The sequence below is a fragment of the Sphingobium sp. FG125 genome, assembly GCF_057809795.1.
Genome location: NZ_JBMDKQ010000005.1, coordinates 170,616 through 226,686, shown reverse-complemented (window position 1 = coordinate 226,686; position 56,071 = coordinate 170,616). Strand labels below are relative to the sequence as shown.

Annotated in this window: 55 protein-coding genes and 1 tRNA gene (2 of these 56 only partly in view); 23 read left to right on the top strand and 33 right to left on the bottom strand. The window is 65.0% G+C overall.

Going from position 1 to position 56,071, the window contains the following annotated elements; translation table 11 throughout:
• A protein-coding gene (locus ACODSR_RS07045; RefSeq protein WP_489074991.1) for a M28 family metallopeptidase crosses the window boundary here: on the top strand, positions 1–1,593 show its 3' portion. The gene continues 30 nt to the left of window position 1, outside the view; only the last 1,593 of its 1,623 coding nucleotides appear in the window; its start codon lies off the left edge, out of view; it ends in the stop codon at positions 1,591–1,593.
• Between the two features lie 103 nt (positions 1,594–1,696).
• Positions 1,697–4,276, top strand: a complete 2,580-nt coding sequence (clpB, locus tag ACODSR_RS07040; protein WP_489074989.1) for an ATP-dependent chaperone ClpB — start codon at positions 1,697–1,699, stop codon at positions 4,274–4,276.
• Positions 4,277–4,312: 36 nt separating this feature from the next.
• On the opposite strand, the gene ACODSR_RS07035 is transcribed toward clpB, so the two are convergent.
• Both ACODSR_RS07035 and ACODSR_RS07030 read right to left on the bottom strand, forming a co-directional pair.
• Positions 4,313–4,564: a hypothetical protein gene (locus ACODSR_RS07035; protein ID WP_489074987.1), complete on the bottom strand. Its 252-nt coding sequence runs from the start codon at positions 4,562–4,564 to the stop codon at positions 4,313–4,315.
• Between the two features lie 75 nt (positions 4,565–4,639).
• On the bottom strand, positions 4,640–5,920 hold the full coding sequence (locus tag ACODSR_RS07030; protein ID WP_489074985.1) for an aspartyl/asparaginyl beta-hydroxylase domain-containing protein: 1,281 nt from the start codon (positions 5,918–5,920) through the stop codon (positions 4,640–4,642).
• A 110-nt stretch (positions 5,921–6,030) separates the two neighbouring features.
• On the opposite strand from ACODSR_RS07030, the gene ACODSR_RS07025 reads away from it, so the two are divergent.
• On the top strand, positions 6,031–7,065 hold the full coding sequence (locus ACODSR_RS07025; protein ID WP_489074983.1) for a hypothetical protein: 1,035 nt from the start codon (positions 6,031–6,033) through the stop codon (positions 7,063–7,065).
• 258 nt (positions 7,066–7,323) lie between these two features.
• On the opposite strand, the gene ACODSR_RS07020 is transcribed toward ACODSR_RS07025, so the two are convergent.
• Entirely contained in the window at positions 7,324–10,356 is a 3,033-nt protein-coding gene (locus ACODSR_RS07020; protein ID WP_489074981.1) for a TonB-dependent receptor domain-containing protein, read from the bottom strand.
• 395 nt (positions 10,357–10,751) lie between these two features.
• On the opposite strand from ACODSR_RS07020, the gene ACODSR_RS07015 reads away from it, so the two are divergent.
• A complete protein-coding gene (locus tag ACODSR_RS07015; protein WP_489074979.1) occupies positions 10,752–11,294 on the top strand; it encodes a hypothetical protein in 543 nt (180 codons plus the stop codon).
• 8 nt (positions 11,295–11,302) lie between these two features.
• Here the strand turns inward: ACODSR_RS07015 and ACODSR_RS07010 are convergent, their stop codons facing one another.
• From ACODSR_RS07010 to xseA, 3 genes are read right to left on the bottom strand one after another with little or no spacing between them, the layout of a single operon-like run.
• Positions 11,303–12,142, bottom strand: a complete 840-nt coding sequence (locus ACODSR_RS07010) for a M23 family metallopeptidase (RefSeq protein ID WP_489074977.1) — start codon at positions 12,140–12,142, stop codon at positions 11,303–11,305.
• The gene (locus ACODSR_RS07005; RefSeq protein ID WP_489074975.1) at positions 12,139–12,351 is read right to left on the bottom strand and encodes a DUF2093 domain-containing protein; all 213 of its coding nucleotides are present in this window, start codon (positions 12,349–12,351) and stop codon (positions 12,139–12,141) included. The genes ACODSR_RS07010 and ACODSR_RS07005 overlap by 4 nt, the downstream gene beginning before the upstream one ends.
• Positions 12,352–12,371: 20 nt before the next feature.
• Positions 12,372–13,868 (bottom strand): exodeoxyribonuclease VII large subunit, encoded by a 1,497-nt coding sequence (gene xseA, locus ACODSR_RS07000; protein WP_489075034.1) that lies wholly within the window; start codon positions 13,866–13,868, stop codon positions 12,372–12,374.
• Between the two features lie 7 nt (positions 13,869–13,875).
• On the opposite strand from xseA, the gene purD reads away from it, so the two are divergent.
• Together purD and ACODSR_RS06990 are read left to right on the top strand one after the other, a co-directional pair.
• Positions 13,876–15,153, top strand: coding sequence for a phosphoribosylamine--glycine ligase (gene purD / locus ACODSR_RS06995; protein ID WP_489074973.1), 1,278 nt, complete (start codon positions 13,876–13,878; stop codon positions 15,151–15,153).
• 65 nt (positions 15,154–15,218) lie between these two features.
• Positions 15,219–15,758: a hypothetical protein gene (locus tag ACODSR_RS06990; RefSeq protein WP_489074972.1), complete on the top strand. Its 540-nt coding sequence runs from the start codon at positions 15,219–15,221 to the stop codon at positions 15,756–15,758.
• 6 nt (positions 15,759–15,764) lie between these two features.
• Here the strand turns inward: ACODSR_RS06990 and ACODSR_RS06985 are convergent, their stop codons facing one another.
• Genes ACODSR_RS06985 through ACODSR_RS06970 form a run of 4 tightly spaced genes read right to left on the bottom strand, consistent with a single transcriptional unit; the run spans position 15,765 to position 19,912 of the window.
• Entirely contained in the window at positions 15,765–16,562 is a 798-nt protein-coding gene (locus ACODSR_RS06985; protein WP_489074970.1) for a 3'(2'),5'-bisphosphate nucleotidase CysQ, read from the bottom strand.
• Positions 16,549–17,895, bottom strand: coding sequence for a TldD/PmbA family protein (locus ACODSR_RS06980; RefSeq protein WP_489074968.1), 1,347 nt, complete (start codon positions 17,893–17,895; stop codon positions 16,549–16,551). The genes ACODSR_RS06985 and ACODSR_RS06980 overlap by 14 nt, the downstream gene beginning before the upstream one ends.
• A 42-nt stretch (positions 17,896–17,937) precedes the next feature.
• Positions 17,938–18,855, bottom strand: coding sequence for an NAD(+) diphosphatase (gene nudC / locus ACODSR_RS06975; RefSeq protein ID WP_489074966.1), 918 nt, complete (start codon positions 18,853–18,855; stop codon positions 17,938–17,940).
• Positions 18,842–19,912, bottom strand: coding sequence for an A/G-specific adenine glycosylase (locus ACODSR_RS06970; RefSeq protein ID WP_489074964.1), 1,071 nt, complete (start codon positions 19,910–19,912; stop codon positions 18,842–18,844). Before ACODSR_RS06970 ends, nudC begins: the two co-directional genes overlap by 14 nt.
• Before the next feature lie 26 nt (positions 19,913–19,938).
• On the opposite strand from ACODSR_RS06970, the gene ACODSR_RS06965 reads away from it, so the two are divergent.
• From ACODSR_RS06965 to ACODSR_RS06940, 6 genes are all read left to right on the top strand, one after another.
• Positions 19,939–20,481 carry a DUF721 domain-containing protein gene (locus ACODSR_RS06965; RefSeq protein ID WP_217672495.1) on the top strand — a complete coding sequence of 181 codons (543 nt, stop codon included), beginning with the start codon at positions 19,939–19,941 and terminating at the stop codon, positions 20,479–20,481.
• Between the two features lie 56 nt (positions 20,482–20,537).
• Entirely contained in the window at positions 20,538–21,203 is a 666-nt protein-coding gene (locus tag ACODSR_RS06960; RefSeq protein WP_489074962.1) for a thioredoxin domain-containing protein, read from the top strand.
• A 45-nt stretch (positions 21,204–21,248) separates the two neighbouring features.
• Complete coding sequence (locus ACODSR_RS06955) at positions 21,249–21,983, top strand: thioredoxin domain-containing protein (protein ID WP_489074960.1); 735 nt, start codon at positions 21,249–21,251, stop codon at positions 21,981–21,983.
• Positions 21,984–22,165: 182 nt separating this feature from the next.
• Positions 22,166–25,609, top strand: a complete 3,444-nt coding sequence (gene smc / locus ACODSR_RS06950) for a chromosome segregation protein SMC (protein WP_489074958.1) — start codon at positions 22,166–22,168, stop codon at positions 25,607–25,609.
• A 118-nt stretch (positions 25,610–25,727) separates the two neighbouring features.
• Positions 25,728–26,000: a BrnT family toxin gene (locus tag ACODSR_RS06945; protein WP_489074956.1), complete on the top strand. Its 273-nt coding sequence runs from the start codon at positions 25,728–25,730 to the stop codon at positions 25,998–26,000.
• Positions 25,981–26,238, top strand: a complete 258-nt coding sequence (locus tag ACODSR_RS06940; RefSeq protein WP_489075032.1) for a BrnA antitoxin family protein — start codon at positions 25,981–25,983, stop codon at positions 26,236–26,238. Before ACODSR_RS06945 ends, ACODSR_RS06940 begins: the two co-directional genes overlap by 20 nt.
• Here ACODSR_RS06940 and ACODSR_RS06935 read toward each other — a convergent pair.
• Positions 26,235–27,701 (bottom strand): phospholipase D-like domain-containing protein, encoded by a 1,467-nt coding sequence (locus tag ACODSR_RS06935; RefSeq protein WP_489074954.1) that lies wholly within the window; start codon positions 27,699–27,701, stop codon positions 26,235–26,237. The genes ACODSR_RS06940 and ACODSR_RS06935 overlap by 4 nt on opposite strands.
• The gene (ubiA, locus tag ACODSR_RS06930) at positions 27,698–28,600 is read right to left on the bottom strand and encodes a 4-hydroxybenzoate octaprenyltransferase (RefSeq protein ID WP_489074952.1); all 903 of its coding nucleotides are present in this window, start codon (positions 28,598–28,600) and stop codon (positions 27,698–27,700) included. The genes ACODSR_RS06935 and ubiA overlap by 4 nt, the downstream gene beginning before the upstream one ends.
• A gap of 95 nt (positions 28,601–28,695) precedes the next feature.
• Here ubiA and ACODSR_RS06925 point away from each other — a divergent pair, with 95 nt between their 5' ends.
• Together ACODSR_RS06925 and ACODSR_RS06920 are read left to right on the top strand one after the other, a co-directional pair.
• A complete protein-coding gene (locus ACODSR_RS06925; protein WP_489074950.1) occupies positions 28,696–29,442 on the top strand; it encodes a 16S rRNA (uracil(1498)-N(3))-methyltransferase in 747 nt (248 codons plus the stop codon).
• Positions 29,443–29,542: 100 nt separating this feature from the next.
• A complete protein-coding gene (locus tag ACODSR_RS06920) occupies positions 29,543–30,916 on the top strand; it encodes a glutamate--cysteine ligase (protein WP_489074948.1) in 1,374 nt (457 codons plus the stop codon).
• Between the two features lie 74 nt (positions 30,917–30,990).
• On the opposite strand, the gene ACODSR_RS06915 is transcribed toward ACODSR_RS06920, so the two are convergent.
• Positions 30,991–32,292, bottom strand: coding sequence for a methyltransferase family protein (locus ACODSR_RS06915; RefSeq protein WP_489074946.1), 1,302 nt, complete (start codon positions 32,290–32,292; stop codon positions 30,991–30,993).
• 151 nt (positions 32,293–32,443) lie between these two features.
• Here ACODSR_RS06915 and ACODSR_RS06910 point away from each other — a divergent pair, with 151 nt between their 5' ends.
• Entirely contained in the window at positions 32,444–32,761 is a 318-nt protein-coding gene (locus tag ACODSR_RS06910) for a hypothetical protein (protein ID WP_489074944.1), read from the top strand.
• Between the two features lie 4 nt (positions 32,762–32,765).
• Here the strand turns inward: ACODSR_RS06910 and ACODSR_RS06905 are convergent, their stop codons facing one another.
• Together ACODSR_RS06905 and ACODSR_RS06900 are read right to left on the bottom strand one after the other, a co-directional pair.
• A complete protein-coding gene (locus ACODSR_RS06905) occupies positions 32,766–33,416 on the bottom strand; it encodes a DUF1345 domain-containing protein (RefSeq protein ID WP_489074942.1) in 651 nt (216 codons plus the stop codon).
• A gap of 7 nt (positions 33,417–33,423) precedes the next feature.
• Positions 33,424–33,999 (bottom strand): peptidase S14, encoded by a 576-nt coding sequence (locus ACODSR_RS06900; protein ID WP_489075030.1) that lies wholly within the window; start codon positions 33,997–33,999, stop codon positions 33,424–33,426.
• A 127-nt stretch (positions 34,000–34,126) separates the two neighbouring features.
• Between ACODSR_RS06900 and ruvA the strand changes: the two genes are divergently transcribed.
• The 5 genes from ruvA (at position 34,127) to bla (ending at position 38,958) form a co-directional block, all read left to right on the top strand.
• The gene (ruvA, locus tag ACODSR_RS06895; protein WP_489074940.1) at positions 34,127–34,735 is read left to right on the top strand and encodes a Holliday junction branch migration protein RuvA; all 609 of its coding nucleotides are present in this window, start codon (positions 34,127–34,129) and stop codon (positions 34,733–34,735) included.
• 72 nt (positions 34,736–34,807) lie between these two features.
• A complete protein-coding gene (locus ACODSR_RS06890; protein WP_489074938.1) occupies positions 34,808–35,134 on the top strand; it encodes a GIY-YIG nuclease family protein in 327 nt (108 codons plus the stop codon).
• Positions 35,135–35,162: 28 nt separating this feature from the next.
• Positions 35,163–36,182: a Holliday junction branch migration DNA helicase RuvB gene (gene ruvB / locus ACODSR_RS06885; protein WP_489074936.1), complete on the top strand. Its 1,020-nt coding sequence runs from the start codon at positions 35,163–35,165 to the stop codon at positions 36,180–36,182.
• A 126-nt stretch (positions 36,183–36,308) separates the two neighbouring features.
• On the top strand, positions 36,309–38,051 hold the full coding sequence (locus tag ACODSR_RS06880; RefSeq protein WP_489075028.1) for an AMP-dependent synthetase/ligase: 1,743 nt from the start codon (positions 36,309–36,311) through the stop codon (positions 38,049–38,051).
• A gap of 7 nt (positions 38,052–38,058) precedes the next feature.
• Positions 38,059–38,958, top strand: a complete 900-nt coding sequence (gene bla / locus ACODSR_RS06875) for a subclass B3 metallo-beta-lactamase (protein WP_489074934.1) — start codon at positions 38,059–38,061, stop codon at positions 38,956–38,958.
• A 10-nt stretch (positions 38,959–38,968) separates the two neighbouring features.
• On the opposite strand, the gene ACODSR_RS06870 is transcribed toward bla, so the two are convergent.
• From ACODSR_RS06870 to ACODSR_RS06860, 3 genes are all read right to left on the bottom strand, one after another.
• Positions 38,969–39,370, bottom strand: coding sequence for a hypothetical protein (locus tag ACODSR_RS06870; RefSeq protein ID WP_489074932.1), 402 nt, complete (start codon positions 39,368–39,370; stop codon positions 38,969–38,971).
• Positions 39,371–39,555: 185 nt separating this feature from the next.
• A complete protein-coding gene (gene gloB, locus ACODSR_RS06865; protein ID WP_489075026.1) occupies positions 39,556–40,278 on the bottom strand; it encodes a hydroxyacylglutathione hydrolase in 723 nt (240 codons plus the stop codon).
• A gap of 5 nt (positions 40,279–40,283) precedes the next feature.
• Entirely contained in the window at positions 40,284–40,718 is a 435-nt protein-coding gene (locus ACODSR_RS06860) for a VOC family protein (protein ID WP_489074930.1), read from the bottom strand.
• Between the two features lie 102 nt (positions 40,719–40,820).
• Between ACODSR_RS06860 and ACODSR_RS06855 the strand changes: the two genes are divergently transcribed.
• Entirely contained in the window at positions 40,821–41,528 is a 708-nt protein-coding gene (locus ACODSR_RS06855) for an SIMPL domain-containing protein (protein WP_489074928.1), read from the top strand.
• Between the two features lie 57 nt (positions 41,529–41,585).
• Here ACODSR_RS06855 and ACODSR_RS06850 read toward each other — a convergent pair whose 3' ends face one another.
• Both ACODSR_RS06850 and ACODSR_RS06845 read right to left on the bottom strand, forming a co-directional pair.
• Complete coding sequence (locus ACODSR_RS06850) at positions 41,586–42,446, bottom strand: tetratricopeptide repeat protein (RefSeq protein WP_489074926.1); 861 nt, start codon at positions 42,444–42,446, stop codon at positions 41,586–41,588.
• Entirely contained in the window at positions 42,446–43,201 is a 756-nt protein-coding gene (locus ACODSR_RS06845; RefSeq protein WP_489074924.1) for an alpha/beta fold hydrolase, read from the bottom strand. Before ACODSR_RS06845 ends, ACODSR_RS06850 begins: the two co-directional genes overlap by 1 nt.
• Before the next feature lie 130 nt (positions 43,202–43,331).
• Here ACODSR_RS06845 and ACODSR_RS06840 point away from each other — a divergent pair.
• Both ACODSR_RS06840 and ACODSR_RS06835 read left to right on the top strand, forming a co-directional pair.
• A tRNA-Leu gene (locus ACODSR_RS06840) sits at positions 43,332–43,418 on the top strand.
• A 174-nt stretch (positions 43,419–43,592) separates the two neighbouring features.
• Positions 43,593–44,828, top strand: a complete 1,236-nt coding sequence (locus ACODSR_RS06835; RefSeq protein WP_489074922.1) for a tyrosine-type recombinase/integrase — start codon at positions 43,593–43,595, stop codon at positions 44,826–44,828.
• Here the strand turns inward: ACODSR_RS06835 and ACODSR_RS06830 are convergent.
• The 13 genes from ACODSR_RS06830 to ACODSR_RS06770 form a co-directional block, all read right to left on the bottom strand.
• On the bottom strand, positions 44,825–45,022 hold the full coding sequence (locus ACODSR_RS06830) for a helix-turn-helix domain-containing protein (protein WP_489075024.1): 198 nt from the start codon (positions 45,020–45,022) through the stop codon (positions 44,825–44,827). The genes ACODSR_RS06835 and ACODSR_RS06830 overlap by 4 nt on opposite strands.
• Before the next feature lie 6 nt (positions 45,023–45,028).
• The gene (locus ACODSR_RS06825) at positions 45,029–45,244 is read right to left on the bottom strand and encodes a DUF2274 domain-containing protein (RefSeq protein WP_062731525.1); all 216 of its coding nucleotides are present in this window, start codon (positions 45,242–45,244) and stop codon (positions 45,029–45,031) included.
• Between the two features lies 1 nt (position 45,245).
• Positions 45,246–46,481 carry a TraB/TrbI/VirB10 family type IV secretion system protein gene (locus tag ACODSR_RS06820; protein WP_489074920.1) on the bottom strand — a complete coding sequence of 412 codons (1,236 nt, stop codon included), beginning with the start codon at positions 46,479–46,481 and terminating at the stop codon, positions 45,246–45,248.
• Entirely contained in the window at positions 46,478–47,335 is an 858-nt protein-coding gene (gene trbG, locus ACODSR_RS06815; protein ID WP_489074918.1) for a P-type conjugative transfer protein TrbG, read from the bottom strand. The genes ACODSR_RS06820 and trbG overlap by 4 nt, the downstream gene beginning before the upstream one ends.
• Positions 47,332–48,132 (bottom strand): conjugal transfer protein TrbF, encoded by an 801-nt coding sequence (gene trbF, locus ACODSR_RS06810; protein ID WP_489074916.1) that lies wholly within the window; start codon positions 48,130–48,132, stop codon positions 47,332–47,334. Before trbF ends, trbG begins: the two co-directional genes overlap by 4 nt.
• A 3-nt stretch (positions 48,133–48,135) precedes the next feature.
• A complete protein-coding gene (gene trbL / locus ACODSR_RS06805) occupies positions 48,136–49,440 on the bottom strand; it encodes a P-type conjugative transfer protein TrbL (protein WP_489074914.1) in 1,305 nt (434 codons plus the stop codon).
• A 111-nt stretch (positions 49,441–49,551) separates the two neighbouring features.
• Complete coding sequence (gene trbJ / locus ACODSR_RS06800; RefSeq protein WP_489074912.1) at positions 49,552–50,298, bottom strand: P-type conjugative transfer protein TrbJ; 747 nt, start codon at positions 50,296–50,298, stop codon at positions 49,552–49,554.
• Positions 50,299–50,304: 6 nt separating this feature from the next.
• Positions 50,305–52,743, bottom strand: a complete 2,439-nt coding sequence (trbE, locus tag ACODSR_RS06795; protein ID WP_489074910.1) for a conjugal transfer protein TrbE — start codon at positions 52,741–52,743, stop codon at positions 50,305–50,307.
• Complete coding sequence (locus tag ACODSR_RS06790; RefSeq protein ID WP_489074908.1) at positions 52,737–53,012, bottom strand: VirB3 family type IV secretion system protein; 276 nt, start codon at positions 53,010–53,012, stop codon at positions 52,737–52,739. The genes trbE and ACODSR_RS06790 overlap by 7 nt, the downstream gene beginning before the upstream one ends.
• Complete coding sequence (locus ACODSR_RS06785) at positions 53,009–53,344, bottom strand: TrbC/VirB2 family type IV secretion system protein (RefSeq protein ID WP_062731517.1); 336 nt, start codon at positions 53,342–53,344, stop codon at positions 53,009–53,011. The genes ACODSR_RS06790 and ACODSR_RS06785 overlap by 4 nt, the downstream gene beginning before the upstream one ends.
• Before the next feature lies 1 nt (position 53,345).
• Positions 53,346–54,362 (bottom strand): P-type conjugative transfer ATPase TrbB, encoded by a 1,017-nt coding sequence (gene trbB / locus ACODSR_RS06780; protein ID WP_489075022.1) that lies wholly within the window; start codon positions 54,360–54,362, stop codon positions 53,346–53,348.
• A complete protein-coding gene (locus tag ACODSR_RS06775) occupies positions 54,362–54,766 on the bottom strand; it encodes a CopG family transcriptional regulator (RefSeq protein WP_093019482.1) in 405 nt (134 codons plus the stop codon). Before ACODSR_RS06775 ends, trbB begins: the two co-directional genes overlap by 1 nt.
• A 7-nt stretch (positions 54,767–54,773) precedes the next feature.
• On the bottom strand, positions 54,774–56,071 hold the 3' portion of the coding sequence (locus ACODSR_RS06770) for a conjugal transfer protein TraG (protein WP_489074905.1). It continues 727 nt past the right edge of the window; 1,298 of the gene's 2,025 nt are visible here — the last part of the coding sequence; its start codon lies beyond the right edge, outside the window; its stop codon occupies positions 54,774–54,776.

The following is a 56,071-nucleotide window of genomic DNA, read 5'->3' as shown; positions in this document are numbered from 1 at the left end:
TTGCTCGCTCTCTCCGCCCCCGCCCTCGCGCAGGAACCGGCCTTCTCCGCGCAAGCGATCCGCGCCGACGTCAGCTTCCTGGCCGACGATCTGCTCGAAGGACGCGACGCCGGAACACGCGGCTATGACATTGCCGCCCGCTACGTCGCCGCCCGCTTCGCCGCGCTCGGCCTGCAACAGGCAGTCAAGGACAGCTGGTATCAGCCGGTCACGCTGGCACTCGCCGAACTCGATCCCAGGGTGAAGCCTGCGCTGACCATCGGCGGCACCCGCTTCGATACGGGCGGCGATGTCGCGATCGGCGCGTTCGGTCGTGAACCGGTCCAGAGCATCGAGGCTGGCGCCGTGTTCGTGGGCTATGGCCTGCAATCGGACCGGGAGAAGATCGACGATTATGCGGGTCTCGACCTGCGCGGCAAATTCGCTGTCGCCCTTTCCGGCTCACCGGTCGGTATGCCCAGCGAAGTCGGCGCGCATCTCGCTGCCGAAAAATCGCTGGCCGCGCAAAAGGCGGGCGCGATCGGCCTCATCACCATTCCCAGCCCCAGCCTGCTCGCCCGCACCCCCTGGGAAAAGCTGCGTGACCGGGCCAGCGAACCGACCGTCAGCTGGCTCGATGCGCAGGCCAAGCCCTTCACCCGCACCCCCGCGATCCGCGGCGGCGCTTTGGTCAACGGCACCGCGACCGACGCCCTGTTCGCCGGCTCAGGCCGCAAGATCGCCGCGATCATGCAACTCGCAGGCAAGAAGGGCGGGCGTCCCAAGGGCTTTGCCCTCAAACCCCTTGTCCAGCTCGACCGCACCAGCACGGTCCGCACCGCCGCCTCCAACAATGTCATCGCCATCCTGCCCGGATCGGACCCGGCGCTGGAGCATGAATATGTGCTGCTGATGGCCCATCTCGACCATAATGGGGTGCGACAAAGCGCCAAGGGGCCAGACAAAATCTATAACGGCGCGATGGACAATGCGTCGGGCACCGCCACGATGCTGGCCGTCGCCAAAGCCTTTGCCGAAAGCGGCACCCGCCCCAAACGCTCCATCCTGTTCGCGGCGGTCACGGCGGAGGAGGACGGCCTGCTCGGCTCCCAATATCTCGCGCGCAATCCTGTCCTGCCCGCCGGTGGCAAGCTGGTCGGCGTCGTCAATCTCGACATGCCGATCCTGACCTATGATTTCGCCGATGTCGTGGCATTCGGGGCGGAACACTCCAACCTCGGCCCGATCGTCGATCGCGCGGCCAAATCCGCAGGCGTCACCCTCTCGCCCGATCCACTCCCGGCTGAAGGCCTCTTCACCCGCTCCGACCATTATCGCTTCGTGCAGGAAGGCGTGCCGTCGGTATTCCTGATGACCGGCTTCGCTGGTCCCGGCAAGGCCGCGTTCGAACATTTCCTCAAGACCGACTATCACCAGCCGTCGGACCAGATCGACCTGCCCTTCAACTGGCAGGCTGCCGCCAAATTCGCCCGCGTCAATTACACGATCGCACGCGACATCGCCGACGCGCCGCAAGCCCCGCTTTGGTATCAGGGCGACTTTTTCGGCGACGCCTTCGCCCCCGATCAACCCAAGGCCAGCACGCCAAAATGAATCGCTCTTGGTGGAAATTGCGTAGTGCCTCTTGTGTGGCCTTTTGGCAACACCACATCAGCCGCAGTTCCATACAGAGCCAAGGGCTTCACAAGGGTAAGTCATGAACCTCGAAAAATTCACCGACCGCGCCAAGGGCTTCCTCCAGTCGGCGCAAACCGTCGCGATCCGCATGAGCCATCAGCGGATCAGCCCCGAACATCTGCTCAAAGCCCTGCTGGAGGATGAGCAGGGCATGGCGTCGGGCCTGATCAAGGCGGCGGGCGGTGCGCCCGAAGTTGCGCTGCGCGACACCGACGCAGCACTCGCAAAAGTGCCGTCCGTGTCCGGCAGCGGCGCGCAGCAGACACCCGGTCTCGACAATGACGCGGTGCGCATTCTCGACAGCGCGGAGCAGGTTGCGGCCAAGGCAGGCGACAGTTTCGTCACGGTCGAACGGCTGCTGCTGGCGCTGACGCTGGCCACCACCACGACGGCGGGCAAGGCGCTGGCCGCCGCTGGCGTCAAGGTCGAGGCGCTTAACGCCGCGATCAATCATCTGCGTCAGGGCCGCAGCGCCGACACCGCGGGCGCAGAGGATCGCTATGACGCGCTCAAGAAATTCGCCCGCGACCTCACCGAAGCCGCGCGCAGCGGCAAGCTCGACCCGGTCATTGGCCGGGACGAGGAAATCCGCCGCACCATCCAGATCCTCGCCCGCCGGACCAAGAATAACCCGGTGCTGATCGGCGACCCCGGCGTCGGCAAGACCGCCATCGCCGAAGGCCTCGCTCTGCGCATCGCCAATGGCGACGTGCCCGATACGCTGAAAGACCGCACGCTGATGGCGCTCGACATGGGCAGCCTGATCGCGGGCGCCAAATATCGCGGCGAGTTTGAGGAGCGCCTGAAAGGCGTGCTGGACGAGGTGAAGGCCGCCGAGGGCCAGGTCGTCCTCTTCATCGATGAAATGCACACGCTGATCGGCGCGGGCAAATCCGAGGGCGCGATGGACGCGGGCAATTTGCTCAAGCCCGCCCTCGCACGCGGCGAGCTGCATTGCATCGGCGCGACCACGCTCGACGAATATCGCAAATATGTGGAAAAGGACCCTGCGCTCCAGCGGCGGTTCCAGCCGGTGTTCGTCGGCGAACCCACGGTCGAGGATACCGTCTCCATCCTGCGCGGCCTCAAGGAAAAATATGAGCTGCACCACGGCGTGCGGATCACCGACAGCGCGCTGGTGTCCGCCGCGACCCTCTCCAACCGTTACATCACCGACCGCTTCCTGCCCGACAAGGCGATCGACCTGATGGACGAGGCCGCGTCGCGCCTGCGCATGGAGGTGGAATCCAAGCCCGAAGAGATTGAAAATCTCGACCGCCGCATCATCCAGCTGAAGATCGAGCGGGAGGCGCTCAAGAAGGAGACCGACAAGGCATCCGCCGACCGGCTAACCACGCTCGAAACCGATCTCGCCAATCTGGAGGAACAATCCGCCTCGCTCACCACCCGCTGGCAGGCGGAAAAGGACAAGATTGCCGGCGAAGCCAAGATCAAGGAACAGCTCGACGCCGCCCGGCTCGAACTGGAACAGGCTCAGCGCGCGGGCGACCTCGCCAAGATGAGCGAACTGTCCTACGGCACCATCCCAGGCCTCGAAAAACGCCTCGCCGAAGCGGAAACCGCCTCCGAAGGCGCGATGCTGCGGGAGGAGGTGACCGCCGAGGACATCGCGGGGGTCGTCGCCCGCTGGACCGGCATCCCGGTCGAGCGGATGATGACTGGCGAACGAGAGAAACTGCTGGCGATGGAGGAGACGCTGGGCAAGCGCGTCATCGGGCAGGCCCATGCGGTCAAGGCCGTATCCACCGCCGTCCGCCGCGCCCGCGCCGGGCTACAGGACCCCAACCGCCCGCTCGGCTCCTTCCTCTTCCTTGGCCCCACGGGTGTCGGCAAGACCGAACTGACCAAGGCGCTGGCCGGTTTCCTGTTCGACGATGAAAATGCCATGGTCCGCATCGACATGAGCGAATTCATGGAAAAGCACAGCGTCGCCCGGCTGATCGGCGCGCCTCCGGGCTATGTCGGCTATGAAGAAGGCGGCGTCCTGACCGAAGCCGTGCGCCGCCGCCCCTATCAGGTCGTGCTGTTCGATGAGGTGGAAAAGGCCCATGGCGACGTGTTCAACATCCTGCTCCAGGTGCTGGATGACGGTCGCCTGACCGACGGACAGGGCCGCACGGTCGATTTCACCAACACCATCATCGTGCTGACATCAAACCTGGGCAGCCAGTATATCGCCGCGCTGGGTGACGATGATCCGGTCGAAAAGGTCGAGGATCAGGTGATGGAGGTGGTCCGCGGTCACTTCCGACCCGAATTCCTCAACCGCCTGGATGAGGTAATCCTGTTCCACCGCCTCGGCGTCGCCCATATGGCACCGATCGTCGATATCCAGGTCGCCCGCGTGCAAAAACTGCTCAAGGATCGCAAGATCGCGCTCGACCTGACCGACGGCGCGCGGGCCTGGCTGGGGCGGGTCGGCTATGACCCGGTCTATGGCGCGCGGCCATTGAAACGCGCGGTCCAGCGTTACCTGCAAGACCCGCTGGCCGACCTGATCCTGCGCGGGGCGGTGCCCGATGGATCGCAGGTGCGGGTGGAGGATGGCGACGGCGCGCTGACGCTCAGCGTCGCCTGACACGAACGGCGGGAGGGGCCACGTCCCTCCTGCCCTTCACCCGTTGGGGTTCATCCCCGCACGGCTGCGGGTGATGATGTCGTCGGCATCGCGATTCTGCTGCTCGGCATTCGCGCGCCATTCGGCATTGGTCTTGCAGACCCGTTCCTTCTTCACCAGCGAACCGGTGACCTGGAACCGCTTGCACCGCACCGCACTGGGATCATTCTTGTCCAGCGGAGCCTTGTCCTGCGCCAGCACCGGCATGGCCATGACGATCAGGCTCGACGCAATCACTGCCTTGAACATTCGCACTCTCATTCTCCTGGATAGGCGGCAGCGCTGACCTCGTCTCTCGCAACGGGCCAGCCTCCATGCCGTCGATCAGATGCGCGGCAGGACGTCCTTCGTCTTGCTTGCATCGGCCGTGGCGTAGAATTGCTTTAATAACGCCTGCTCCGCAAGCGACAAATGCGGGTTCCACACGTCGAAAATCAGCACCACCCGCAAATGATCGCTGTCATTCCACGCCTCATGTTCGATCGTGTCGTCAAAGGCGAAGGCGACCCCTTCTTGCCAAGCCCTCGTTTCACCCCCGACACGAAAGAAACAACCCGGCGGCACGACCAGCGGCAGATGGACGATCGCGCGTGTGTTGGTGACCCCACTATGCGCCGGAATCCGGCTGCGCGGCTTGAGCAAGGAGAAGAAGGCCGATGGCGCTCGCCCCGGAATGTCGGCCCGCGGCAACGCCTCCAGCGCCGCGACCGTCTGCGGACAGGCGGCACATACTGCCTCGTTGCGCACGCCATATTCCCACAGGAAGGCCGCACCCCAGTCGAGCGACCCGTCCAATGCTGTCCACTTATTCTGCGGCGTCCCCGCATCCTGCCGCACATAGGGGCGGATCGCGTCACTACCCTGTTCGGCCATGGCGAGAAATTCGGCACGGATCGCGTCGGTCTGCGCCTCCAGCGCATCCATCCAGGGAAAATGTTGCCGGTCGAAATATTCGTCGGCGGGCAGGAAGGGGTAATGCAGGCCCGAACACTGATTCTGGTAGATCGTCCGACGGCCAAATTCCCGATCAAGACAGGCCTGAAAGCGCCGCTGCGTCACCGCATCCGCCGCCGTCAGTTGCGCCGCCACACCCGTCTCGACAAAGGCGGCAAACTCGGCTTGATGCGCGGTGACGAAGTCGCGTGCCTGCGCCAATGTCTCGACCAGAGCGGGCGGCAGGTCGGGCAAGCCCGCCGACAGCGCCAATGCCTTGCCCCAACTGTCCGCCGCGCCCTGCCGTTCATACAGCCGTTGCTGGAGCTGCGCCATGCGGATTTGCGCCATCAAATTGCGCTGGTCTATGTCGATCGCCGCTTGCAACGCCGCGCGTTCGCCCTCCGCCGCGCCCAGCCCGCGCTCCGCCGACGCGACATTCATCCACAGCGCCGCTTCTTTGGGATCAGCCGCAGCCGCACCACGAAAATGCGTGCTGGCCGCAACGAAATCCCGCCGGTCCAGCGCAATCATCCCCAGCAGGTTGAGCGCCTGCGGTTCCCCCGGTTGTCGCGCGAGTGCATCGTTCAACAGCTGCTCCGCCGCCGCGACACGTCCCTGCCGCCGCGCTTCCGCCGCCTGCTGCACCAATCGTCCAACCGCCAATCCCATAAAGCCCCCAGCCTCTTATCCTTCATCGCTACCACAAGCCGGGACGCTGGCAAGTAGGGGAAAGCCCGGCGGCTTGAATGACCGGAAAAGCCATGCGAAGGCTGGTCGCCATGACCTCTCCCGATCCTACGATCCGCGACATCATGCGCGATGCCCAATGGCTGGCCCATCGCTATGATCCGGGACATGATGCGGTCCATCTGCGGCTGGTCCCGCGCGTACGGCATGGCGACATCCCCTTCCTGACGGACGAGCATCTGGGCGAGACGGACGGGCCGCTGGTGTTGCGACTGGCAGATGCCACGGCCCATGCGCCGCCCCGCGCACCACTCCATTTCCTGTTCCATTCCGCCTATTGCTGCTCGACCCTGCTGGCCGTCGCGATGGATATTCCGGGCGTCGCGATGGGGCTGAAGGAACCTGTGCTGCTCAACGACCTGATCGGCTGGCGACATCGCGGGGCGAAGGGGCCGGAGGTCGCGCGCGTGCTGGACGCCAGCCTGCATCTGCTCGCCCGCCCGTTCGGCCCAAGTGAGGCGGTGGTGATCAAGCCCTCCAACCTCATCAATCCGCTGATCCCCGCAATCATGGGCTTGCGGCCCGATGCCCGCGCGCTTCTGCTCCATGCTCCGCTTGAACCCTATCTCGCCTCGATCGCGCGCAAGGGGATGTGGGGGCGGCTCTGGGTGCGCGACCTGTTCCAGAAACTGGCACGCGAAGGAATGATCGAGCCGCTAGGCATTGCCCCGCCCGACTATCTGGGACTGACCGATATTCAGGTCGCAGCCGTCGGCTGGCTGGCGCAACAGCGCCAGTTCCAGACGCTGTGCGATCAATTGGGCGCACGGGTCGCCACGCTGGACAGCGAAACACTGGTGGCAAGACCGGCTGAGAGCCTGGCCGCATTAGCGCGGCTATTCGGGCTTCCGCTGGACGATGCCGCGGTCGCCGTAATCGCCAGTGGCCCGGTCTTTGCCCGCGACGCCAAAAATGGCGCGACCTTTACGCCTGGCCAACGCGCTGAGGCAGCGCAACGCGGACTGGAGGTCCACGCCGACGAGGTCGCCAAGGTGGCCCACTGGGCAACGGTGCTGGCCGACAATGCGGGAATTGCGCTGCGCCTGCCGCAGCCCCTGATCGACTAATAGAGCGGGCAAACATTCGTCCGGTCACGATTGATCCAAACGGCGTCAAAGTGCCACGATTTCAGGCAGCTTCCCAACCTCCGTTCGTTTCGAGCGAAGTCGAGAAACCTGAGCACGACGTTTCTCGACTTCGCTCGAAACGAACGGGTCAAGGTAAGGCCACCGCACACGGCCACATTCCCGCCCCACATGCACTCATAGAAAAAGGGGGCCGGTGTCGCCACCGGCCCCCTTTTCTTGTCTTGCCTGACCGAAGGATCAGAAGCGCAGCTTGGCAGCGATCGCGTAGCGGCGACCCAGCGCATCGTAGGTCGACGGATAGACGTTACCGCTGTTGTAGGCGGTCGCACCGATACCAGCGCCCACGATCTTGGGCTTGTTGTTGATCAGGTTCTGCACGGTCATCGTGATCGTTACTTCATCGCTGACATGGAAACGGCCAGTCAGGTCGAAATAATGCTCCGCCTTGATTTCACGGAACTGCGGTTCGATCATGCAACCACCCGCATCTGCACCAGTCGGATTGGGGCAGGTCGGATCGGCCAGAGCAGCGGCAAGGTCATCCGCCAGCTGCTGCGGCTCATACTGAACCTTGTCGATATAGCGCCACAACAGCGACAGATCGAACGACTTGAATGCCAGCGTAGTGCGCTGCGAGAACTGCCATTCAGGCTGGATCGACGCGCAGTTGACCGAGTAGAAGCCGACACATTCGCGGTTCAGAGACGCCGAAGTCGCCTGGAACTTCGAGCTGTTGGTCCAGTTACCGACCAAGCTGAGCGACAGGTTGGCGAAGCCGACATCCTTTGTGTAGTTCAGCGAGAAGTCGATACCATCGGTCGATAGCTTGCCCAGGTTCGACTTGGCCAGCAACAGGCCAGGGGTCGTTGCCGCTTCACCGAACAGTTCACCCGTCAGAGGGTTACGACGGATCGACGTACAATTGGGGTTGCTAGCGCTCGCCGCCGTGATGTTGTCGAAGCAGGCAGAAATCGCGTCACCCGGCGTAGGCTCGGTGATCGCACCCGTGATCTTGATGTTGTAATAATCGACGGTTGCCGAGAAACCACGGAAGAAGTCCGGCTGCCATACGGCACCCAAAGTCCAGCTGTTCGACTTTTCCGGGCCAAGGGCAAGGTTGCCACCGCCGGTATAGTTGACCTGACCGGCGGGATCATTGGTGATCGCACCAATGGTGTTGGCCGGGGCACCCTGCGCAAGGCAGACAGCCGCCAGGTTCGCGTTGGTCACCGGAGCCGCGCCGGAGCAGGGATCGGTGCCAAGGTTGGTCAGCAAGGTGTTCTGCGGCGAGAACAGTTCGTCGATGTTCGGCGCGCGCACGGCGCGGGCATAGTTACCGCGAACCTTGAACCCATCGAACGGTGTCCAGCTACCGCCAGCCTTCCAAGTCGTCGTATTGTAGCTGGGGTTGCTGGCCGCATCGACGCTATACTTCGAGTAACGAATACCGGCTTCCAGTGTCAGATCCTGGAAGAACGGCTTGTCCTGAACTAGCGGCAGGACGAGTTCGCCAAACGCTTCGTAAACGTCATAGCCACCGTTGATGTTGGGAGCTGCGCCGCCAGCACCGCCCAGGTCGCCCGACTGCGACAGCAAATCGGATTCCTGGCTTGCACGATATTTGCGATATTCGCCGCCGATCGCGAATGCCACCGAATCGCTGGCAAAGGGCGACGCTACGCCGACATCGCCGTTGATGGTTGCATGCGCCTGCGCCAACGAAGTCTTAGTCGCGACTTGGCTGTTGGCGTTGAGGTAGCCATTCATGTCCGACGTGATAGAGCCGTCGGGTCCAAAGGCGTTGAGAGGTACGCAGCCATTGGTGTCGGTCAAGCAGGTTTCGGTGTTGGTAGCCAGCAGCGCCTGACGGACGCGGCTGTTAAGCCAGTAGCCCTTCTGGGTCTGAATCTGCTCACTCTCGCCATAGGCACCCGACACATCCCAATCGATGGAGTCGGTGATACCACCACGCGCACCGACCTTATAGTCGAAGAAGGTGGTGGTGAAGTCCGAGATGCGCGGGCCGAGTTCAGTCGCGCGACGCGAAAAGGCCGTGGTCACTTCACGATAATTCGGATCGGTGGGGTCAGTCGCCGTTGCGGCCGCATTACACTGTGCCTGGGTGAACAGCGGCGTGTAGACGCCCGCCGCGATGTCAGCCGGGGTCGCGACGTTGCGGCCGCAGAAGGCGTTGCGCTGGGCGGTCGTCAGATAGGGGTTGCTCAGCGGAACCTGAACGGCGATGCCGAACGCACCCGACGGTGCAATGATGGTGCTGACGGTATTCTTTGAGAAGATGCCGCGCGAATAGACTTCCACCGCGTCGCTAACTTCATACCGGCCCGCACCATACATGTTGAAACGCTTGAACGGCGTCTGGAACACGTTGAAGGGGTTGAAGTTATAGGCGTCGAACGCGGTCGTCGGGCGGAAAGCCGTGCCATCGGCCGTAACTTGACGGTTGCCGTTGCCGGCTGCGGTACCCGAAGGGTTGGTGTTCGAGAACCGCGAAGGGGTCGAGGTGCCCGAACCACCGCCGACAGCACCGCTGTAGGAATCGATGTTCAGGCGCGAGAATTCGCGATCGCCCTGATAAACCGGGTCGGACTGCTGATAGCCGACACTGAACACGACATTGCCGCGACCATCATCGAAATTGGCACCGATGGTAAGATCAGCACGAACATAATTGCCGTCGCCTTCCTCGGTCAGCTGGTTGGAAACATTGGCTTCCAGACCGGCAAAGTCGGTCTTGGTCACGAAATTGACGACACCCGAAATAGCATCGGCACCATAGGTGGTGGATGCACCGCCGGTCAGCACGTCGACCCGATCAACCAGAGCGAGCGGCACGTTGTTGAGATCGAAGATACCAGCCAGGCCAGCTGGTGCCAGACGGTCGCCGTTGAGCAGAACGATGTTGCGGTTTTCACCAAGGCCGCGCAGGTTCACATAGGATGCGCCGCCGTTGCCGTTGTTTACGGCTGTACCGATGCTGGGAACGATACCGGGAATTTCACGCAGAATTTCTTCGGCGGTGTTGTTCTGCTTCAGTTCGATCTGGTCGGCGGTGGTCGCTGTCACCGGAGTCGAACGGACCAGGTTCGGATTGCGGATCAGCGATCCGGTAACGATGATGGTGTCGCCCGCATCGGCTTCGGCGGCCTGCGGCGCGTCCTGTGCGATGGCGGCGGTCGCGATCAGCGACGCGCCCAGAATCGCCGGTGCGACGCTGGCACGCAAAAGTGCCCTCTTTGAAAATGTCTTCACGGTCCAGTCCCTTGCTCTGGAGGCTGGCAGATGGCCTGCCACTATGATGTACCTACGGGGGGACATGGTGCCCGACAGCGATCCCCCCATATGGATGGCCGGAAACTGCGCGGGGTTAAGGGCGCTGTAAAGCCGGGGAAAAGGGCATTCACCGCTTTTGGATGCCCCTGTATCATAAATGCAACATGAACGTGGCATGACTGTTTTACGGCTGATTAGCAACATAATTTCATGAGCGTGCAACAGGATGCAGCAATCATGTCGTGCGATGCAGCAGGGCAGCCCTATTGTGACACCTCAGGCTTTCTGGCCGGGCCGGCGGCCACATATTGACCTTGCCTCTGGCGGGTGCATGGTAAGGGAATAGTATGTCCGACGCGATGGAGAGACGATTTATGACGGGCTTGCGCGCACTGTTTTTGCTGGTCCCGCTCTGCATCGCGGCCCAATCCTCCGCCGCGCCGCAGCGTCAGCAGCCCCGGCCGGAAATCTTCACCAACCTGCTGCAGTGCCGCACGATTCCCGTCGATGCCGAACGGCTCGCCTGTTTCGACCGGCAGGTCGGCGCGATGGATGCCGCGGCGCAACGCGATGAAGTGGTGGTGCTGGACAAGGGCGAACTGAACAAGACCCGCAAGACCTTGTTCGGCTTCTCCTTCCCCAAACTACCCTTCCTGGGCGGCGGCGATGACAAGGAAGAAGCACCAGAGCAGGAAGGCGTCACCCATATCCAGGCGGTGATCGCATCGGTCCGTAACCTTGGCTATGGCAAATGGCAGATCGGGCTGGAGGATGGCGCACAGTGGATCACGACCGAAGCGATGACCGCGCGTGACCCCAAGGTCGGCCAGACAATCGAGCTGAAACGCGCCGCCATGGGCAGTTTCATGGGCAAGGTCGATGGCGGTCGCGCGGTGCGGATGAAGCGGGTCAGCTAACCCACCTACTATCCGCCCGGCATCGGCCCTGCGAGCAGCAGCGGGTCTATCCGCGCGTCGTGCCACTTCATCCCCCAATGAAGGTGCGGTCCGGTCGCGCGCCCGGTCGCGCCGACCGCGCCAATGCGTTGCCCCTGCGCCACATGGTCGCCCAGCTTCACGTCGATCCGCGACAGATGGAGGAAGGCACTGCCCAGACCATGGCCATGGTCGATCATCAACAAATGCCCTTCCAGCGTGAAGGGCTTGTCCGCCGCTGCCAGCACGATCACCCCATCCGCAGGGGCCACCACCGGCGCGCCGGTTGCACCTGCAATATCGACCCCGCCATGATAGGCACCCGGCGTCCCCTGATAGACACGCTGAGACCCGAACAGGCCGGACAGGCGACCGGTACGTGGCCAGATGAAGCGCTGCCGCCAGCCTTTGGCATCGGTCACCACCGCGCGCGCCGCCGCGATCCGCTCCAGTTCCGGCTTACGCAACGCCAGAAATGCCTCCGTGCTTTTCGTGGGTCGCATCGGCGCATTGATCCGCTCTATCCGCCAGGCGCGCGGGGCAATGGCGATCGGGCGCTCCACCGCGCGGCCATCGGCAAGCCGGGCGACCAACTGTGCGGTCGGCCCAGCATCGCGATCGAAGGCGATCAGGAAGCGGCCGTCGGCATCGACCGGGACCAACTTGCCATCGAGCGTCAGCGCCACCGTGCCAGTCGGCGCAGTCCCCAGCAACGCGCCGCCCTGCGTCACTGGTCCGGCAATCGCGAAATCTGTCCGCGTCTGCACGGGGGCGGCGGGCGCGGAGGCTCCCGCCAGTGCCAGCAGCAGCGCCGCGGCCCAGCGCCTCATCGCCCGCCGGTCGCCTTGATCTCGGCCCGCGCGGAGGCTTGCGCATTGGCATAGGGCTCCTGCCGCGCGATGCTCCAGTAGCGCAGATCCTCCAGCGCGATTTTCTGGCCCGTCACGGCGCACAGCACATGGTCGCCTGCCTGCAACACGCGGAAACTATAGGCCATATAATGGAGCCGGGCGACACGGTCGCTGTTGGACATCAACATTTGTCAGCCTTTCTGGCGCTTCACGAAAACAGATCCTGCTGCGGCACGTCGTCCGCGCCGCGCGCTTTGCGTGTCGGGCGTGGTGGAGCAGATATAGCGGCTGGGGCGGGCTTCTCAAGCGATGCCCCGCCTTGCCCAACGGCGGCGTCAACCGTTCCGTCCCGGAAATGCAGCGTCACCGCGCCCGCCGCCTGCGCCGCCGCGACCGACTGGACCAGCCGCCCGCCCGCCATCACCCGCGCATAGCCGCGCGCCAGCGGCAGATCAGGATCGAGCGAGGCGAAATGGCGCGACACCCGGTCGAGCGCCGTCGCCCGATCCCGATACACCCGCGCCAGATAGTCCGGGCGCGGACGCAACCGGTCGAGCCGCTCGGTCGCGCGTGCAAGATATTGCTGGAGCAGCGCAGGCCGCAACGCGCCGCCTGCTTGCCCCAATTGCGCGCGCGCATCCGCGATTCGGTGCCGCAACCCGCTGCCCAGCGCATCGGACAGCTGGTCCAGCCGCTGCCGCTGCGGGGCCAGCAGCATGTCGGGCGTCGGCATCAGCCGCGCCTGCATCTCCAATCGCTCCTTCGCCTGCCCTGCCCCGCGCCGCACGGCGCGCCCGGCGCGCAGGCCCATTTCGCTCAAGCCCGCCAGCAACTCCGCCCGCACCGGCACCGCCATTTCCGCCGCCGCCGTTGGGGTTGGCGCGCGCATGTCGGCGGCATAGTCGCACAGCGTCGTATCGGTTTCATGCCCGACCGCCGATATGATCGGGATCGAACAGTCGGCCACCGCCCGCACGACGATTTCCTCGTTGAAGCTCCACAGATCCTCGATCGAGCCGCCACCCCGCGCGACGATCACCAGATCGGGCCGGGGCAGCAGCCCGCCCGCTTCCATCGCGCTGAACCCGCGCACTGCCCGCGCAATCTGCTCGGCTGCCCCCTGCCCCTGCACCAATACCGGCCAGACCAGCACATCGGTCGGGCAGCGATCCGCCAGCCGGTGCAAAATGTCGCGAATCACAGCGCCCGTCGGCGACGTCACGACGCCGATCGTGCGCGGCAGGAAGGGCAAACGCCGCTTGCGCTCCGCGGCGAACAGTCCCTCGGCCGCCAGCTTGGCTTTCAATTTCTCCAGCAGCGCCATCAGCGCGCCTTCGCCCGCCAGCTCCATCCGCTCGATAACGATCTGATATTTGGACCGGCCGGGATAGGTGGTCAGCTTGCCCGTGGCGATCACCTCCACCCCGTCCTGCGGCGCAAAGGCCAGCCGCTGCGCCCCGCCCTTCCACATCACCCCGTCCAGTACGGCATTATCGTCTTTCAGCGCCAGATAGAGATGTCCCGATGCCGCCCGCTTGAACCCGGAAATCTCACCACGCAGCCGGACATGGCCGAAGCGATCCTCCACCGTGCGCTTGAGCATCCCCGACAATTCGCTGACCGACAGCGGCGGCGCGTTGTCGCCTGCGCGTTCCTCCGCTAACAGGCGGCCCGAACTGTCATAGGCATCAAATTCCGGGGACATGGGCGACATGAACATCCTTTTGCTTGGCGGCGGTGGCCGCGAACATGCGCTGGCGTGGAAGCTGGCGCAATCGCCCCGGCTCGATACGCTCTACGCCGCGCCGGGCAACCCCGGCATAGCCCAGCACGCGACATTGGTCGACCTCGCCGCGACCGATCATCGCGCGGTGCTGGATTTCTGCACCCGCCATTCGATCGGCCTCGTCGTCATCGGCCCGGAAGCGCCACTGGTCGACGGCCTTGCCGACAATCTGCGCACCATGGGGGTGCCGGTATTCGGCCCCAACAAAAAAGCCGCGCAGCTTGAAGGGTCCAAGGGCTTTACCAAGGATTTGTGCCAGCGCGCCAACATTCCTACCGCCGCTTATGTCCGCGTCACCAGCAAGGATGGCGCGATTGCCGCGCTCGATGATTTCACCCTGCCGGTCGTGATCAAGGCCGATGGTCTGGCCGCGGGCAAGGGCGTGATCATCGCCGAGACCCGCGATGAAGCGCTCGATGCGCTCGACACCATGTTCTCCGGCGCGTTCGGCGCGGCGGGCGAGGAAGTGGTGCTGGAAGAATTCATGACCGGGGAAGAAGCCAGCTTCTTCGCGCTGACCGACGGCACCGCCATCCTGCCCTTCGGATCGGCGCAGGATCATAAGCGCGTCGGCGACGGTGATACCGGACCCAATACCGGCGGCATGGGCGCTTACAGCCCGGCCCGCGTGCTGACCCCGGAACTGGAAGCCCAGGTGATCGAAACCATCATCAAGCCGACCGTCGCCACCATGGCGGCGGAAGGGATGCCCTATTCCGGCGTCCTCTATGCCGGACTGATGCTGACCGATCAGGGGCCCAAGCTGATCGAATATAATGCCCGCTTCGGCGACCCGGAATGTCAGGTGCTGATGATGCGCTTCGACGGCGATCTGGTCGATCTGCTGCTCAGCGTCGCGCAGGGAACGCTGGGAACCCAAGGTCCGGTCACGTTGGCCGATCGCACCGCGCTCACCATCGTCATGGCCGCCAACGGCTATCCCGGCACCCCGGACAGGGGCGGCGCGATCAGCGGCATAGAAGCGGCGCAGGCCGGTGGCGCGCTTGTGTTCCATGCCGGGACTGCTGATCAGGACGGCACTTTGGTCTCCAATGGCGGCCGCGTCCTCAATGTGACCGCCACCGGCGACACGGTAGGCGCAGCGCAGGCGGCGGCTTATGCCGCGGTCGATGCGATCGACTTCCCCACCGGCTTCTGTCGCCGCGACATTGGCTGGCGCGAAGTCGCCCGCGAACAGGCATGAAGCCTTGCCGATCGGGGCAACACAGCCCTAAATAGCGGCGGCATATTCACGAAAGGCGACGCGCGATGCAGGAATTTTTCATGGACTATGGCCTGTGGCTGCTCATCGGGCTGCTGGTCATCATCGGCCTCGTCTTTCTACTGTCCGGCAAGAAGAAGGCGCAGGACGTTACGCAGGACATCGCGCCAACCCTGCCCGCACAAACGCCGCCTGTCCCCTTTGTGGAGCCGGTGCCCGCTGCCCCCGTCGTCGTGCCGGTCGAAGCCGTGGCCCCCGTCACCGCGCCAATCGCCCCCGTCGCGGTTGACCCGACACCGGCACCCGAACCCGTGCCTGTGTCCCCCGCCGTCACGGCTGCACCGGAAGGCGAGGACGACCTGCTCCGTCTCAAGGGCGTGGGGCCAAAGCTCAAGACATTGCTGATCGACCTAGGCGTCACCCGCTTCGCCCAGATCGCCGCCTGGACCGACACGGACCTCGCCGCGATCGACGCGAAACTCGGCAATTTCAAGGGCCGCCCGGTCCGCGACCAGTGGATCGACCAGGCCAAATATCTCGCGGCAGGCGACATTGCCGGGTTCGAAGCCAAATATGGCAAGCTGTAAGGCGATTTAGCCCCCGCCCAATATCTCCCGCGCGCGCGGTGCCAGTCGCTCGGTGGCGGCGGCGTGGATGCCGGGCGCTGCGCAGAGCAGGCCAAAGGCGGTCGGGCGGGGCCGGTTGAACAGCAAGGGATCACCCAGCGCATCGGTCACCATAGCGCCTGCTTCCTGACAGATGATCGCGGCGGCGGCGATGTCCCACTCATTGCCCCAACGCACCGTGGCGACCAGATCGGCTTCATCCGCCGCAACCATCGCCATGCGCAGGGCGATGCTGTTGGGCTTTGCCACCGTCACCAGATCACGGTCGATGCGCGGCAATTGTTCGGCCGGGACCCGCGCCCCCGCCAGAGCATCGCGCGAACCAGCACGCAGACTCCGCCCATTACGCGTCGCGCCCTGCCCGGCCTGCGCGATCCAATATTCGTTGCGAGCGGGCGCTGCCAATATACCCAGCCGCACCGCGCCATCCTCCACCAGCGCGACCGACACCGCCCATCCGGGTCGCCCGCGCAGATAATCGCGCGTGCCGTCGATCGGATCGACCACCCACACCCGCGACATGCCCAGCCGATGGACGGTATCGGCGGTCTCCTCCGACAGCCATCCCGCGCCCGGATCGATCGCGCCCAATGATGCGCGCAGCAGGCCGTCCACTTCCAGATCGGCCTCGCACACCGGGTGGCCGGGCACCTTTTCCCACTGGCGCACGCGCGTCTCGCCGCCCGCCCATAGCGTGAGCGCATGATCGGCCGCGTCCGACACGGCCGCCACGATCGCGCGCAGATCCAGCTCAGCCCCCGGCAACGGTCATCCCGTCGACGCGCAGCGTCGGCACGTTCATCGCATAACGGAAATGCAGGTCGTTGGCGGGGACAAGCGATTTGAACATCGCCTTCAAATTGCTGGCGATGGTAATTTCAGACACCGCATGGGCCACCGCACCATTTTCGATCAGAAAGCCCGCCGCCCCCCGGCTGTAATCGCCGGTCACGCCATTGACGCCCATGCCGATCAGTTCGGTGACATAAAGCCCGCGCTTCACATCCGCCATCAGGTCGCCGGGCGATATGCTGCCCGCTTCCATATGGACGTTGGTGATGCTGACGCCCGGCGCGCCGCTGCCGCCCCGGCTGGCATGGCCGGTCGGTTCCTGCCCCAATTGCCGCGCCGACGCGCTGTCCATCAGCCAGCCGGTCAGCACGCCCTTGTCGATCAGCGCGCGCCGTTCGACCGGCAGCCCCTCGCCATCGAACGGGCGCGACCGCAGGCCACGCACCAGCAACGGATCGTCGATGATGGTCACGCCCGCGTCAAACAGCGCCTCACCCAGCAATTCGAGCAGGAAGCTCGACCGCCGCGCAATCGCCGGGCCGACCATGCCACCGATCAGATGCCCCAGCAGGCTCGATCCAATGCGCGGGTCGAAGATGACCGGCATGACGCCGCTATCGACCTTGACCGGGTTCAGCCGTGCCACCGCCCGCTGGCCCGCCCGCACGCCGATCGTCTCGGCATCGTCCAGATCCTCCAGATGGCGCACATTATGGCTGGCATAGTCGCGCTGCATGTCTGCGCCGCTGCCCGCCAATACGCTGGCCCATGTCGAATGGCTGGTCGCGCCATAGGCACCGGCAAAGCCATGGCTGGTCGCCAGCGCCACCTGGCTGCGCCCGCTCGACGCGCCGCCGCCTTCGCTGTTGGTGATGCCCGGCACAGCGCGCGCCGCCTCCTCCGCCACCAGCGCGCGTTCACGCAGCGCGGCGGGTTCCGGCTCCTCGCTGTCGGTCAGGTCCAGCGCGGGCGGGCGCTTCTTCATCAGCCGGTCCTGCGGGGCGAGGCCTGCATAGGGATCTTCGGGTGCCTCGCGCGCCATCGCCACCGCGCGATCTACCAGCGTGCCAAGCGTCGCGGGATTCATGTCCGACGCGGAAATGCTGGCCGACCGGTTGCCGATGAACACGCGCAGGCCGATTTCCTCGCCCTCGGACCGTTCGACATCCTCCAGTGCACCCAGCCGCACCGATACGTTGGTCGAAGCATTACAGGCGTAAATGGCGTCGGCTGCATCCGCACCCGCCTTGCGCGCGGCGCTCACCAGATCCTGCGCGCGCGACTGGGCTTCTTCTAGGCTGAGCATGGAGGCAAGCTATTCCCGAAACGATAAATGGAGTGATCGGCCTTACGCGCTTGGTTCGCGCGGGGCAACGCCCGCCAGCCAGCGGTCGAGCAGGTGCCACGCCACCGCCATGCGCGGCGGGGCAATGAAGGGTGCGTCCGGTTCCCCGGCCATCGCCGCGCGCACGCCAGCGGCATCGCACCAGAAAGCATCCTCAATTTCGGTCGCGTCCAGTGTCAGCGCGTCGCCGGTCGCCTGGGCGATGCACGCGATCATCAACGACGACGGGAATGGCCAGGGCTGGCTCATCACATAGCGCACCTCATGGACGCGGATTCCCGCTTCCTCGAACAATTCGCGCGCGACCGCTTCCTCGATCGTCTCGCCCGGCTCGATAAAGCCCGCCAACGCCGAATAGCGCCCCGGCGGCCAGGCGTGCTGGCGGCCAAGCAGCACTTTGCCGCCATATTCCGCCAGCATGATAGACACCGGGTCCACCCTTGGGAAATGCTCCGCCTGACACGCCCTGCACCGGCGCGCCCAGCCCGCCTTTACCGGGGCAGTCGCCCCGCCGCACACCGCGCAGAAACCATGCCGCGCGTGCCAGTGGAGCAGGCTGCGCGCCGTGCCATAGAGCGCCAGGTCCTGCGCCGACACCTGCCCCGCCAGCCCCCGGCTGCGCGGCGTCGCCCCCGCACCACCGGTCAGTTCGGCCAGCAATCGCGCAAAGATCGGCCGCCCCGCCGGATCGACGCCCAGCAGCACATGATCCTCGACCCGCGCGCCGACTTCGATCGCTTCCAGCACCAGCGCGCCATCCACCTCGACCGGCTCCAGCCCGTCCAGCACCAGCCGCCGCGCCGCCGGATCAGCGAAGGTCTGCGCCAGCAGCGCCGGGTTGGTGCGGATATGGTCCACACGATCTATCGTGCCGCCAACGAAACCGGGCGGGTCGTCGAGCCGGGGGTCAGTGCCGTGCATCCGCATCCTTCTCCTTCAACACCGCCTGCGCCGCGCGGGCGAACAAAGTGGGCAGCCCGGCATCAGCAATGCGCGCGACCGGCCACCATTCCCCCGCACCGGACGGAACATGATCCTGCCCCACATGGGTCGTATGGACGGCCAGCGCCAGTGAGAAATGGGTGAAAACATGATCGACCGGCTCGGCCAGCGTCTGCCAGTCGGCGGCAAAGGGCGGCGTCAAATCAGGGTCAGCGCTCCAGTCGGAACTGGGCAACGCGCGCATCCCGCCCAGCAATCCCTTGTCCGGGCGACGCACCAGCCAGACATGGCCGTCCGCCCGCTCGATCCACCAGCCATGACCAGTCCGGTGGGGCCGCACCTTCTTCGCCGCCTTGACCGGATAGGCCGCAGGATCAGCCGTCCGCACCGCCGCGCAATCGCTCCGCAGCGGGCAGATGCCGCAGGCCGGATTGCGCGACGTGCAGATGGTCGCGCCCAGATCCATCATCGCCTGCGCAAAATCCCCCGCCCGCGCATCGGGCGTGATCGCGTCCGCCGCCGCACGGATCGCCGGGCGGGCAGCGGGCAGCGGAATGTCAATCGCAAACAACCGCGCCACCACCCGTTCGACATTGGCATCCACCACCACAGCGCGCTGCCCAAAGGCGATCGCCGCCACCGCAGCGGCGGTATAGGCACCCACCCCCGGCAGCGCGCGCAGCCCTTCCTCCGTATCAGGGAACACGCCGCCATGGTCGCGCACTATCGCGCGCGCGCAGGCCAGCAGGTTGCGGGCGCGGGCATAATAGCCCAGCCCAGCCCATGCCGCCATCAAGTCCTCATCCGCCGCCGCCGCCAGCGCCTCGACGCTTGGCCAGCGCGCGGTGAATGTCGCGAAATAGGGGCCGACTGCCGCCACCGTCGTCTGTTGCAGCATGACTTCGGACAGCCACACCCGGTACGGATCGGCTGCATTGGTTCCCGGCGGCATCCGCCACGCCAGTCGCCGGGCATGGACATCATAATGGGCGAGCAGATCTCTCGCGATTTTTGCTTGGCTACCCTCGACGCGCATGGCGGCGCTATGCCATGGTACGGCCCATGACGGAACGCCCCCCGACGCCTAAAGTGAAAAGCCGCGCCATTCCTGCGGCGGAGCGGCCGCGCATCGGCGGATCGCGGCGAATCGCCGACCTGATGCCCGACATCGGCCGTGCCGCCTTCCGCAAATTCGGCTTCGTCCAGTCCAGCATCGTCACCCGCTGGTCGGAAATCGTCGGCAGCCATTATGCCAGCATCTCCGCCCCCGAATCGATCCGCTTCCCGGTCGGGCAAAAGGCTGGCGGCACGCTGCAACTCACGGTCATGAGCGGCCATGCGCCGATGGTGCAGCATATGCTGCCCGACCTCATCGAACGGGTGAACCGCTTTTTCGGCTATGCCGCGGTGGCGAAAGTGGCGATGCGGCAGGGGGACATCATGCCCACCCCCGCCGAACGCCGCCCGCCGCCGCGCAATCTCAAACCCATTCCGGTCGAACTGGGCGATTCGCTGCGCGACATTGGCGATCCTGAATTGCGCACCGTACTGGAATCGCTGGCGCAGGGGCTTGCCAACAGCAGCGGCCTGCCCAAAATCGGCTGACTGTTCGCTCAATATTCGGCTGGCGTTCATGGCCAGTCGCACAATGGACTTTGCTTATGAAAAAGCTGCTCCCCCTCGCCCTCTTCGCCCTTCCCGTCGCCGTCATCGCCGCGCCCGCCGCCAACTGGGTCAGCCGCGTCACCATCTCGGCCATCGGCGGCCATGCCATGGGCAATCCCGCTGCGCCCACCAAGCTGGTCGAATATGTGAGCTATACCTGCAGCCACTGCGCCCATTTCGTCGGCGAAGCGAGCGCCCCGCTCAAGGCCAATTATGTGAAGGGCGGCAAGGTCAGCGTAGAGGTCCGCAACGCGGTACGCGACAAATATGACCTGACCGCCGCGCTGCTGGCCCGCTGCGGCGGCCCGGCGCGCTTCATGGGCAATCATGAGGCCTTGTTTGCCAATCAGGACGCCTGGATGGAGCAGCTCCAGACCTATGACCGCGACGCGACCAAGCCGACCGACCAGGTCGCCGCGCTGCGCGACATCGGCCAGAAAACCGGTCTCTACACGCTGATGGCCAAACGCGGCTACACACCCGCCCAGCTCAACGCCTGCATCGCCAGCCCCATGGCGATGAAGCAGATCATGGCGATGACCGACGAAGCCTGGAACAAGGTGAAGATCAGCGGCACGCCCGGCTTCACCGTCAACGGCACGCTCGTCGCCGGATCGGACTGGGGCAAGCTCCAGGCCGCATTGCCCCCCGCCGCGCGCTGATCTAAAACACTCGCCACCCTGCCCATAATCGGAGCCTTGCCCGTCGTGAAAGCCCTTTCCGGTGTTGCCCTTGTCGCCCTGTCCCTGACCCTCGCCGCCTGTGGCAAGAGCGAAGAGGGAGCCACGCCCAAGGGCGAAGCCATCGCCGCCGTCGCCCCGCCAGCCGGAGCCACCTGGTCGGAAACCATCGCAGAAACGCCCGACGGCTATTATGTCATGGGCAATCCGGCGGCCAAGCTGAAGCTGGTCGAATATGGCTCCTACACTTGCAGCCATTGCAAGGATTTCTCGGCCGAAGCGTCGGAGGAGATCAAGAAGATGGTCGACACCGGCAAGATGAGCTTTGAATTCCGCACCTATGTCCGCGACCCGATCGACATTTCGACCGCTTTGCTCGCCCGTTGTGGCGGCAAGGATATTTTCTACCCCCTGTCCGAACAGTTTTTCGCCAACCAGAATGCGATGTTCGAAAAAGCGCAGGCGCTCGGCGACCAATCCTATCAGGCACTGATGAGCGCCCCCCCGGCGCAGCGTTTCGGCCAACTCGCGACCGCGCTGGGCCTGGTCGACTATGCCAAGCAGCGCGGCATTGCCGAAGATCAGGCGAAACAATGCCTGGCCGACACCGCGTCGGCGGAAAAGCTGGCCAAGGGCGTCGAAACCGCCAACAGCCAGTATCAGATCACGGGCACCCCCAGCTTCCTCATCAACGGCGTGCTGGTCGACAATGTCGCCAACTGGGCAGCGCTCCAGCCAAAGCTCAAGGAAGCAGGCATCTGATTGGGCGTCGGGGGGCGGACATCAGCGCTTAAGCGCATAAGGGCCGGGGCGGCACGCTGTCCCGGCGCGTCTTTGTTCTGCGCCGCACCGGCCCACACCCCCACCCGGCCTCCCACAGTGTATCCTGATTGGGCGGCCGGGTGGGGGTGTGGGCCGGTGCGGTTCTGGCGCAGCCAACAAAGATGCAAATAAAACGCCTGAAGCTTTCAGGCTTCAAAAGCTTCGTCGATGCGACTGAATTGCGCATCGAACCCGGCCTGACCGGTATCGTCGGGCCGAACGGTTGCGGCAAGTCCAACCTGCTTGAAGCAATCCGTTGGGTCATGGGCGAATCCAGCGCCAAATCCATGCGCGGCGGCGGCATGGAGGATGTGATCTTCGCAGGCACCGCCACCCGGCCCCAGCGCGATTTTGCCGAAGTCTCGCTGCTCACCGTGCAGGAACAGGGCGAGCTTTTCTCGGCCGTGGATGTCGGCGCGGACGGCGAGCTGGAAGTGACCCGCCGGATCGAGCGTGGCGCAGGCAGCGCCTACAGAGCCAATGGCCGTGACGTCCGGGCCAAGGACGTGTCGCTGATCTTCGCCGACGCCGCCACCGGCCCGCACAGCCCGGCGCTGGTCAGTCAGGGCCGCATCGCCGCCGTCATTGCCGCCCGGCCGCAGGAACGGCGCGCCATGCTGGAGGAAGCGGCGGGCATTGCGGGCCTCCATGTCCGGCGCAAGGATGCTGAACAGAAGCTCCGCGCCGCCGAAGCCAATCTCGCGCGCCTCGCCGAAATCTTGCTCGACATGGACGCGCGCGCCAATGCGCTGCGCCGCCAGGCCCGCGCCGCCGAACGCTATATCCGCCTGTCCGACCAGATTCGCGTCGCCGAAGCCCGCACCCTCTTTGCCCGCTGGCGCGAAGCCCATGCCAGCGCCGAAACCGCCCGCGCGCAGGCGAAGGAAGCCGACGCTGCCGTCGCCCAAGCGCAGGACGCGCAACTGGCCGCTGCTGCCCACGCGCAGGCCGCCCTCGCCACACTGGCCGACCGCCGCGCCGCTGCGCAGCGCGCGCGCGATGACGCGAGCGAGGCTGGCCACCGCCTTTCCACGCTACGCACTGAGCGCGACGGCGTTGTCCGGCGGCTGTATGACCTCGCCCAGCAGACCGCCCGGCTGGAGGAGGATCGCGCCCGCGAAGGCACGCTCGCCAATGACGCCGCCGACGCCATCGCCCGCCTCACCGCCGAAATCGCGACGCTGAAAGCCCGCATCACCGAGACCGAGAAACTGCGCCCCGATTTCGCCAGCCGCATCGCCAGCGCCGAGGATGGCGCGCGCGATGCCGAACTGGATCTGGCCAAAGCGATGGCCAAGCAGGCAGGCGAACAGGCCGAACTGCGCGTCGCTGAGGCCGCACTCGTCGCCGCGCGCAACCGGCTGGAGCGCGCAGAACGCGAGGTTCAGCGCCTTGCCAGCGAAGCCGCCGCCCTGCCCGATCCCGCCCCTCTCGAACTCCAGCGCACCAACGCCATCGCCGTGCAGGAACAGGCCAGCGCCGCCCGCGACGCTGCCGAAGCCACAATCAACGCCGCCGAAGCCGCCCGCCAGTCCGCCAGCGAACAGCGCGCCGCCGCCGAAGGCGCACTTGCCGCCGCCCACGCCGCGCTGGCCGCGCTCGACAGCGAAGCCGCCGCGCTCAAGCGCGCAGTCGATAGCGGCCCCGGCGGTCGCACCCGCGCGCTCGACATGCTCAAGGCCGCGCCCGGCTATGAGCGCGCGCTGGCCGCCGCGCTGGGCGACGATCTGGAAGCGCCGATCGCACCGGACGGAAAGCGTCGCTGGGCCGGCGCGTCCCGGCTGGCCAACGATCCCGTTCTGCCCGATGGCTGCGCGTCACTCGCCGCCCATGTCATCGCTCCGCCCGAACTCACCCGCCGCCTTACCCAGATCGCGGTCGCCGACACGGATGAGGGCCAGCCCCTTGCGGTCGGCCAGCGGCTCGTCACCCGCGACGGCCAGCTGCGCCGCTGGGACGGCTATGTCGCGATAGAAGGCGGCGCGGCGGCGGCGGAGCGGCTGATCCGGCTCAACCGGCTGGAGGCCATCGCCGCCGCCCGCCCAGCCGCCCAATCGCACGTCGATGCCGCCAGCACCGAGCAGCAGGACGCCAAGGCCCGTGAACAGGCGGCCAGCGAAGCGCTTGCCAGTGGCCGTACCCAACTCGCCCAGGCCGATCAGAGCCTGCGCACCGCACTGCGCACCGCTGACGAAGCGACCACCGCGCTCGAACGGCTGGCGGGACGGCGCGAGGGGATAGAGGAACGGCTGGTCGAAGCGCGCCGCGATGCCGACGCCGCCCGCGCCGACCATGACAGCGCCCAATCGGCCCGCGCAGCCATGCCCGACGGGGCCGAAACACGCGCGCAGGTCACCGCGCTAGCGCAGGCTAGCGAGAAGGCGCGCGCGGCCGTCAGCCAGTTGCAGGCCGATCAAGCGCTGGCCGACCGCGCCTTGTCGAGCGATCGCGAACGACAGGGTGCCGCCGACGCGGAAATCAAGGGCTGGCGCGCCCGCGCGGGCGAAGCGGCCAAGCGCATCGCCGCCATGGTCGCGCGCGGCGAGGAGATCGCCACCGAACGTGCGATGATCGAACGCCAGCCCGACGCACTGGCACAGGCCATCGCATCGCTGAACGATCAGGGCGCAACCCTGATCGCCGCCGCCGATGCCGCCCGCCATGCCGAACAGGACGCCGAAGCCGCCTTGCGCCAGGCCGAACAGCGCACCGCACAGGCTGGCGAAACGTTCGCCGCCGCCCGCGAAGCCCGCGCGACCGCCATCGCCCGCGCCGAATCCGCCGATGAACGGCGGATGGAAACCAACCGGTTGTCGGGCGAACGCTTTGAATGTCCACCGCCCTTGCTGCCCGAAAAGCTTGGCTTCGCCAGCGCCGACATCCGGCTGGCCCAGACCGAACAGGCCGACCATGACCGTTTCAGTGTCGATCGCGAACGGATCGGCCCGGTCAATCTGGTCGCAGCGCAGGAGTTGGAGGAACTGGAACAGGTGCAGGCGACCAGCCGCGCCGAAAGTGAGGAACTGACCCAAGCGATCCACCGCCTGCGCGGATCGATCGGCAGCCTCAACCGCGAAGGGCGCCAACGCCTGCTTGCCGCGTTCGAGGCGGTCGACGGCCATTTCCGCCGCCTCTTCACCACCCTGTTCAACGGCGGGCAGGCGCATCTGGAGCTGATCGACAGCGACGATCCGCTGGAGGCGGGGCTGGAGATCATGGCCCAGCCGCCGGGCAAGAAACTCGCCGCGCTCACCCTGCTGTCAGGCGGCGAACAGGCGCTGACCGCCGTGGCGCTGATCTTCGGCCTGTTCCTGACCAACCCCGCGCCAATCTGTGTGCTGGACGAGGTCGACGCCCCGCTCGACGACGCCAATGTCGAGCGTTTCTGCGACCTGCTCGACGCGATGGTGGCGCAGACCCAGACCCGCTACCTCATCGTCACCCACAATGCCGTCAGCATGGCCCGGATGCACCGCCTGTTCGGCGTCACCATGGTCGAACGCGGCGTCAGCCGCCTCGTCTCGGTCAACCTCCAGAGCGCCGAGGCACTACTGGCGGCGGAGTGATTTTTGTAGTTACGAAAATGCTTGACAATTTTTTGTAGTTACAATATTGTAACTTGGAAACCGGAGACAGGCGCATGAGTGCCCCGGTGCGCTTCAAACGCACATAGGGGATGTAATTATGGAGATCAGTTTCGATCCGGCAAAGCGATTGAAAACCCTTCTGGAACGGGGACTGGATTTCGCCGACGCCGTGCAGGTTTTTGACAGTCCATCCTACACGGTGGAGGATGATAGATATGACTATGTGGAGCCGCGTTTTCAAACTTATGGCCTGATGAACGACAGGCTCATTACAGTGGTCTGGACGCCTGTTGATGATGGTATCCGGGTTATTTCCATGAGGAAGTGCAATGACCGAGAGCAGAAAGCCTTTGCCCGCAGACTGGGATGATGATGACATCCCTGAATGGACGGAGGAGGTATTTGACCGAGCGGAATTTCGCATCGGCGGTAAGCTCATCCGTCCTGCCACGGGCACGCTGACCCGCGCCGGCCGCCCCAAATCCAGCGATCCCAAGCAACAGGTTACCCTCCGCCTCGACGCCGCGGTGCTGGACGGTTTCCGTGCCACCGGTCCGGGCTGGCAAAGCCGGATCAACGCCGAACTGCGCAAGGCGCTTGGCCTTTAATCCTTAACCCGCCCGAACCAGCCCTTCATCCGGCGGAACAGGCCGCGTTCGCTGACCGGTTCGAACATTTCGTCCGGCCCTTCGGGGTCCAGCACCTCATGGTCCGCCAGCCAGGCCTGCACATCGTTCAGGTCCGGCGTCTCATAGGGGCGCAGCGTCCGGCCCGGCTTCTGGCGCATCTCCTCAATCCCCGCGACCAGCCCGCGCTGCGCGATCACTGCCGCCACCCGCTCTACCGGCAGGTCGAGATGTTCGGCGATCAGGTCGTCGCGGATCGCCCTGATCTTGTCCTCCCACCCGGCATTGGCGGGAAGAGCGGTGTCGATCGTCACGTCGCATTCGGTATCCAGCCGCATCGACCGGTTGTTCATGTTGGACGACCCGACCCGGATCAGCCGGTCATCGACGATCAAAATCTTGGCATGGACATAGATCGGCACCCCGCGCATCGTGAAGGGGTGATAGATGCGCAAGCGGCCATGGGCGTCGCGCGCCTTCAGCGCCTCGAACAGGCGCGCGCGCGCCGTGTCCATCGCCTGCTGCTCCAGCCAGCCATCGGCCTGGGTCGGATTGATGATGACGATGTCCGGCCCATCCGGTTCGACCAGCCGCTTGGCGATCGCCTCGGCAATCCGGCGTGACGCAAAATATTGGCTTTCAGCATAGATACAGCGCTTGGCCGCCGCGATCTGGTGGCAATAGAGAAGCTCAATCTCCGCCAATTCCTCCTGATCGTCCATCTTGGGCGCAGTGCGGGCAATGGCGACGTCGACATCGGTAAACTGCACCGGCAGATTGTCCGGCCAGCAATCCTGCACCCCCTCGATCGGCGTCAGCGCGTCGCCACCCGCGCCCACCCAGCGATTGCGCGCATGGTCGCCCAGCGCAGCGGCAACCGGACCCATCAGCGCCGTGGTCGCATCATGCCATGGCCCATAGGGCGACCCGTCGGGATGCAGCCGTCCCGGCTCTTCGTCGCGATGATGGCGCGTGTCCCAGCGGTCGCCCGTCATGTCGATGCCGCCGCAAAAGGCGAAACAATCATCGATCACCACGATCTTCTGATGATGGGAGGCGGCGGGCGGATGATGGCTGTCCAGCTTCACCGTCACGCGCGGGTGCGCCATCCATTTCAGCGTCGTGAACAGGTTGGTCGGTCGCACCATCGACTTCATCGCGCCAATGTCCCAGCGCAGCAGAAATATCTCCAGCTCCGGCGTCCGCTCCACCAGCCAGCTGATGAAATCGCCGATCACCACCGGCGCGCCATCATCGGCCTCATCCTCGCGGACCAGCGTGATCGCGGCGTCGAAATCCCACCCGATCAGCATGATCCGCCGCGTCGCCTTGAGCATCGCGGCGCGCGCATGGCGGAAATAGGCGTCGGCGTCGATGATCGTGCTGGCCCGCGTCGCGCGTGCGATCCGCCAGCAATCTTCACCCGGTTTCGGTCCCGCGCTCATGCGCTGCCGACCACAAGACATCCCAGGAGCATCAGCAACCCGGCAAAACGGTTGGAGCGGAATTTGGCCAGCGGATCGACGCCATCCTCGCGCAGCGTCGCGACCTGCCACAGCAGATGCACAGCCATCGGCAGCAGCGCGGCCAGCGCCAAGGCTTCCGCCCGCACCTGCCAAATCGCCCCGGCCCACAGGCCAAGCGCACACAGATAGCAGATCGCCACGCCCGCCCGGACGTGCCGCCCCATGGAGAGCGCGCTGGAACCAATGCCGATCAGCGCGTCGTCCTCCCGATCCTGCAGCGCGTAGATGGTGTCATAGCCCACAACCCAGAAAATGGTTCCGGCGTAGAGCGAAATTCCCGCCAGGGTCAGCGCCCCCATCACCTCGCTCCACCCCACCAAAGCCGCCCAGGAAAAAACCAGCCCCAGCCAAATTTGTGGCCAGCCGGTGATCCGCTTCATGAACGGATAGGCCGCCACCAGCGCCAGCGACCCCAGTGCCACGATCTGCGCATAAAGCCGCAATTGCAGCAGCACGATCAGTCCGATCAGGCACAGCGCCACCAGCCACAGCCACGCCGTGCGCACCCTCATCGCCCCGCTCGCCAGCGGCCGTGCCGCCGTGCGCGCCACTTTGCGGTCCAGATCGCGATCGACAATATCGTTGAACACGCATCCCGCCCCGCGCATCGCAATACTGCCGAGCAGCAGCCATAGAATCAACGACCAGCGCGCGAAACCGCCCCCCGCCAGCGCCACCGCCCAGGCACCGGGCCAGAAGAGCAGCCACCAGCCGATCGGCCGGTCGAACCGCGCCATCTGCACCAGCGCGCGTGGCGTGTCCGGCAGCCGCGCCAGCAGCCCGTGCGCCTGGCTGTCGGGGACGATCGTCTGGCTCACACACAACTCCGTTCGCCCCGCGCTTGTCGAAGGGCCATTCTTCTCTAAAGACTCCCATAGCCTCCGGGCAAGTTTCGTCGAACGGAAAGCGCATCATGACCGCAACCCCCGCCTGGCCACCGCAAAGCGCGCCGCGCCTCCATGTCGAAACCCAGTTGGGGGACGGCGTGTCGGTGCCGGTCGATGGCAATCCGGCCCATTATCTGATCAGCGTCATGCGGGTGAAGCCTGACGATATCATCCTGCTGTTCGACGGTCGGTCCGGCGAATGGGCCGCCCGCGCCCGCGACATTCGCAAGCGCGACCTGATGCTCGATTGTATCAGCCAGACCAGGCCGCCCGAAGCTATCCCCGATTTCTGGCTCTGCTGCGCCCCGATCAAAAAAGGCCGCATCGACCTGATCGCGGAAAAGGCGTGCGAACTGGGGGTGGCGAAGCTCCAGCCGGTGCTCACCCGCCGCGCCGTGGTGGACAAGCTGAATCTGGACCGGCTGCACGCCCATCTGGTCGAGGCCGCCGAACAATGCGGCCGCACCGCCCTGCCGGAACTGGCCGCGATGGTGAAACTCGACGCGCTGCTGAAAGACTGGCCGCAGGAGCGCCACCTGTTTTTCGCCGACGAAACCGGCGGTGCGCCGCTGACCACGGCTTTTGCCGCCCACCCCGGCCCCGCCGCGTTCCTGATCGGGCCGGAGGGCGGATTCGACCCTGTCGAACGCGAAACGATCCGCGCCCATCCGCGCGCCGTGCCGGTCTCGCTCGGTCCCCGTATCCTGCGCGCCGAAACCGCCGCCATCGCCGCGACGGCGGCCTGGATGACGCTCAACGGCGACTGGCACTGAGTTTCATTTCGCTATTGGATTGAACCGATTATAGACAAGCCCTATCTGCTGATCGCCCGCTACTGTTTGACGGGCAGAGGGGAAGTATTAAGGGCGGGGCATGAGCACCAGAACCGACTCAGCGGGTGAAGACCCCGTCATCGAAAGCCGCGACCAGCTGATTGCGGCCTTTGCCAAGGGCGAAAAACCCAAGGATCGCTGGCGCATCGGCACGGAACATGAAAAATTCGTCTATAGCCGCAAGGATCATCACGCGCCGTCCTATGAGGAAAAGGGCGGCATCCACACACTGCTGATCGGCCTGACCCGCTATGGCTGGAACCCGGTGTTTGAGGGCGAAAATATCATCGCCCTGTCCGGCACCGATGGCACGATCAGCCTGGAACCGGCGGGCCAGCTGGAACTGTCCGGCGCGCCGCTCGACAATATCCACCAGACCTGCGCCGAAACCGGCCGCCATCTGGAACAGGTCAAATATGTCGGCGACATGCTGGGGCTGGGCTTCCTCGGCCTTGGCATGTGGCCCGACAAGACCCGCGCCGACCTGCCGATCATGCCCAAGGGCCGGTACGAGATCATGCTGCGGCACATGCCGCGCGTCGGCTCCATGGGGCTGGACATGATGCTGCGCACCTGCACCATCCAGACCAATCTGGACTATGGCAGCGAAGCCGACATGGCCCAGAAGTTCCGCGTCTCTCTCGCTCTGCAACCGCTTGGCACCGCATTGTTCGCCAATTCGCCCTTCACCGAAGGCAAGCCCAACGGCTTCCTGTCCTACCGCAGCCATATCTGGTCGGATACCGACCCCAAACGCACCGGCATGTTGCCCTTCGTGTTCGAGGACGGCTTTGGCTATGAGCGTTACGCCGACTACGCCCTCGATGTGCCGATGTATTTCGTCTATCGCGACGGCAAATATATCGACGCTTCCGGCCTGTCGTTCCGCGATTTCCTGAACGGCAAACTCTCCGTCCTGCCCGGCGAAAAGCCGACCGAGAAGGATTGGGAGGATCATCTCTCCACCGCCTTCCCCGAAGTCCGGCTCAAAAGTTTCCTCGAAATGCGCGGGTCGGACGGCGGGCCATGGGGCCGCATCTGCGCCCTGCCCGCTCTGTGGGTCGGCCTGCTCTATGATCAGGGCGCGCTCGATGCCGCCTGGGATCTGGTCAAGGACTGGAGCATGGAGGATCGGCAGATCTTGCGCGATTCCGTGCCCAAACTCGGCCTCGACGCGCCGATCGGCAAGGGCCGCACCCTGCGCGACATCGCCCGCCCTGCACTGGACATCGCCCGTTCAGGCCTTGCGGCACGCGGTCGCCTCAACGCGGCTGGCGACAATGAAACCGGCTATCTGTCCGATCTGGAAGATGTCGTCTCGTCCGGCAAGACCCATGCCGAACGGCTGCTTGATCGCTATCATGGCGAATGGGGCGGCGACGTCAGCAAAGTCTATGCCGAAGAGAGCTTCTGACTGTGAATTAGCCCCTCCCCTTCAGGGGAGGGGTTGGGGTGGGGGCGCACCTCTGGACGCACCCTGTGATTAATTTACTCCGCCGCCTGAATCACTGCGGCAACTGGACGCTTGCGTCCCGTCACCCACGCAAAGAAGCGTGGGACGGGCGCATTGCGCTCCATCCAGTCGCTATAGGCGCGATAGTCCGGGTCGGCGGACAGATGCTGTTCCTCGGTCCGCGCGCGCCAATAATAAACCGCGTTGGTCAGCGCTAGCATCGCGCAATTGCGCACCATGTCCGCCATCGACCCGCTCACGCTCAGGAACGGCAGCGCGGAAAACCACCAGAACAGATTTTTCGCCAGATAGGCCGGATGCCGGGTCCAGCGATACGGCCCGTGCGTCAAAATCCCGCGATGGGTCAGGTTGGAAAAGCGCAGGCCGAACGCCACCGTCGCCCAGGCGTAAATGCCGGTCAGCAGCACCAGCCACCCGCCCAGCAGCCATTGCAGCACCCCTGACCCCTGCGTCCAATAGTCCCATTCCGCCCCGCCCGCATGATAATCGAGCGGCCCGCCGCCGCCCATCAGCACGAAGGGCGGATAGCAGATCAGGGCCGCGACCCAGCCCGCCAGATAGGGGTTGGCGGTGCGGATATGCGAATCCAGCGGCTTGAAGGTCAATATATAGCCGACCGTCGCCAGACAGACATCGATCATGAACATGACCGCGATCAGGAAACCGGCCAGCGCCACCGGATTGGCAAAGGCCTCCTCTATCCGCCAGTTGACCACGCTGGCGAAATTGCCCGGCACGATCGAGACCATGAAGGCCAGGAAAAAGCCCTTCACGCTCCAGGTGCGGGCGTGGTGCGCGACCTGTGCCATGTCGGGCGCGCCCGCCGCGCCGCCAATCACCCATTGGCCAAAATGGTAGGACGCATCCTTCGGATTCACCAGCCGCCGGTCTATCCAGAGGATATAGGGGATGGACAGGCCCAGCAGCCACGGCGCGACGGCGGTGAACAGGTCCATCGAAAATCGATAATTGCCGCTCCAATACCAGCGCGCGACGCAGTAAAAAACCGCAATGGCCAGCCAGGTAGCCCACAGCCCGGCAATCTTGACGATGCTGATGTCCAGCACGTCGCGCACGGTGCGCGCCGGGCCACGCCAGTCGATCCCCGTCGATGCGTTGCGATGCACCTTGTCCACCACCAGCGACCACAGCACCATCGGCAGGCCGCAGGCGACCACGGCGGCCAACCCGGCATTCGGACCGTCCATGCCATAATGGCGCGCCACGAGCGTCCACAGGCCAAGGCCGACAAGGCCAGCGATGCCCACGCCATGGCTGACGGCGGATGGGGGGCAGGGATCGGCAGAATCGCGCATGATCCTCGCTCTAGCGCAAAAGGGTAAGCAAGCGGTGAAAGACGTCGCCAAGCCGCACCAACAGGAATCACCTTAACCTGCAGCAAGGCCATGAACCCTTTTTATCTCAGTGCGTTACCTCCTCCATAACATTCGACAATGGAGACAGGAGATGACGATTGCGGTGCGATTTCCCGATGGCAGCGTCCGCAACATCCCTGCCCAGTTGAAGGAAATCCCAAACCCTGCCAGCCCCGACGCCCAGCCCGGCTTTGAGCGCGTCCCGCTCAACTGCGATCCGGTCTGGCGTTTTCAGCGCGTCGGCGGCGACTGGTACGCCACGCCCCGCAGCGGCAGCCTCTCGCTGCTCAAGCCCATATTGCCCGAATGGTGGCGGACCGTCCGCCACATGAATATAGACGATCCCACGCCTCGCAGCCGCAAACAGCGCCAGTCGCAAGGTCGCGGCCCCATCGACACCGCTGCCTGATGCCTCAGCCGCCCAGCACGTTGATCGTGAAGGCCAATATGCCAAGATTGAACAGGAAAGCGGCGAGGCTCTGGAACAGCACGGTGCGCCGCACCTCACTGTCGGTGACCGATACGTCCGACGTCTGGAACGTCATCCCCAGCGTGAAGGCGAAATAGAGGAAATCCCAATAGCCCGGCTCCTTTGTGTCCGGGAAATCCAGCCCGCCGCAATCGCCGCCGCCCCCATCCGGCCGGGACCTGTCCGCCCGGTAGAAGATATGGGCATAATGCATCGCGTAGATCAGGTTGGAAAAGGTCCAGGCAATCAGCAAAGTCACCAGCAGCAGCGCGACCACCGCCGTCTTAGGCCCGCCATGCTGACTCACCGCCACACCGACTGCGACCAATATGACCAGGCTGACGATCGCGGTCAGCAACAGCATCAGTTCGCGATTGGCGTCATTGGCCTTCGCCTTGGCCCGCATCGCGGCGGCATCTGACCGGATCAACGGCACGACCGACGCCATGAAGGCCAGTGCCGCAATGTCGAATCCCGCCATCACCGCCTCATGCCAGCGCAGCCACAGCGCCAGCGGCGCTGCCGTCGCCAGCAGCGCCAGGAACATGCCATAGCGCCAGGGAAAGATCGGTTGGCGGGGACCGGTGCGGCTCATGCCCTCATCATAGCACGGCAGCGATCAATCCGCGCGCCTGCGCCTCATTGGCCTCCAGATACCAGTTTTCCGGCGCTTTTTCGAGCAGCTCCTCCATAGCAATGTCAGACTCCAGGATCAGATTCTGGAACCCCTCATTCTGGATCGCGATCGACGATTGTATCTCGTTCAGCGTCGCCTTCAATGTCGCGATGCAGGTCGATAGCGGCCCGGCCAGCTGGATATTTTTCGTGATCAGCCGCTCATGGATCATGATCCGGGTGCCGCGAGTCACATAGCGATTTTCGGTCGCGAAAAAGCTCATAAAGGTCGCGCCCGCCGAATAGACCGCCGTTCGCCCCAGAAACACCAGCCGCCGCTCAGGATAGAGGTCGGAATGGAAGCGGATATCCTCTCCCATCAGCCGCGCAATCTCCGGGTCGCCGCCCAGCGTGGAAATCTCCACCACCACCTGCCCCTGTTGCGGCGCATTGGCCAGGCAATTCTTGAAATGCAGATACATGCCATGGTCGACCACGCCCGACAGCATGATCGATGGATATTCAAAATCTCTGGGGCCAAGCATTGGCGCGGTCATCAGCATCATCACGTCCCTAAAATTGCGGTTTCGCGCTGCACTACGCACGGGCGCGCAAAAGGTGCCGCGCTTTTGCGCTGGCGCCGCGCGCGAGAGCCTGTAAAGAACAGATCATGACCATGGGGCAGCGGACATGATCGCAAAACTTAAAGGACGGCTCGACAGCACCGGCACGGACCATGCCATCATCGATGTGGGGGGCGTGGGCTATCTTGTCGGTGCGTCGTCGCGCACGCTGGCGGCGCTGGGGACGATCGGCGAAGCGGTAACGATCCACACCGAAATGCTGGTCGCGGCGGACTCGATCCGCCTCGTCGGCTTCGCCCGCGCGGAGGAACGCGACTGGTATCGGCTGCTCACCCATGTCCAGGGCGTAGGATCGCGCGTGGCGCTGGCAATATTGTCCGCGCTCGAACCGCTCGAACTCCACCGCGCTGTCGCCATGGGGGACAAGGCGATGATCGCGCGGGCGAATGGGGTCGGCCCGAAACTCGCCCAGCGCATCGTCAATGAACTGAAGGAGAAGATCGGCACCGCACCCGCGGGCGGCCCGGTCGGCGCAGGCGGCATCGCCATCCTCCCCACCGGCAGCTTCGCCTCCGACGCACTCTCGGCCCTGCAAAATCTCGGCTTCAAACCCCATGAAGCCAGCACCGCCGTCGCCGCCGCCGAAGCGGAACTGGGCGACCACGCCAGCCTCGACGCGCTGGTGCGACTGGCGCTGCGGAAGGCGGCGAAGTGATGTGCGCCTCCACCCGTCATGCTGAACTTGTTTCAGCATCCATTGCGCCGCACAAGCCGAAGGGCGGTGTCGATGAAGCAACCATGCGTCTATATCCTCGCCAGCCAGCCCTACGGCACGCTCTACATCGGCGTGACGTCCAACCTGATCGGTCGGCTGATACAACATCGGACAGAGGCAATCCCCGGCTTCACCAGCCAATATGGCGTCCATCGCCTCGTTCGCTTCGAGGCGTGCGATACGATGGAGCAGGCCATCCTGCGCGAGAAGCAGCTCAAGCGCTGGCATCGTCCGTGGAAAATCAATCTCATCGAGTCGGAAAATCCGCAATGGGTCGATCTGGCAGTCAATCTCGGTCTGCCGCCGATCCATCCGCAAGTCAGGCACGATGGATGCTGAAACAAGTTCAGCATGACGGGTTTTGCCCATGACCGACGACCGCCTCCTAACCCCCGCCCGCCGCATCGAGGATGTCGATGCCGCGCTGCGTCCCAAGTCGCTCGATGAATTTATCGGGCAGGAAGCCGCGCGCGGGAACCTGCGCGTGTTCATCGAAGCCGCGAAACAACGCGGCGAAGCACTCGACCATGTCCTTTTCTTCGGCCCGCCGGGCCTTGGCAAGACCACGCTGGCGCAGATCGTTGCCAAGGAAATGGGCGTGGGTTTTCGCGCCACGTCCGGCCCGGTCATCGCCAAGTCGGGCGATCTGGCCGCCTTGCTCACCAATCTGGATGAGGGCGACGTCCTGTTCGTGGACGAAATCCATCGCCTCAACCCTGCGGTCGAGGAAGTGCTCTACCCCGCGATGGAGGACCGCGCGCTCGACCTGATGATCGGCGAAGGCCCGTCCGCCCGCTCCGTCCGCATCGACCTGCCACCCTTCACGCTGGTTGGCGCGACCACGCGGCAGGGCTTACTCACCACACCCTTGCGCGATCGGTTCGGCATCCCGGTGCGGTTGCAATTTTACACCGTCGCCGAGCTGGAACTGGTCGTGCGCCGCGCCGCCCGCCTGCTGGACCTTGCCATCACCCCCGACGGCGCGATGGAGATTGCCCGCCGGTCGCGCGGCACCCCGCGCATCGCCGGGCGACTGCTGCGCCGGGTGCGAGATTTCGCCAATGTCGCGGGCGTCCCCGCCGTGGACGCAAAGGTCGCCGACGCCTCGCTCCGCCGGCTGGAGGTCGATGAGCTGGGCCTCGACCTCATGGACCGCCGCTATCTAATGATGATCGCCGACATTTATCGCGGCGGCCCGGTCGGCGTGGAAACCCTCGCTGCGGGCCTCTCCGAAGCGCGCGACACGATCGAGGAAGTGATCGAGCCTTACCTCATCCAGCTTGGCCTGATTGCCCGCACCGCGCGCGGTCGCTGCCTCAATGGGCCGGGCTGGAAGCATCTGGGCCTCAACCCGCCGCAGGACATACAGGACAGCCTTTTCGACTAAGAAAAGCGTGGCCGCTACGGCATGGCGTGGCTATAGCCATGGCCAAGATCAGGCACGCATCAGACGCGCCGGAACCGCAGGAGTCGAGCCTTGAGGGCCATCGAGACATTTCCCAACCTCGTCACCATGTTCTTCGCCCGCACAACCGAGCAGGGCGACAAGCCCTTCCTGTGGCGCAAGAGCGAGGGCATATGGCACGCGCTCAGCTGGAACGAAGTGGCCGCCCAGGTCGCCGCCCTCTCCACGGCGCTCAAGGCACTGGGCCTCAAACCCGGCGATCCGGTCATGCTGGTCAGCGAGAATCGCCCGGAATTTTGCATCGCCGACCTCGCCATCATGGCGGCGGGCTGCATCACCGTGCCGACCTACACCACCAACACCACCCGCGATCATCAGCATATATTGACCGACAGCGGCGCCCGCGCCGTCATCGTTTCGACCGCCAAGCTGGCCCAGGCGTTGATGCCCGCCGTCGTCCGTTCACAGGCCGCCTTCGTCATCGGCATGGAGCCGTTGCGCGGCGCGCAGGGTCAGGCGACCTGCCATCTGTGGGACGATCTGATCGCTGCTCACCCGACAAGCATCGCCACCTGCGCCGCCGCCCAGACCGCGACCCGCAATGACCAGGCCTGCATCATCTACACCAGCGGCACCGGCGGCGCGCCGCGCGGGGTGATGCAGCATCATGGCGCGATCCTGCTCAATGCCGAGGGGGCTGGCACGATCGTCGCGGAGGATTTCGGCTGGGGCGAGGAAAGCTTCCTCTCCTTCCTCCCCCTCTCCCACGCCTATGAACATAGCGGCGGGCAATTCCTGCCGATGCTGCTGGGCGGGCAAATCTATTATGCGGAAGGGTTGGAAAAACTCGCCAGCAATATCGAGGAAACCCGCCCGACCATCATGGTCGTCGTCCCGCGCCTGTTCGAAGTGCTGCGCGCCCGCATCATCAAGTCGATCGAGAAGCAGGGCAAATTCCCGACCTGGCTGATGGCGCAGGCGCTGCGCATCGGCGCGAAGGAGCAGCAGGGCAAAGCCTCGATCCTCGACAGGCCCCTGAAGGCCGTCCTCGCCCGCACGCTCATCCCCAAGATCCGCGCCCGCTTCGGCGGCAGGCTCAAGGCGCTCGTCTCCGGCGGCGCGCCCCTCAACCCCGATGTCGGCCTGTTCTTCGACGCGATGGGCCTCACCCTGCTTCAGGGCTATGGCCAGACCGAGGCGGGACCGGTGGTCAGCTGCAACCGCCCCCGCGCCGGGATCGCCATGGACACGGTCGGCCCGCCGCTCAAAGGGGTGGAGGTGAAAATCGCCGAGGATGGCGAAATATTGGTCCGTGGCGAACTGGTCATGCACGGCTACTGGCGCAACCCTGCCGAAACCGAAAAAGTGCTGAAAGACGGCTGGCTCCATACCGGCGACATTGGCGAATTTGATGCGCACGGCCGCATCCGCATCACCGATCGCAAGAAAGACCTGATCGTCAATGACAAGGGCGACAATGTCTCCCCGCAAAAGGTCGAGGGGATGCTGACGCTCCAGAACGAAATCGGCCAGGCCATGGTCCATGGCGACCGCCGTCCCTATCTGGTCGGCCTGATCGTGCCGGACGCGGATTGGACCCGCGAATGGGCGCAGGCCAATGGCGTCGCGCCCGCAGATGCCCCCGCAAACCCGGCCTATATGGCGGCGCTGCGTGCGGCGGTGGACCGGGTCAATGCCGACCTGTCGGTGATCGAACGGGTCCGCCGCTTCATCATGGCCGACGAACCCTTCACCATCGACAATGAGGAAATGACCCCGTCGATGAAGATCCGCCGCCATGTGATCCGCAAACGCTATGCGGAGCGAATGGACGCGCTGTATAAGGGGTGAGGAAGTAATGGCGCTGCGTCCCATGGCAATATCGGCGGCGATCATCGCCAGCGCGCCTTTGCACGCCGCGCCCGCAGCGGGTCCGGCCAGCATCGCCGAGCATCAGCGCCAATGCGCGGGCAAGGATGGCTGGAGCGATCCCGCCCCGCCGATCCGCATCTTCGCCAATGTCTATGATATCGGCAGTTGCGGCATCACCGTGCTGCTCATCACTGGGCCGAAGGGTCATATATTGATCGACGCGGCCACCGCGCAGGCCGTCCCCTCGATCATCGCGAACATCGAACGCCTCGGTCTCCGCCCCACAGACGTCCGCTATCTGCTCACTACCCATGAGCATGTCGATCATGTCGGCGGGCTGCACGCGATCCAGCAACGCACCGGCGCTACCCTGATCGCGTCGGCGGCGGCCCGACCGATGCTGGAAAGCGGCACCCCGGCCAGCGATGATCCGCAACGCGGCAGCATCCCCGACTTCGCCGGCGCGCGCGTGGGTCGCATCGTCAAGGATGGCGAGACCATCGCGCTGGGGTCGCTCCGCCTGACCGCTCATCTGACGCCGGGCCATTCGCCGGGGGGCACAAGCTGGTCCTGGACCGCCTGCGCTGGCAAAAGCTGCCGCAGGATAGTCTATGCCGACAGTCTGAGCGCAGTATCAGCGGACGCCTATCGCTTTGCCGATCACCCCGCCTATGTCGCACGCCTGCGCGCCACCATCGCCAAGGTCGCGGCCCTGCGCTGCGACCTGCTCATCACCCCGCATCCCGCTTCCAGCAATCTCTACGATCGCCTCGCCGGAAAAGCCCCGTTGATCGACAGCAAGGCCTGCGCCACCTACGCCGCCACCGCGCGCAAGACTCTCGACCAGAGACTGGCTCGCGAGTCGGCTTCCGTAAAACGTCGATAAAGGCGGCGGCCTATTTCCCCGGCGCGCGATAGGGTATGAAATCCCCCAGCGCGCAGCTGCCAGTCGTCATCCCCGTCACCAGGTTGGCGCTGGTGGCGATGTCGCCCCGGCACAGCTGCGACCCGAAACTGCGGGTGATCATCGTGTCGCCGGAGGTCAGGCCGTTGCAACTGCCGATCAGCTCATTCTTGTAGATCAGCCGCCTGCTGACCCGGTAGAGCAGCACATTATTGCTGATCACCGTCAAATTGGTCTGCGGCTCCCGGTTGATGCAACTGACCTTCTCGCCCGCAACCTTACCCGCCAGCGCCTTGTCCAGCGTCGCGACCTGCTTGTCGGTCAGGGGCGTGGGCGTGTAGCTGCCGGTGCAGGCGACCAGCAAAAGGGGCGTCAGGCATATCCAGGCACGCATCACGGCTCTCCATTTCCTCACCGATTAAGTGACCCATAAGGCTCCTCCCCCTTGGGGGGAGGTTGGGTGGGGGTGTGCTACGGCCAGCGTGGACGCTCAGCTTCGCCTCGCTCCCCTTCCCCGCCGAGTAAATGAGTCACAATCATCGCATATTGATATAACACGGCATCGTAGCGCAAATCCCGTCAGGCCGCATCCTTCGCCGCACGCCGCGCCGCCAGTTGATCCACATCCCGTGCCCGCATGAAGATATTGGTCGCCCGCTCCTGCCCGATCGTCGTCGGCACCGTCGCCTCGCCACGCGCCCGCGCTGCCTCGACCGCCGCCACCCGCGCGGCCAGCGCCTCATTATCCGGCTCCACCCCCAGCGCGAACCGCCCGTTGGAGAGCGTATATTCGTGCGCGCAATAGACCACCGTATCGTCCGGCAACGCACCCAGCCGGCCCAAATTGGCGAACATCTGCGCCGCCGTCCCCTCGAACAACCGTCCGCAGCCCATCGCAAACAGCGTATCGCCGACAAAGAGGATGGCGTCGTCGGCCAGATGATAGGCGATATGCCCGGCGGTATGGGCTGGAACTTCCATCACGGTCGCGACATGATCGCCGATCCGCACGCTGTCGCCCTCGCCCACCGTCCGGTCGAGCGTGCCGATCTTTGCCGCCTCCGCCGCCGGACCGGTAATCACGCAACCCGTTGCGGCCTTTATCGCCGCATTGCCGCCGACATGATCGCCATGCCAGTGGGTGTTCCAGATCTGCCCGATGGTCCAGCCCCGCTCTGCCGCAGCCGCCAGCACCGGTTCGGCGACGGCAGGATCGATCACCACCGTCTCGCCACGCGCCGCGTCATGCATCAGCCAGACATAATTGTCGTTCAGCACGGGGATGCGCACCACCTCCAGCATCGCGCTCACCAACTGCCGATATTGGGCATCGACACCCAGGGTTCGGCCGGGTCCAGCCGCCCGTCCTGCAGCAGTTCGATCGAAATGCCGTCCGGCGTGCGCACGAACGCCATATGCCCGTCGCGCGGTGGCCGGTTGATCGTCACGCCCGCGTCCAGGAAGCGCTGGCAGGTCTCGTAGATATTCTCGACCCGATAGGCGAGATGGCCGAAATTGCGCCCGCCATCATAGCTTTCCGCCGGACTGCCATCGGTCGGCGGCCAGTTGTAGGTCAACTCGACCTGCGCCTCCTCATCCCCCGGCGCGGCGAGATAGACCAAAGTGAAACGCCCCTGCTGACTGTCGAACCTTTTGACCTCTTTCAGCCCCAGCAGGTCGAAAAAGGCGATGCTTTTGTCCACGTCGGCCACACGGACCATGCTATGCAGATATTTGGGCAAGGGTCACTCCATTCGTCGCCATAAAGCAACGGTTCATCTCAGGACGTGCAAGGCTGCCCTATAGATAAGGTCGCGCATCCCCCGAAGGAAGAGGAAAGCATTATGGCATTGGAATTGCGGGACAAGGTTTTACTGAGTAGCGCCGCGCTGCTGGCGATCGGCGTCATGAGCGGCGGCTATCTGCTGGGCGACGGGCTGAAGCGCGCCAGGGCGGCGGACCGATCGGTCACCGTCCGCGGCCTCGCTGAAAAGGACGTGACGGCGGACCTGGCCACCTGGTCGATCAGCTATTCGGCAACCGGCTTCGACCTGCCCTCGGTCCGCACCGAAATCGACAATAACACCCGCGAGTTGAAAGCCTATTTCGCCAGCCTCGGCTTCAAGGCCGACGCGCTCACCCCGGTCGGCGCAGGGGTGAACCAATATCTCAACAATGGCGTCAACAATATCACCATCACCCAGCGGATGCTGCTGCGCACCACCGACATCGCCCGCGCCCAGCGCGCCGTCGCGCAACAGTTCGACCTGGTCCGTCGCGGTGTGACGCTCCAGGAAGGGTCGGGGATGCGCTACAGCTTTACCAAGCTGAATGACCTCAAGCCGCCCATGGTCGCCGCCGCGACCAAGGACGCCCGCAACGCCGCCGAGCAATTCGCGCAGGACAGCGGCATCAGCGTCGGCAGCATCAAAAGCGCGACCCAGGGCTATTTCTCGATCGAGGCTCGCGACGGCGAAGGCGGCGACGGATCGAGCGACACCCCCTATAAAAAGGTCCGTGTCGTCACGACTGTTGATTTTTACCTTAAATAACAATGACTTATATAATTCGATAAAAACAGCCACATATGTCCGGCTCAGTGTCGGCTTTTATCCGCCAGCGGCGGGCAATCGCGACAGATTGTCCGCCGCCGCCTTCCCCGCTGCTGTCGTCGGCGCCAGCCTGACCGCCCGCTGCCAGGCCGATCGCGCCACATCTGCATGATCGGTCAGGACGGCGATATTGCCCTCCTCCAGCGCCACCGAGGCATCATCGGGCGACAGTTGCACCGCGCGGGCAATATGCGCCTGCGCCAGAGCCATCTCGCCCGATCGCCGCGCCAGCGTCGCCGACAGCAGCCAGCCCAGCGGGTCCTTCGGCGCTTGCTCCAGCGCCACGTCCAGCGAGTCCCGCGCCGCCGCCCCGTCGCCCAGCGCCACCAGCGCCCGCGCCCGATCGAGATGCACCTCGCCCTTCTCCATGCCGTCGGGCAGTCCCCGTGCCAGCGCCGCGTCGAAATCCTGCCGCGCCTTGGCCGCGTCCCCGCTCGCCAGCGCCGCATTGCCCGCCTGCGCCCACAGCCTTGCGCTCTGCGCCATCTCGGCGCTGCGCTCGGCCTCCTCGGCGGCCTGCTCGAACGCGACGATCGCGGGCGCCCAACGCTCCGCCCGCGCATAGGCAAAGCCCATGCAATGGCGCGCGTAGAAGCTGCCACCGTCGATCCGCCACTTTTGTGCAAAGGCCACCGCCGCATCGGGCGATTCGACCGCCTGATCCAGACAGGCCTGAAAAGGCGCGGCAAATTTGGCCGGGACCGGAATCCGCCCATCCTCCCGCGCCGCCGTTGCCCTGGGTGCCGCGACCGCCGCAGCCGCCGCTTCCTGCTTCTCCTTGCGACTGCGGTTCATCACCGCCTCAATCTCCGGGTCATAGCTTTGGGCGAATAGCAAGAGTGGCAGAAAAAGGGGCATCAGAGACTATCCAGCAGGCTGGCGACGGTGCGGATCAGCAGGGCGATGTCGCCGTCGCGGGAAAGGCGGTGGTCGCCGTCCTTAACCAGCAGCGTCTGCACATCGGATGAACGCAGCAGCGCCGCAGTCCGCAGCGCCGTCTCCCACGGCACATCATCGTCCCGCTGCCCGTGAAGCAACCGCACCGGGCAGTCGATCGCAATCGGCCCATCGAGCAGCCGCAGCGCCTGCCCCGATTCCCAGAAACCCCGCGTCGTCACATAGGGCTGGTCGCCATAGGGCGTCGGCTCCTCGATCCGCCCCTCGGTCATCAGCAGCGCCTTGTCCGCGTCGGTAAAGCCCCAGTCGGTGAAATCCGGCGCCGCCGCGATCCCGACCAGCCCCATGACTCGCTCCGGTCGCGCCAGCGCCACCAGCAGCGCCAGCCAGCCACCCATCGATGATCCCACCAGCACCACCGGCCCCTCGACCAGTGCGTCGATCAGCAGCAGCACATCGTCCCGCCAACTGGCCAGCGTGCCATCCACAAAGCGCCCCTCGCTCGCCCCGCACCCGGCATAGTCCATCCGCAGCATCGCCCGCCCGCTCTCCGCCGCCCAAGCATCCAGCGCGATTGCCTTGCCCCCCTCCATGTCGGACATATAGCCCGGCAGAAAAACAATCGTCGGCCCCACCCCGCTCCGCTGCCGATAGGCCAGACGCAACCCGTCAGGGCGGCCAAACAGGGCGGGCGGCACGAAATCGGTATGGGTCATGGCAGGGCATCCTGTTGGGCAAAGTGCTTCATCGCCCATAACCCGGCTTTTTGCCCGAACCACAAAAATTATCCGCTTTCCTGCGTTGACAGCCCCAAGGTCAGCGGCTAGTTGCGCGCTCCTACCCCGTGCCCAGATGGCGGAATTGGTAGACGCACCAGCTTCAGGTGCTGGCGATCGCAAGGTCGTGGAGGTTCGAGTCCTCTTCTGGGCACCAGAGACCTTTCCGGCGACGTCCGGGAAGGTCCAGCAAGCGGCTGGTTTAACAGCATTTTTTCAGTGAAAATCGCCAAATGAAATCCGGGCTCATCCACCCGAATCCATCGACAGCACCATCAGTTTGATGGTGTTTTTGATGGTGCCGGAGAGCCCCTTTGGAGTTGGCACCATCATGGCACTGAATCATATCCAGATCACCAATGCCAAACCCCGGGACAAGGCCTATAAACTGGCCGACGCCGATGGGCTGTATCTCGCCGTCCAGACGAACGGCACGAAACTCTGGCGCATGAACTACCGGTACCTCGGTCGACAGAAGACGCTCTATTTCGGTGCCTGGCCCGAGGTAGGGATAGCTATGGCGCGCCAGCAGTGCGCCGCAGCAAGGGAGCAGATCGCCGCCGGGCTCGACCCCGCCGCCGAGAAGCGGAGCGACACACTCGCGCGCAAGGTGGCCGCAGACAACACATTCAGGACGATCGCCGAAGAATGGGTGGCGAAGAATGAGCGGGAGGGGCGCGCGCCGATCACGCTCGACAAGATTCGCTGGCTGCTCGGCATGGCCTATCCCATGATCGGCAGCTTCCCTGTCTCAAAGATATCGCCGCAGGAAGTCCTGGCCGTCCTACGCAAGGTGGAGGCGACCGGCCGCTACGAAAGTGCGCGCCGGATGCGCAGCGTGCTCAGTCGGGTTTTTCGCTATGCGATCGCGACCGCTCGGGCGGATCGCGATGTCGCGGCCGACCTGCGTGGCGCGCTCATCACTCCGAAGGTCCGGCATCTCGCCGCGATCACGACGCCCAAGGAGGCTGGCGCGCTCATGCGCGCAATCGACGGTTACACAGGTCACGAAATCACCGCGATCGCTCTGCGGCTGTCACCCCACCTGTTCGTCCGGCCGGGCGAGTTGCGCAAGGCAGAGTGGGAGGAAATAGATATGCAGGCCGCCATTTGGTCGCTCCCGGCGGAAAAGATGAAAATGCGCCGTCCGCACCGTGTTTCGCTGTCGCAACAGACGCTGGCGCTACTGGAGGAACTCCGTCCGCTGACGGGCGATGGAAGGTATCTTTTCCCGTCGTTCCGGTCACCACGCCTGTGCATGTCGGAAAACACAATCAACGCGGCGCTGCGTCGACTGGGCTACAGCCAGGAAGAAATGACGGCGCACGGTTTTCGGGCGATGGCTGCGACCCTGCTCAACGAGATGGGCATCTGGAACCCGGACGCCATCGAGAAGCAGCTCGCCCACCTGGACAGCTCAATGGTGCGCCGTGCTTACACTCGCGGTGAATACTGGGATGAACGCGTCCGCATGATGCAGCACTGGTCCGACTATCTCGACCAGTTGCGGGACGGCGCGAGGATCCCGCGGCCAAACTTTGGTAAAGGTAGAGGCACGCCAGGCTAGACGCCGGTCAGGGCCCTCAGGCTTTTATATGGGATCAGCGTGGATCGCCCTACCTTGACGGTTTCCAGATCACCGGACTGAATCAGCTCATAAAGACGTGAACGGCTGATACCGGTGAGCTGGACCGCCGTAGAGATGCGGACCGTCAGAGGCTCTATGAGGACGGCCCCGCCTTGGGGAGCGTTACTGTGCATCATAGATCACCGTTTCGTCCTGTTTCGCGCAAAGCTCCTGTCACTTTCGAGGAAGGCAGCGAGCATGGCAGGGATCAGCTCGGCAACCGGCTCGTCACGACCATAGGTCGTCGCGTAGAGCGCGGCATAGTCGATCAAGGCCTGATGGAGATCCGGCATGACAGCAATGCTGAGCTTGACCGGATTGCGATCGGGAAGCTGGGGTAATTTGAGGTCGGTCATTTCAGCGCTCCTTCTCTTGCCAGGGTGCGAGAATGAGATCCTTGTGCACAACCAGCCGAACGGCCGCGCCGGGCCGGACCGTTATGGTCGGTTGGATTTGCAGGTTGCGGGATGTGATCTGGTCTCCGGCGCGGGACACATTTTGCTGGGTCGATTCCCTGATCGCCTGGACGAGATCGCTCTCTCCCGAGAAAGTGACGTTCGCCCCCACGCCCAGTAATGTCGAAATCGCGACGCCCTTGAGCAGCGTCCAGGTGTGGAGATCGACCTTGTCGGCAAGTCCGGCATAGCCTGAAGGGTCCGTCGCGGGCACGTTGTCGAGCCGGATCGAACTGCCGTCCGGCAGGATGATCCGCTGCCACACCACCAGCGCGCGCTTCTGCCCAAAAGCGACCACGCTGTCGTAGCTGCCGATCAGCCGCGCGCCCTGCGGAATGAGAAGAATGCTGCCCGTCGCGCTGTCGAAGACCCGCTCGGTTACCTGGGCGGTGACAAGGCCGGGGAGGTCGGACCTGAGTCCCGTAATCAGGCTCGCCGCGATGACGCTGCCAGCGGACAGCATGTCCGGCGACGCCGGCGGACTCAGCCGATTCTCATTGACATCGCCGCCAGCGTCGCGCGCCGCAACGAAGTCGGCCTTGCGCTGCTGGGCATTGGGATCGCGATCAGGATCGATCGCGAGCCGCGCCTGCTCCGTGGCCGCTGCCGCTGCCGGGGGAGAAGATAGTGTCGCATCAGCGACGCGGGTCGGATCGTTGCGAATGCCAGATTGCACCAGTAATCCAGATTCCCGCGCCGCCCTCAACTCCGCAGCCCGTCGATCCCGTTCGGTTTCGGCGGTCTGGTCGGCGCGACCGGCTTCGCCGCTCGCAGGCTCCATGCCCATCGCACGCTGATGATTGAGGATAGGTCTGCCGAGATCGCCCGGTAGGGGCGGCCCGAGTTTGGGCACGTCGCCATAGCTGCCTGGCAAGCGGCTCAATGTATCGGTCGGCGCCTTCGCCGCGACCGTCTGGTCGTTGGATTGTCCAGCGAGGTGCAGCGCGGACGGCCGCAGCGCGACCCAGGCTGTCGCGATCAGGCTGACCGAACCAAGCGCCGCGATCGCCACGACGGCTCCGCGCTTGAAGCGGATCGCCCGCGCCGGCTGGGCGCGAAGCGCCAGCGTTTCCGGGTCCACCTTGCTCGATGTGGCGGGGGCCTCGGGTGCCGTTGGCGCTGCCGCCTCGACGGTCATGACCCCCTCCGCTTGGACGCGCCGTCCGCCACCCGGCTGATGCGGACGATCTGCTGGCGCTTCGTGCCGAGGCGAAGCTCGGCGACGTCGAAGATACGATCGACGACATAGAAGCGGCCTTTCACGCGATAATTGACGAGCTGGACATCGCCTTTCCCATCGACCAGAAAAATCGGTGGTGCCTCGCCGACGGCCAGCGTTGCCGGGAACTCGATGAAGGTCTGCCGTCCGTCGTCGAAAGCACGAAATGGTCGCCAAGCCGGTCGATCGCCGGAGACGGCATAGTTGAAATGAAGCCGCTCCACCTCGATCCCGGCCGCCACCGGAGCCGCCGCCTCGGTCGCTGCGGCGGCGCGCTTTAATGCGATCAGCGCATCTTGGGGATAGGTCCAGGATAGCGCGGCCATAGCTGTCTTCATCACGCTGCTGAGCGCGACATGATAGCTGCGCCGGTCGGTGGTGATGACGAGATTGGTGGACAGGCCGGCACTGAATGGCTTCACCAGTATATGGGTCTGCTTCTCCGTGCCCGACCCGCTGGTTGTATCACCGATCACCCAGCGCACCGTGTCTCCGCTTGCCACGGCGACCAACGTCTCGCCCGGTTGCAGCGCGATGTCGGTCACCCTCTCCGGTGCGGTGATGACTCGATAGATGGCGCCGTCGGTGAAAGGATAGACCTGGATGGCGTTGATGAACCCCTGCGCGGTCGGCTCGATCGTCGCCGCGCGGTTGGCGATGGCGACCGGCGCGACTTCGCGCGACGCATTGCGGATCGGCGGACTCGCCCCTGCGCTGCCGGCGAGAAGGATGAAGCAAGGCGCCAGCAGCGTGGTTGTGAGAGTTCTGGTCATGGCTGGGTCTCCGTATTGACGGTAGGTTGAGCGGCAAGGTTCGGGTCGAGCGGCGAACCGAGCGGCACGTTGCGGGGCGGTTGCGCGGTGCGCGCGGGAGCAGTTGACGCCGCGGGCTCGAGTTCGCGGCTCCAGTCGATCGCGTCGATGTAGATGCCGAGCGGGTTCTTGCGGAGCGTGTCGGCCGATACCGGCGGCTTGGTCAGTATCGTCAGGATGCCGGTCCAGTGGGAGGAGCCTGACTCACTGCCACGCTCGTAGGCCGTCTCGGTCCATTTGACCTGGAAGGAACGATCCGATGCTCGGACGACGCTGGTCACTTGGACCGACACGGTGCGCTCGCCAATCCTGGCGAAGGGGTCTGCGGCGCGGGCATAGTCGCCCAGGAACTGGCTCCCCCGCGTCGTGGTGAAGTCATAGGCCGAGAGCCAGTCGCGGCGCATCAGCACTGGATCGAGCGAGACCCCACGCACATTCTCGATGAACTTCGCCAGATGCCAGGCGATCTGGGGATCGGTGGGGCGATAGCCCGCTTCGGCCTCGGTCACCGCCCTAGCCTCGCCCAGGCGATCGACCTCGACGACATAGGGCGTGACTCGGCTCTGCAGCGACTGCCAGATGAGCGCACCCGACATGGCGGTCGACAGCGACAGCGTGCCGAACGCCATTAGCCGCCAGTTGCGGGCCTGAACGCGGGCCGACCCGATGCGGTCGTCCCAGACCTGGCCAGCGCGTTGATAGGGGGTCTCCGGCTCGGGTGTCTGTGCGTAGCGCTGGACGGCGCGCTTAAAGATCATGGCTCAATCTTCCTTTTCCTTGATGTCGGGGGTGGCAGACGCACCGCCGCGATCGCCTTCCTTCAGCGTCTGAAGGGCGACATGGCGGTGGTGACGGGCCTCCTGCTGGCGACGCAGCGATTGTGCCCAGGACGGAGCGCCGTCACTGCCGGCGTCCGGAACTGCTCCAGTGGAGCTGGCCCCACCGCTAAGGGCAGACCAGGCGGCGTTACGGCCGCGTTCGGCGGCTTCCGATAAGCCCAGCGCTGCCGAAGCTTTCTGACGAACGGTATTGCCGGCCGCCTGCGCCATGCCGCCGATGCCGGCGCCGACGCTCGACGATCCGGCCGCAGTCTGGCCAAGCTGATATGAGGCCGAGGCCGCCGACCCCATCGTCGTGCCGGCCCGGATTGCACCCAGTGTTGCGCCACCAGCGGCGCGAGCCGCCCCCATGGCGGCACCGCCGCCCAGCGCGACGATACCGGCTGCGCCGATCGTCGTGCCGACCGCTGCACCCGCGCCGAGCTGCGGGGCACCGGCGACAAGGCCCGAGGCGATGCCGGGACCGAAGATGCCGAGGCCGAACAGCGTCAGCGACGCCAGCACGAGGCTCATGGCTTGGCCGATGTCGGGTTCATGGCCCTGCAGGGCGGTGGTAAATTCGCTGAAGAAATTCGAGCCGATACCGACGATGACGGCGAGCACCATCACCTTGATGCCAGAACTGACCACGTTGCCCAGCACGCGCTCGGCGAGGAAGCTGGTCCGGTTCCAGAGCGCGAAGGGCACCAGCACGAAGCCGGCGAGCGTGGTCAGCTTGAACTCAACGATGCACACGAACATCTGCACGGCGAGTATGAAGAAGGCGATGATCACGATCGCCCAGGCAAACAGCAGCACGATGATGGTCAGGAAATTGTCGAAGAAGCTGGTGAAACCCATCAGTTTCGACACCTGTTCGAGGAGCGGCCAGGCTGCCGAGAAACCTGTGCCAGCAAGGCGGCCGGGTTTCAGGAGATCGTCCGCCGAGAGCGTGCCGCCGCCCGCGGTCAGGCCCGCCGCCGCAAAGGAACGGAAGATGATGTCGGCCAGGGTCGAGAAGCGGTTCAGGATGAATGCGAACGCGCCGACATAGAGGATCTTGCGCAGGAAACGCCCGATCACGTCCTGTTCGCCGCCCATTGCCCAGAACAAGCCGGCGAGCGTGATGTCGATGCCGATCAGGGTCGTTGTCAGGAAGGCGACGTCGCCGCCCAGCAGCCCAAACCCGCTGTCGATGTAGCGGATGAAGGTCTGCAGGAACCGGTCGATGACGTTCAGGTCGTTCATAGGGAAATCCTGGGAATGAAGCCGCGGGGTCCGATCTGGGGAGCGGGACCGAACCCCGCGGCGGCAGCGGCGAAGAGGCGAGTTCGCCGCTGCCTGCACGCCGGCTCGGGCCTATTGAGGGGTGTAGGCCGAGCCGGAACCGAGAAACTTGGTGGTCATGGCGCGGGCGTCGATCTCGGCCTGCGCCCGGCGCGCCTGCTCGACCGCCTGCGCCCGATATTGCGCCGCCATCAGGTTCTGGATCTGGAACTGTTGCTTGGCGGTCAGTGCGAGCAGCTGGTTGGTCGCCTGTTGCGCTTGCAAAGCGCCCTCGGCGCCCTGGCTCCGCGATACGATGCCATTGAGGGTCTGCGCGTCAGTCTGGACGTTCTCGACGACCTGCGCCTGCACGCCCATCGTCTGCCTGTAGGCTGCCATCTCGGTGTCGAGCCGGGTCCGCGCGGCTACAACCTGGCCGTTCATGGTCATCGCCTGGTTGAAGCTCTGCGGAAATAATGCACGGAACTCCTGGTCGAGACCGGCGACGCGGAACTGGATGCCTTGCGCCTGTCCCATCAACTGGTCGATCTGCTGAAGCGTCTGGGTGATCGCCTGGAGCTCGGGGAAGCCAATCGTGGTAAGATTCTTCGCCTGATTGATCAGGCTTTGCGCCTGGTTCTGAAGCGAGCGGATCTGGTTATTGACCTGCTGAAGGGTTCGCGCAGCGGTGAGCAGGTTCTGGCTGTAGTTGCTCGGATCAAACACGGTGAGGTGGGCGTGGGCGGGCGCACCCGGCACGATCAGTGCGCAGGCCAGCGAACCGATGGCCCCGGCGCCGAGTGCGGTCGCGATCAGATATTTGCGGGTTGGGATACGCATGATATTTTACTCCTTGGCTTGGGGGACGGGAAAGTCGGCGAGGAGGCTGGCGGCCCAATCGAGCCCGCTTCCTTCAAGGAAGCGGGCCGCGAAATCCTCGGGGCCATGCTCGGCCAGCAGGGCGTCGATCCGCGTCTGAGTCACAGGATCGGATGCGCCGCACAGGGCGAGCGCAATCGGGCCGAGGCCGAGTTCGAACAGGCGGTTGCCCCGTGCGGATTGCAGATAATAATGCCGCTTGGGCGTGGCGCGGCTGACCAGCTCGATCTGCCGGTCGTTGAGGCCGAACCGCTCATAGGCGGCGCGGGACTGCGGTTCGATCGCCCGGTCGTTGGGTAGCAATATGCGCTGCGGGCAGCTTTCGATGATGGCGGGCGCAATGCTGCTGTCGGCGATGTCGGCGAGACTTTGGGTCGCGAACAGCACCGCGACATTCTTCTTGCGCAGCGTCTTCAGCCATTCGCGGATACGCGCGGCGAAGAGCGGATGGTCGAGGAAGATCCAGGCCTCGTCGAGTACCAGCAGCGTTGGCCGGCCGTCGAAACGCTCATCGAGCCGGTGGAACAGGTAGGTCAGCACCGGGGCGACCACGCCGGCCTGTCCCATCAAGGATTCTGTCTCGAAGCACTGGACGTCGGCGAGTGCGAGATGCTGTTCCGCCGCGTCGAGAAGTCGGCCATAGGGGCCGTCGAGCGTATAGGCGGTGAGCGCAGTGCGCAGCGCATTGGATTGGAGCAGCATGGCGAACCCGGTCAGCGTGCGCTCCTCCGGGGGTGCCGATGCGAGACTGCCCAAGGCCGACCAGACGGCGTCCTTCACCTCGGGGGTGACCATAACCTTCTCGTGGGCCAGCAGCGCCGCGATCCATTCCGCCGCCCAGTTGCGTTCGCTGGCATCGTCGATTCGGCGCAGCGGCTGGAACGCCAGGGTGTCGCCGCTGTCGGTGCCGAGGCCGAGAGAATGATGCGCACCGCCCATCGCCAGCACAGCCGCGCGCGCCGAATAGCCCTTGTCGAAGATATAGAGCTGGGAGCCAGGATAGCGCCGGAATTGGAGCGCGATAAGCGCCAGCAACACCGACTTGCCCGCGCCGGTCGGGCCGACGACGAGCATGTGCCCGACATCGCCGACATGGGTCGAGAGGCGAAACGGGGTCGATCCGCTGGTCTGGGCGTAGAGCAACGGCGGCCCGCCGAGATGGTGGTTTTCCGTCGGTCCTGCCCAGACCGACGAAAGCGGCATGAGATGGGCGAGGTTGAGTGTATGGACCAGCGGCTGGCGCACATTGGCGTATGCCTGGCCGGGCAGCGACGACAGCCATGCCTCGACCGCGTTGACGCCCTCGCGCTTGGCCGTGAAGCCGAGGCCGTTGACGATCCGCTCGACCGCGCGGACCTTGTCCTCGGCGCGGGCGCGATCGGCGTCCGACACCGTGATCGTCGTGGTCAGGTAGCCGAAGGCGACATGATCGCCGCCGAGCGCCTGCAGCGCAAGATCGGCATCGACCACCTTGTTGTCGGCGTCGGTGTCGAGAAGCTGGACCGGCTGGTTGTACATCACCTCGCGCAGCAGCGCGGTGATCGACTTGCGCTTGTTGAACCATTGCCGCCTGATCTTGGTCAGCGTCTTGGTCGCGTCAGTCTTGTCGAGCGCGATAAAGCGCGTGACCCAGCGATATCCGAAATCCTGGTGGTTGAGCGCGTCGAGGATGCCGGGCCGGCTGAGGTTCGGGAAACCGAGCACGGTCAGCGTGCGCAGATGGCGGTCGCCAAGCTTCGGCTCGAGCCCGCCGACCAGCGGCGTATCGGCGAGCAGCGCATCAAGATAGATCGGTGTCTCCGGTATGGCGACCGGGTGACGGCGGCTGGAAACAGTATTGTGGAGATAGGTCAGCGTCTCGGCGTCGCTTAAGGGGCGCACCTCGGGCATGAATCCCGACAGGAGATCGAGCACGCGATCACTCTCGGCGATGAAACCGGCAAGGCTGGCGCGCCAGTCCCGGCCCTTCGCGTCGTCGGGCCGCTCGACCAGTGTCCGTCCCGCCGCGTCGCTGCTGTCGGCGGGCGGCAGCCATGTCAGCGTGCCGTGATAGACACTCTCGAAATGCTGGCCCTCGGCTTCGAACCCGGCACGCCGCTCCTGCTCGACCAGCCAGGGCGCTGCGTCGGGAAAGGCGCCGTTCGGATAACCCAGCGCATCCCGCCGCTCGGCCTCGAAGAACAAAGCCCAGCCCGATCCTAGGCGCTTCAGCACATTGTTCGCCCGTGCGCAGGCCGACACCAGTTCCGCTTCGGTCGCGCTTTCGAGATCAGGACCGCGAAAGGCGAAGGACCGCATGAAGCTGCCGTCCTTGTTGAGGATGACGCCGGGTGCGACCAGCGCGGCCCAGGGCAGATGATCGGCGAGCCGGTCGGCGCGCGACCGATATTCCGCGAGGTTCAGCATGCCAGATATCCCTTCTGGCGCAGATGGCGGAGCAGCACCGGCACGAAGTCCGGGTCGCGACGGGCCGCGAACACGGCGATACTGTGGCCAATCGCCCAGATGCCGATCCCGACCAGCCATTGCTGCAGGCCAAGCCCTACCGCGGCGGCGATCGTGCCGTTGACGATCGCGATACCCCGAGGCGCGCCACCCAGCAGGATGGCTTGCCCCAGGCTGGCGTGGATGGGCGCCTCGAATCCAGCAACATGACCGTTGTCGATGCGGCTCACGCGACGAGCGCCCCGCCGCCGAAGCTGAAGAAGGACAGGAAGAAGCTCGACGCCGCGAACGCAATCGACAGGCCGAAGACGATCTGGATGAGCTTGCGGAAGCCGCCGGACGTCTCGCCGAATGCGAGAGCGAGCCCCGTGGAAATGATGATCAGAACCGCGACGATCTTTGCGACTGGTCCTTGGACCGACTCCAGTACCTGCTGGAGTGGTTCTTCCCACGGCATACCCGCGCCGCTGGCATAGACGCGGCTGGTCATGGTGATAGACAGGCCGAGCACCAGCCCGGTGAGAAAGAAGCGGTCGCGGTTGGAAATACGAACGATGGTCATGTCAGTCTCCTTCAAAGTCGTGGTTGGGGTCTGGGAAGAGATCGACGACGGCGTAGCCGCCATCGGGGTCGAGGCCCGCGACGCATGCGATCGTCTCGATCCGCCGCGCGGTGCCGCGGCCGGCGATGAAGACGATTATGTTGATCGCCTCGGCAACCAGGTGGCGCGGCACGATGACCACGGCTTCCTGGATGAGCTGCTCGATCCGGTAGAGCGCGGAAGCGGCGCTGTTCGCATGGACGGTCGCGATTCCGCCGGGATGGCCGGTGTTCCAGGCCTTGAGCATGTCCAATGCCTCGCCGCCGCGTACTTCGCCGACGATGATGCGATCGGGTCGAAGGCGCAGCGTCGAGCGCACGAGATCGCCCATGGTGACGGCGGTGTTGTTGTCAGATGAGCTTGGCCGGGTCCTGAGCGCGACCGTGTCGCGCGCCGGCGATTGCAGCTCGCGGGTATCCTCGATCAGGATCACCCGTTCGTCGAGATGCGCCATTTCGGCGAGCAGCGCGTTGGCAAGCGTCGTCTTGCCCGAGCTGGTCCCGCCGGCGACAAGGATGTTGCGGCGATCGACGACGGCTTGACCCAGAAGGCGCGCGGCCTCCGCCGACATGATGCCGTCGGTCACATAGTCCGTCAGCGTGTAGATGCGGGCCGCAGGTTTGCGGATCGAAAAGCACGGGGCGGTCGAAACGGGCGGCAGGATTCCCTCGAACCGCTCCCCGGCGCCAGAACCAAGCGGCGGCAGTTCGGCCGACACGATGGGCTTCTCGCCATGGACTTCGGATCGGACATGGGATGCCACCAGCCGGATGATCCGCTCGACTTGGGCCGGATCGAGCTTCACGTCGGTATCGACGCGGCCTTCGCCGAGAATGTCGACCCGCAGCGCGCCGTCGGGATTGACCATGATCTCGATCACACGGCTGTCGGAGAGCGCGGCGGCAATCGCCGGTCCCATTGCGGTGCGCAGCATGGCACGGCGGCGTTCCGCGGAGACGCTTGTCGTCTGGGCGGACATCATGATGCGCCTCCGTCGGATTCGACGGGTGCCAGTGTGCGCTTGCCGCCCGCTATCTGGCGACCGACCTGGGAGACGAACGCCTCGAACCGGTCACGCCCGATGGCGCGGGCCGCGGTATCGGCTTCGGGCAATGGCGCCGTCACCATCAACTGGTAGCGGACGAACAGCGACAGGCTTTCGAGCAGCACGTCGATGTCGCGTCGCGCGCCGGCGAGTTCGCGTGTCAGCCGGTCGAGGCGAACCTTCAGGAGGTCGTCGACTTCCTTGGTTCCCCGGCGCGCCAGCCAGTCCTTCAGTGCGTCGTTGACGAGGTGGCTCTTGTTGCCGCGCGGACCGGCGGCGAGCGCCTCCAGCGCGTCGCTGAGTTCGCGGTCGATATAGAGGTTCTGGCGGATCTTCATCGCAGCCTCAGAAATCCGGTATGAGGTCGCGCTTCGCGCCCTCGTTGATGGCATGGCCCCGCACGATGGCGTTTTGCCCTTGCGCCTGGTCCATGGCGCGCTTGTCGGCGGCGACATCGTCGTCGTCGGGCACGATCTGGGGATCGCGCGTGTCGGCGGGGTCGGTTGCCTTGGAGACCTGTTCGGGAAGGCCGGGATGGCGCTGCTGCTGCATGCCGCCATCGTCCTCGCCACCCGCGGCATCCTCGGCTTGGTGCAGGCGGGCGTCGATGCCGCGCACCTGATCGGACCAGTCGTCTCCGCGCGGCTTCGGCCGATCGGCATATTGACCCGATGCCAGCACCGGCGCCGGTGCCACGCGCGCAGCGAAATTGCGGTCGCGGAAATAGCGCAATTTGCGGGCCCGGATCGGCGCGAGACCGGACACCAGCACGAGCTCTTCGTCGGGCGAAAGCTGCATGACCTCGCCCGGCGTCAGGAGCTGGCGGGCGGTCTCCTGGCGGCTGACCATGACATGGGCGAGCCAAGGGGCGAGCCGGTGCCCGGCATAGTTGCGCATTGCGCGCTGCTCGGTCGCGGTGCCGAGCGCATCGGAAATGCGCTTCGCGGTGCGTTCGTCATTGGTCGCGAAGGCAACGCGGACATGGCAATTATCGAGGATTGCGTTGTGGTCGCCATACGCCTTCTCGATCTGGTTGAGGCTCTGAGCGATCAGGAAGGCGCGGATGCCATAGCCGGCCATGAAGGCAAGGCTGGTCTCGAAGAAATCGAGACGGCCCAGCGCCGGAAACTCGTCGAGCATCATCAGGAGTTGGTGCCGGCGCGAGGATGTACCGGGCTGGTCCAGTCGCTCGGTGAGCCGGCGGCCGATCTGGTTGAGCACAAGGCGGATCAGCGGCTTGGTACGGCTGATGTCCGACGGCGGAATGACGAGATAGAGTGACAGCGGTTGGTCGGCCTCGATCAGGTCGACGATCCGCCAGTCGCATCGCGAGGTGACCTCGGCGACTGTTGGATCACGATAGAGGCCTAGGAAGGACATGGCCGTCGACAGCACGCCGGAGCGCTCATTCTCGCTCTTGTTGAGGAGTTCGCGCGCGGCGGAGGCGACGACGGGATGGACTCTGGGGTTCTTGTCGTCGCCGAGATGATTGGTCGTCATCATCCGGCGGAGCGTGGCGACGAAGCTGCGCTGCGGATCGGACAGGAAGGTCGCGACGCGCGCGAGCGTCTTATCCTCCTCGGCATAGAGGATGTGGAGGATTGCACCGACCAGCAGCGAATGGCTGGTCTTCTCCCAATGGT

Excerpts from the sequence above, each read along its gene's own strand:
- clpB (WP_489074989.1), top strand. The coding sequence starts at position 1,697 with ATGAACCTCGAAAAATTCACCGACCGCGCCAAGGGCTTCCTCCAGTCG.
- ACODSR_RS07035 (WP_489074987.1), bottom strand. The coding sequence starts at position 4,564 with ATGTTCAAGGCAGTGATTGCGTCGAGCCTGATCGTCATGGCCATGCCG.
- ACODSR_RS07030 (WP_489074985.1), bottom strand. The coding sequence starts at position 5,920 with ATGGGATTGGCGGTTGGACGATTGGTGCAGCAGGCGGCGGAAGCGCGG.
- ACODSR_RS07025 (WP_489074983.1), top strand. The coding sequence starts at position 6,031 with ATGACCTCTCCCGATCCTACGATCCGCGACATCATGCGCGATGCCCAA.
- ACODSR_RS07015 (WP_489074979.1), top strand. The coding sequence starts at position 10,752 with ATGACGGGCTTGCGCGCACTGTTTTTGCTGGTCCCGCTCTGCATCGCG.
- ACODSR_RS07010 (WP_489074977.1), bottom strand. The coding sequence starts at position 12,142 with ATGAGGCGCTGGGCCGCGGCGCTGCTGCTGGCACTGGCGGGAGCCTCC.
- ACODSR_RS07005 (WP_489074975.1), bottom strand. The coding sequence starts at position 12,351 with ATGTTGATGTCCAACAGCGACCGTGTCGCCCGGCTCCATTATATGGCC.
- xseA (WP_489075034.1), bottom strand. The coding sequence starts at position 13,868 with ATGTCCCCGGAATTTGATGCCTATGACAGTTCGGGCCGCCTGTTAGCG.
- purD (WP_489074973.1), top strand. The coding sequence starts at position 13,876 with ATGAACATCCTTTTGCTTGGCGGCGGTGGCCGCGAACATGCGCTGGCG.
- ACODSR_RS06990 (WP_489074972.1), top strand. The coding sequence starts at position 15,219 with ATGCAGGAATTTTTCATGGACTATGGCCTGTGGCTGCTCATCGGGCTG.
- ACODSR_RS06980 (WP_489074968.1), bottom strand. The coding sequence starts at position 17,895 with ATGCTCAGCCTAGAAGAAGCCCAGTCGCGCGCGCAGGATCTGGTGAGC.
- nudC (WP_489074966.1), bottom strand. The coding sequence starts at position 18,855 with ATGCACGGCACTGACCCCCGGCTCGACGACCCGCCCGGTTTCGTTGGC.
- ACODSR_RS06970 (WP_489074964.1), bottom strand. The coding sequence starts at position 19,912 with ATGCGCGTCGAGGGTAGCCAAGCAAAAATCGCGAGAGATCTGCTCGCC.
- ACODSR_RS06965 (WP_217672495.1), top strand. The coding sequence starts at position 19,939 with ATGACGGAACGCCCCCCGACGCCTAAAGTGAAAAGCCGCGCCATTCCT.
- ACODSR_RS06960 (WP_489074962.1), top strand. The coding sequence starts at position 20,538 with ATGAAAAAGCTGCTCCCCCTCGCCCTCTTCGCCCTTCCCGTCGCCGTC.
- smc (WP_489074958.1), top strand. The coding sequence starts at position 22,166 with ATGCAAATAAAACGCCTGAAGCTTTCAGGCTTCAAAAGCTTCGTCGAT.
- ACODSR_RS06945 (WP_489074956.1), top strand. The coding sequence starts at position 25,728 with ATGGAGATCAGTTTCGATCCGGCAAAGCGATTGAAAACCCTTCTGGAA.
- ACODSR_RS06935 (WP_489074954.1), bottom strand. The coding sequence starts at position 27,701 with ATGAGCGCGGGACCGAAACCGGGTGAAGATTGCTGGCGGATCGCACGC.
- ACODSR_RS06925 (WP_489074950.1), top strand. The coding sequence starts at position 28,696 with ATGACCGCAACCCCCGCCTGGCCACCGCAAAGCGCGCCGCGCCTCCAT.
- ACODSR_RS06920 (WP_489074948.1), top strand. The coding sequence starts at position 29,543 with ATGAGCACCAGAACCGACTCAGCGGGTGAAGACCCCGTCATCGAAAGC.
- ACODSR_RS06915 (WP_489074946.1), bottom strand. The coding sequence starts at position 32,292 with ATGCGCGATTCTGCCGATCCCTGCCCCCCATCCGCCGTCAGCCATGGC.
- ACODSR_RS06910 (WP_489074944.1), top strand. The coding sequence starts at position 32,444 with ATGACGATTGCGGTGCGATTTCCCGATGGCAGCGTCCGCAACATCCCT.
- ACODSR_RS06905 (WP_489074942.1), bottom strand. The coding sequence starts at position 33,416 with ATGAGCCGCACCGGTCCCCGCCAACCGATCTTTCCCTGGCGCTATGGC.
- ACODSR_RS06900 (WP_489075030.1), bottom strand. The coding sequence starts at position 33,999 with ATGCTGATGACCGCGCCAATGCTTGGCCCCAGAGATTTTGAATATCCA.
- ruvA (WP_489074940.1), top strand. The coding sequence starts at position 34,127 with ATGATCGCAAAACTTAAAGGACGGCTCGACAGCACCGGCACGGACCAT.
- ACODSR_RS06890 (WP_489074938.1), top strand. The coding sequence starts at position 34,808 with ATGAAGCAACCATGCGTCTATATCCTCGCCAGCCAGCCCTACGGCACG.
- ruvB (WP_489074936.1), top strand. The coding sequence starts at position 35,163 with ATGACCGACGACCGCCTCCTAACCCCCGCCCGCCGCATCGAGGATGTC.
- ACODSR_RS06880 (WP_489075028.1), top strand. The coding sequence starts at position 36,309 with ATGTTCTTCGCCCGCACAACCGAGCAGGGCGACAAGCCCTTCCTGTGG.
- bla (WP_489074934.1), top strand. The coding sequence starts at position 38,059 with ATGGCGCTGCGTCCCATGGCAATATCGGCGGCGATCATCGCCAGCGCG.
- ACODSR_RS06870 (WP_489074932.1), bottom strand. The coding sequence starts at position 39,370 with ATGCGTGCCTGGATATGCCTGACGCCCCTTTTGCTGGTCGCCTGCACC.
- gloB (WP_489075026.1), bottom strand. The coding sequence starts at position 40,278 with ATGCTGGAGGTGGTGCGCATCCCCGTGCTGAACGACAATTATGTCTGG.
- ACODSR_RS06855 (WP_489074928.1), top strand. The coding sequence starts at position 40,821 with ATGGCATTGGAATTGCGGGACAAGGTTTTACTGAGTAGCGCCGCGCTG.
- ACODSR_RS06850 (WP_489074926.1), bottom strand. The coding sequence starts at position 42,446 with ATGCCCCTTTTTCTGCCACTCTTGCTATTCGCCCAAAGCTATGACCCG.
- ACODSR_RS06845 (WP_489074924.1), bottom strand. The coding sequence starts at position 43,201 with ATGACCCATACCGATTTCGTGCCGCCCGCCCTGTTTGGCCGCCCTGAC.
- ACODSR_RS06835 (WP_489074922.1), top strand. The coding sequence starts at position 43,593 with ATGGCACTGAATCATATCCAGATCACCAATGCCAAACCCCGGGACAAG.
- ACODSR_RS06830 (WP_489075024.1), bottom strand. The coding sequence starts at position 45,022 with ATGCACAGTAACGCTCCCCAAGGCGGGGCCGTCCTCATAGAGCCTCTG.
- ACODSR_RS06825 (WP_062731525.1), bottom strand. The coding sequence starts at position 45,244 with ATGACCGACCTCAAATTACCCCAGCTTCCCGATCGCAATCCGGTCAAG.
- ACODSR_RS06820 (WP_489074920.1), bottom strand. The coding sequence starts at position 46,481 with ATGACCGTCGAGGCGGCAGCGCCAACGGCACCCGAGGCCCCCGCCACA.
- trbG (WP_489074918.1), bottom strand. The coding sequence starts at position 47,335 with ATGACCAGAACTCTCACAACCACGCTGCTGGCGCCTTGCTTCATCCTT.
- trbF (WP_489074916.1), bottom strand. The coding sequence starts at position 48,132 with ATGATCTTTAAGCGCGCCGTCCAGCGCTACGCACAGACACCCGAGCCG.
- trbL (WP_489074914.1), bottom strand. The coding sequence starts at position 49,440 with ATGAACGACCTGAACGTCATCGACCGGTTCCTGCAGACCTTCATCCGC.
- trbJ (WP_489074912.1), bottom strand. The coding sequence starts at position 50,298 with ATGCGTATCCCAACCCGCAAATATCTGATCGCGACCGCACTCGGCGCC.
- trbE (WP_489074910.1), bottom strand. The coding sequence starts at position 52,743 with ATGCTGAACCTCGCGGAATATCGGTCGCGCGCCGACCGGCTCGCCGAT.
- ACODSR_RS06785 (WP_062731517.1), bottom strand. The coding sequence starts at position 53,344 with ATGACCATCGTTCGTATTTCCAACCGCGACCGCTTCTTTCTCACCGGG.
- trbB (WP_489075022.1), bottom strand. The coding sequence starts at position 54,362 with ATGTCCGCCCAGACGACAAGCGTCTCCGCGGAACGCCGCCGTGCCATG.
- ACODSR_RS06775 (WP_093019482.1), bottom strand. The coding sequence starts at position 54,766 with ATGAAGATCCGCCAGAACCTCTATATCGACCGCGAACTCAGCGACGCG.